Genomic DNA, 50,832 nt, shown 5'->3' with positions numbered 1-50,832 from the left:
CGGTTTTTTGCGCGCCCCGCCCCCCGCCTCTCTGGGCGGTTGCCCTACTTTCCTTTTCCACCCCTCAACCTCGCGCTTCTAACCCCACCCCCCGGTCCGCTCCCCCCCCCGCTCCTACAAAAACCAGCAGGCTATGCCACTACCGGGAAATACAGCGACACCGCTGCCCCGCCCAGCGCGGAGGTACCAATGGTCGCCGTGCCACCCGACTGTGCGGCAAAGCCGTAGACCTGGCTCAGGCCCAATCCACTGCCATCACCGACGCTCTTGGTGGTGAAGAACGGCTCGAACACGCTCTCCTGCAGCTCGGCCTGGATACCCGGCCCACTGTCGCCAACGCAGATGCAGACAAACTGCCCGGCCTCCCCCGCGCCTGACGGCACGATGATGCTCTCCAACCGCGCCGACAGCAGCACCTTGCCAACACCATGCATGGCATCACGGCTATTGCTCAGCAGATTCAACAGTGCCGCTTCCAGCTGACCGATGTCCACCGAGATAGGCGGCAGCTGCTCGGCCAGGTTCACATTCAACTGGATGGTCTCGCCGCAGACCCGGCGGTACAGCTCCAACGAGGCATTGACCAGATCATCTACCTGGCTCAGCTGCGGCACCAGCGTCTGCCCACGCCCGAAGGCCAGCATCTGCCGGGTCAACTGCGTGCCCCGCTCGACCGCGCGGTGGGCGATATCCAAAATGCGCCGCACGCTTTCGTCGCCGGAGCGGCGCAGCGACAGCATGTCCAGGCTGTTGCCTATCACCGACAACAGATTGTTGAAGTCATGCGACAGGCCAAGGGTCAGCTTGCCCACCGCGTCCAGGCGCTGCGCACGCAGGGCGACTTCCTGCGCCTCGCGGACCCGCTTCTGGGTTTGGAAGATCTCGGTGACGTCGCGGATCAGCACCAACACCCGTGGGCCGCGTTGGTCGCACACCCGCTCCAGCATCACCGATGCGCGGAAGCGCCCCCCGTCCTTGCGCACCATGGCCAGACTGAGCTGGTCGGTGCCCTGCTCCAGCGTGCGTGCCACTGCCTGTTGTGCTGCACTGCGCTGCGAATCGGCAGCACTGAACAACTGCGAAAATGCCAAGCCACAGATCTCATTGCTGGCGTAGCCAAATACCGTCGCGACGCCGGCGTTGCAGCCGAGCACATGGCCATCAGGGTCAAGCTGAAGAATCGCGCAGGAGCGCAGTTTCACGACATCCTCGGCCAACGTCATCGCATCGGCCGCCTGCTGCTGTTCAGTACTACTCAACCGCGTTCTCCTGAAAACTGACCCGGACGCCGCTCATCGAGCGCCGCCGCCTCCCCTGGCTGCGTACCGTACCCTAAACGCAGCCTGTTACGCAGGTACAGCAGGTTTACTTCAATCTGGGTCATGCGCTCCCGCTGCTCGCCAGGAAGCGCCGCCAACGCCGCTTCACGCAGCGCCTTCCACTGCTGTTGGGCGAGCCCAGCCCCGGCGGCGGCGGCGGTACGCAAGCGGGCCTGCTCATCCGCGCTGGGAATGCCATAGCCCTGACCCGCCCCCAACAGGCCGGCGGGGGCCAGCAGCGCAGCAGACCGCTCCATCAGCGCCTGGAAGTCCGTCATTTCCTGCCCCCGCTTGCCACTGGCGAGCAGGCTGCGCTTGAGCACATCAGCTGCTGCCACCTCCCCCCGTCGCCACGCGGCCTGCTCCAGCAACAGCATGGCCGCCAGCACCTGATCATCAGCCTGCTGCATCCACCTCTGGCGTTGCGCGGGTGGCAGGGCCAGCCAGGCCTCCACATTATTGGCCGGCAACGGCAGGGCTTTGCGGGCGATCCCGAACACCAGCGCATAATGGGCGGCCGCTGACTCGAAGTAATAGCCGCCACGCAGCGCCTGCGCGCGATCCCGCGGCCGATCGGCCAATGCTTCGGCACGCAGGCTGTGCAGCAAACCGGTCGGAGTGACCGACAGCAGCTCGGCCGTACCCAACCGCGGCGCACCATCGCCCAGCAGCTTGCCGGTTTCCACCGCGCAGTTGTTGCTGATGAAGTAGTAGCGCCCGTCGTAGTCCCAATGCAACCGCGCCGCCTGCTGCAGCACTGCGTTGATCTCATCACGCCGCAGGCGCAGCGGTGTGGAGGAGACCCCGCGCAGCTCGACCTTGGTGTATTCCTCGATCACCCGGCTCAGCGGCAACACGAACAAGCGCGACGGATAGGACCCGGTCAGGCCGCGCCAGCTGGATATCTGCACATCACCGACAAAGGCGCGGAACGACAGCACCAGGTGGTATTGCAGATCCATTCGACAGGCAGGGCCAGGTTCCCGCCCAGGCGCACATACCACCAGCCGCAGCATGCTGTGGCCCCAGCGGCTCATCAGCTTCTCGTTGCCTTCAGCCAGCAGGTAATCGATTTCGTAGACCCGCGCCGGGTCCAGCCCAAGCAAATCGGCCAGACCTTCCTGCTCGCCGGCCTGCATGAACGGCAAGGCCTGCGGGCACTGCACCACGTCCAGCTGGCGCACGCCCAGATTCTCGCCGAACCATGCATGCAGCAGCGGGCGCCGGCAGGCGTAGTCCGGGTCCAACAGATAGTGTTCGAGGTTGACCGCGAAGAACTCGGCAGGGCTCTCCAACTCGTAGCGATCAGGGCTGCGCAGACTGAAGTGATTGCGCCCGCGCCCTGGCCACAGCGCACGCCGCTGCCAACCGGCCAGATCCAGAAAGCGGGACTGGCTTGACCAGCGGCCTTCGGCCGAGCGGTCCAGCGCGTGTCCCAGCTCATGTATCAACGCCGCTCGTGCCCGCTGCCAAGCCCCGGAGGAGGCCACGGAGGACGCAGGCGCTCCCTGCAGCAAGGGCGCCAGCAAGCGTGCATCCAGACCCAGCTCGCGTCTACGCGCCCTGCCCTGCACATGCTCGGGCAAGTCGTCACGCCAGCGCAGCTGCAACGTCAAGGAGCTGCTGCGCTCGATACCGGCGGGAAGGCGCGCCAGTACCTCGTCGATCAGTTGCTGGCTGGCCTGCACCTGCGCCGGATCCAGCGCAGGCGTATGTGCCTGCAGCGCGATGCGCACTGCCGCCTGCGAAGGCGCGCTGACGCAGCACAGCAGCAACACCGCCAGCCACCGCGCGGGCGGCAGCCGGCGGAAATTCATCACAGGGCCAGGATCTTCCGGGCCAACGCCATGTCGCTGGCATCGCGCGCGGCAGCATCCCGCTCGCGCAGCTGGATCAGGGCAGCTTCCAGCCATGCGCCACGGATTTCGCCATTGCTGGCGACAAAACCAGCCGCGTCTTCGCGCGCATCCAGCAATACCTTGTCATCGCCCGAGGAGCTGCCCGAAGAATTGGACGATGCGCCCGATGCGGAGCCGGCCGACGTGCCTGCAAAGCTGGAGGCGAATGCCGACATCGGCAGGGCAATCAAGGCGCAGAACAGGATCTTGCGGATCATCGGCAGGTCAACATCGGGTGTGAAGGATGCCAAGAGTAACCACCGCCGCGGCTGGTTGGAACCTGTAACGGGCCTGCCCGCCCAATCCGTTCATCATCCCCCGCCAGCGGAACTGCTGCGCGAAGCGGGCAGGCGCTGGCGCAACCAGCGCCAACTGCCATCCACCACCACATAGAACACCGGCACGAAGAACACCGCCAGCACGGTTGCCGACACCATCCCGCCAAACACGCCCGTGCCAATGGCCTGCTGGGTCTCCCGCGACGCGCCCTGCGCCAGCATCAGCGGCACGACGCCCAGTGCGAACGCCATCGACGTCATCAGGATGGGCCGCAGGCGCAGACGCGCAGCCCGCAGTGCGGCCTGCGCAGCAGTCATTCCCTGCTGCTGCAGCTGCCGCGCATATTCCACGATCAGGATCGCATTCTTCGCCGACAGGCCGATCACCGTGATCATCCCGACCTTGAAGAAAACATCATTGGGCATGCCACGCAGCAACACCGCCGCCACCGCACCCAGCAGGCCGAGCGGCACCACCAGCATCACCGCCATCGGTATCGACCAACTCTCATACAAGGCGGCCAGCACCAGGAAGACCACCAACATCGATATCAGCAGCAGCCAAGGCGCCTGCGACCCGGACGTTTTTTCCTGCAGCGACTGGCTGGTCCACTGCAGGGCAAAGCCCGGCGGCAACTGCGCCGCAAGCCGCTCCATCTCGGCCATGGCCTGACCGGTGGAGACGCCTTCAGCCGGCGCACCAGAGACATTCAATGCGGGAAAACCGAGGTAGCGCTGCAGCTGCAATGGCGACTCCTCCCATTGCGGACTGACCAGCTCCGCAAGTGCGACCATGCCCCCCTGCGCATTACGCACGTACAGCCGCAGCACGTCCTCGACCTCCATCCGGAACGGCGCATCTGCCTGCAGGATCACCTGTTGCAAGCGGCCAGCGTTGGGAAAGTCATTGACGTACTGCGAGCCCATCGCCACCGACAAGGTACTGCTGATGTCGGCAAAGCCAACCCCCATCGCCTCGGCCTTGGCACGATCTATCTGCAGCCGCACGCTGCTACCGGAGGGCAGGCCATCGGCGTGCACCTCGCCCAGCAACGGGCTGGCCTTGGCCAAGGCCAATAATTGCTTCTGCGCGGCACGCAGCTGTAGCTGGGTCTGGCCGCTGCGGGCCTGCAGCGCCAGACTGAAGCCGGAGGAGTTGCCGAGGCTGTCGATGGCCGGCGGCATCACGCTGATCACTTCACCCTCGCCGCTGGCTGCCATCGCCTTCAGCGTAGCGGCCACCTCCTCTGCTGCGGTCGCACCGCCACGTTGGCCCCAGTCCTTGAGTATGGTGTAAGCCATGGCTGCGCTGGGGCCTGATCCGGCAAAGCTGTATCCGGTGATTACCTGGTTGGCGGCAATGCCCGGGCGCGAAGCGATATGCGCCTCATAGTCCTGGACCACGGCCAGGGTGCGCTCGGCGGTCGCCTCGGCAGGCAACTGGATCGAGGTAACGAAGTAGCCCTGATCCTCCTCCGGCAGGAACGCCCCCGGCAGCCATTGCAGGCCCAGCAACAACACCAACAGCAAGCCAGCGAACACGCCCATGACCCGTCCGCCGCGACGCAGCACCGCCGCCACCGCACGGTGGTAGCGCCCAGTCATGCGCGCGAATCCGCGATTGAATGCTGCGAACAGCCGCCCGCGCGGCCGTGCATGCGCAGCTGGCCGTAGCAGGGTTGCACACAGCGCCGGAGTCAGGCTCAACGCCAGCAATGCCGAGATCAGGATCGCTACCGCCATCGACACCGTGAACTGACGATAGATCGCACCCACCGAGCCACTGGCAAAGGCCATCGGAATGAATACCGCAGTCAGCACCAGGGTAATACCAACCACGGCGCTGGTCAGCTCATGCATGGCCTTGATCGTGGCCTCGCGCGGCGCCAGTCCCTGCTCGGCCATGATCCGTTCAACACCTTCGACAACGACGATTGCATCGTCGACGATGATGCCAATGGCCAACACCATGCCAAACATGGTCAGCACATTGATCGAGAAGCCCAACGCCAGCATCACCGCGAAGGTGCCCAGCAATGCAATCGGCGCAACCAACGCCGGCACCAGGGTATAGCGCCAGTCCTGCAGGAACAGGAACATCACCGCGAACACCAGCAACATCGCCTCCAGCAGGGTCTGCACTACCTTCTGGATGGAGATCTTCACGAAAGGTGCGGTATCGAACGGAATACTGCTCTCCACGCCTGGCGGCAGCAGGGACTGCAGCTCGGCCATGCGCGCACGCACTGCAGAGGATGTGCTTACCGCGTTCGCGCCAGGACGCAGCTGGATGCCGGCGGCGGTCGCCACCTGGCCGTCCTCGCGGGTACCCCAGGCGTAACTCTGCGCCCCCAGTTCCACCCGCGCCACATCGCCGAGCAGCACCCGCGAGCCATCAGCATGCGCACGCAGCACGATGGCGGCGAACTGTGCAGGCGTACTCAGCTGCCCATCGGCAACCAAGGGCACGGTGATACGTTGACCGGCCACACTTGGCGAGTCCCCGATACGTCCCGGCGCGATGTTCTGGTTCTGTTGTTCGATGGCGGCGACCACGTCACCCACGGTGAGCTCGTAGCCCGTCAAAGCGCCAGGGTCCAACCAGATCCGCATGGCCTGCTCGGCACCGAACAGCTGCACCCGGCCAACACCCTCGATACGACGCAGCTCCTCGATGATGTTGCGCGCCATGAAGTCGCCGAGCTGCGCTTCGTCGACGCTGCCGTCCGGCGACTTCAGCCCGACCAGCATCAGGAAACCGGAGCCGGATGCCTCCACATACAAACCACTCTGACGCACGCTGGCCGGCAACCGCGACTCGATCGCCTTGATCCGGTTCTGTACGTCGACCTGTGCCAGTTCCGGATTGGTACCCGGGGCGAAGGTGGCAGTAATGGAGGCCTCGCCGGAGGTGTCCACCGACGACTGGAAGTACAGCAGGTGCTTGACGCTGGATAACTCCCGCTCGATCAAGCCGACAACCGAGTCATCCAGCGTCTGTGGGCTGGCACCGGGGTAGCTGGCATAGATGCTGACGCTGGTTGGCGCCACCGACGGATAGCGTTCGACCGCAAGCCGCGGAATCGCCAGTATCCCGGCCAGCACGACGAAGATAGCCAGCACCCAGGCGAATACCGGGCGATCAATGAAAAAGCGAGCCATGTCCTACCTTCAGTTGTGGCTGGATGCGATGGCGGCCTTGCCCTGCATGGACACCGGCTGCCAAGCCGAGGTTTCAACCAGGCGCCCTTCCTGCAGACGCTCCTGCCCTTCCACCACCACACGCTCGCCGATTTTCAGGCCGCTGCGGACGATCCACTGCCGGTCCACGCTGCCGTCGATCTCGATGGTGCGTATGACGGCCTTGCCATCGCCACCGATCACCCAGGCGTACGCCTGGCCACCGGCACTGCGCAGTACCGCCTGTTGCGGCAGCAGCGGCAGCTGGCTGGCCGCGCCACGCGGTACGCGCGCGCGCACGAACATGCCGGGCAGCAGGTCGCGTCCAGGATTGTCGACCAACACCCGCAACACCACGTCACCCGTGCGCGCGTCGACGTTGATACCCGAAAACAACAGCTGTCCGGGCTGCTCGTGCAGTTGCCCATTGGCGCCGATGATCGCCACCGACAGCGCGCTGCCATCAACCACGCCCTTGCGCATTTCTGGCAGCTGCGAAGCTGGCTGGCGCACGTCCACATAGACCTGATCGATCTGCTGCACCAGCGCCATCGGCTCGCTGTCGGCGGCGTTCACCAAGGCGCCTTCGGTCACCATTGCCTGATCGATGCGACCGTCAATCGGCGCACTGACCGTGGCATAGCGCAGATCCAGCTGACGCCTGGCGAGGATCGCCCTGGCTTCGGCCACCGCTGCACGCGCCTGCTCATACTCGAACGTCGCATCATCGCGATGCTGCTGGCTGACTGCCTGCGCGTCGGCCAGCGCCTGCAGGCGCTGCGCCTGCACCCGGCTGCGTGAGAGCGCCGCCTCGCTGCGCTGCAAGGCCGCCAACGCTGAATCGACATCGGCCCGGAATGCCGACGGATCGATCTGGAACAGCGCCTGCCCGGCAGTGACCTCGGCACCTTGTTCAAACAGGCGCTTGCGCACGATGCCGCCAACCTGCGCGCGGATCTGCGCCGTACGCAACGCCGTTACCCGCCCCTGCAATTCGTCATCACGCTGCACGCGCTGGGCGGCAACCGTCAGCACGCTGACCTTTGGCACTGCTTCCGCAGGTACTTCAGGGGAGGAGCAGGCCGTCATGGCCAAAACCAAGGCCGCACACACGGCCGCCGTAATCCGTCGAATGGTCATCGCTACACGTGGTACTGGAAAGCCTGCAGGAACGCAGGCGCGCAGTGTGGCGGCCGATGATGGGGTTTCGATGGAGGGAATGTGGAGATAGCATGGAGGCTAGAACCTTTTGGTCCCTACCCGGCAATGACTGCACATCTACCCGCCGCCGCGATGGCGCAATGGGACCGCTCCCATGATGCACTTGTCCTCATCGTCGAGGACGAAACCGAGATCGCCGACATCATCGCCGCCTATCTGGAGCGGGAGAAGCTGCGTGTCGTGCGGGCCAGCGACGGCCGGACCGCCCTGGAGCTGCATCGCAGTGCCCGTCCCGATCTGGTGTTGCTGGATGTGCAGCTGCCCGGCATCGACGGCTGGGGCGTGCTTTCTCAGCTGCGCCAAAGCAGCGATACGCCGATCATCATGCTCACCGCGCTGGATCAGGATCTGGACAAGCTGACCGCATTGCGGATGGGTGCAGACGACTACGTGGTCAAGCCATTCAATCCTGCCGAAGTCGCTGCGCGGGTAAGAGCGGTACTGCGCCGCACCCTGCGCACGGCGCCGCGACAGACCGCCGCATCGCTGCGTGCAGGGCCGTTGCTGATCGATCCGCAAACCCATGCCGTGCACGTCGAGGGCGACGGCTACAGCCACGAGTTGTTGCTAACCCTCACCGAGTTCAAGTTGCTGCACTGCATGGCACTGGCGCCTACCCGTATCTTCAGCCGCAGCGAGCTCATGCACCAATGCCTGCCCGAGAGCGAGGCACTGGAACGCACGGTCGACAGTCACGTCAGCAAACTGCGGCGCAAGCTCGATGACGTAGGTGTGGCCAATATGCCTGCCAGCGTGCGCGGTGTCGGTTATCGCCTGGCGGCGGATCGCTGATGCGCCGGCCCGGGCTCAATCGGCACATCATCATGTCGATGTCGCTGATGGTCATCAGCGTCATCGTGATGATGGCCTTTTCCTCCTGCCTGTTGTACGCGATCCTGGTGGAATCCTATCCAGTCAGCATGCTGGAACTGCAGGAATGGTTGCCGACCGGGCCCGAGCTGGCGTGGATGGCGATCGTCACCGTTATCGGTTTGGCGCTTGCATTGGCAACATCAATCCGCCTTACGCATCGGATCGTGGCCCCACTCAATACCTTGATGGAATCGGTGCGCGCGCTGGCCGACGGCGACCTGGGCGTACGTGCCAGCGCCAGCGATGATGCATTGGATGAGGTCGCCTTGCTGGTCGAGGACTTCAACACCATGGCCGCACGCCTGCAGCACATGGACCGCGAGCGCACCCTGTGGCACGCGGCGATCGCGCATGAGCTGCGCACGCCACTGACCATCCTGCGCGGCCGTTTGCAGGGCTTGGCCGATGGTGTGTTCCAGCCCGACGAAGCGCAGTTCCGCAGCTTGCTGGCACAGGTGGAAGGCCTGTCGCGACTGATCGAGGACCTGCGCGTGCTCGGGCTAGCCGGCAATGGCCGGCTGGACGTTCGGCGGGCACGAACCGATGTGGTGCAGGAAGTGCACTCGGTGATGACCATGGTCGATCCCGCGTTCCGCAGCTCCGGTTCCGTACTGGAACTTGAAACACACCGCGACGAACACCCCGCCTACTGCGACCCGACCCGTCTGCGCCAGGCCCTGCTCGCCCTGCTGGACAACGCGCGACGCTATGCCAGCCCGGGGCGGGTGCGGATTTCAATCCAGGACGGCAAGGACCACGTGCAACTGGCCATCGAGGACAACGGCCCAGGCATCGACGCCGAACTGCAGCCACACGTCTTCGATCCGTTCATGCGCGGCGATGGCTCGCGCTCGCGCCAAGGTGGCGGCAGTGGACTCGGCCTGGCGGTGGTCAAGGCGATTGCCGATGCCCACGGTGGCCATGTCCGCTGCGGCAGCGGCGCCGAGGGTGGCAGCCGCTTCGTGCTGGAACTGCCGCGCGAGTAGCTGCTCCCTCCGGGAGCTCGCGCGGCGAGCTGCGCGATTACTGATCGAACAGCTTGCCCGGGTTCAACAACCAGTTCGGATCGAAGGCGCGCTTGACCCCACGCATCAGCGCAACTTCGGCCTCGCTGCGGGTGCTGGACAGATAGGCCTTCTTGACCAGGCCGATGCCGTGTTCTGCCGAGATGCTGCCATCAAACCGCAGCAGCACCTGCGCCAGCAGTTTGGTCACATGCTCGCATTGGCTGAGGAACTCGGCGTCGCTGGTGTCATCGGGCTTGAGCACGTTGATGTGCAGGTTGCCATCGCCGATATGGCCAAACCACACCACCTCGAAGTGCGGATAGGCGCCATTGATCAGCGCCTGGGTTTCGGCCAGGAAGGCTGGCATCGCCGAGATCCGCACCGACACATCGTTCTTGTACGGCTTGTAGCGCGCCACCGACTCCGTGATGCCTTCGCGCAGACGCCACAACTGCTGTGCCTGGGCTTCGCTGGTGCTGATCACGCCATCCAGCACCCAGCCCTGCTCCATGCAGTACTCGAACGCCGCCAGCGCAGCAGCTTCACCGGCCTCATCGGCGGAGGCGTATTCGGTCACCACGTAATACGGGTGAATCTCCTCGAACGGATACTGCGCGCCATGCGCGGTGACGTGCTTGACCGCCAGGTCGGTGAAGAACTCGAAGGCCTCCAGCTGCAGGCGCTCACGGAACGCTGAGAACACCTGCATCAGCACTTCGAACGACGGCAGCGCCAACACCATCACATTGGTGGTCGGCGGCGGGTCGGTCAGCTTCAAGGTGGCCTCGACCACGATGCCAAGCGTGCCTTCGGAGCCGATCATCAACTGTCGGAAGTCGTAGCCACTGGAATTCTTGATCAAGCCCTTGTTGAGCTCCAGCAGCTCACCGTTGCCGGCAACCACCTTGAGCCCGGCGATCCACTCGCGGGTGTTGCCGTAGCGGATCACGCGGATGCCGCCGGCATTGGTGGCGATATTGCCGCCAATCGAACAGGAACCACGCGCGGCGAAATCCACCGGATAGATCAGCCCATGTTCCTTGGCGGCGTTGTGCACCGCCTCCAGCGGCATGCCGGCCTGCACCACCAGGGTGCGGTCTACTGCATCGAAGCCCAGTGGCTTGTTCATGCGTTCAAGGCTCAGCACCAGCTCGCCGTTGGCGGCTACGGCACCACCAGACAAGCCCGTGCGGCCACCGGAGGGCACCACGGCCACGTTGTGCTCATTGGCCCAGCGCACCACCGCCTGCACTTCCTCGACGTTGCCTGGCAAGGCAATGGCCAACGGGGCCGGGGTCCAGCGCCGGGTCCAGTCGCGCCCGTAATGCTCCAGATCGCCAGGCTCGGTCTTCAGACGCAGGTCGGGGCAGGACTGCAACAGGGATTCCAAGCGCGGATCGGTCATGGCAGTGTTTCGGCGACGTGAAAGCTGTCAAGGGTGACAGCCGCGCGGCGCGCCGTCCAGTCACAGCGTCAGCCGTCGCAGTACAGCCTGGATTTCATCTGAAACCTTTTGCCATCAAGGCCTTGCCGCATTGCGCAGCGCACAAAACGCAGCCCGGTTCTGGCATAGTTGGCGGCCACCCCTCTACGCCGCCGTTCTCGACATGTCGCCCAAGAAGACCTCGTTTCCGAAGCAGGACATCCGCGTTTTGTTGCTTGAGGGGGTCAGCCAGACCGCCGTGGACGTCTTCAAGGCGGCCGGTTACTCGCAGATCGAGCTGTACAGCAAGTCGCTGCCCGAGGACGAGCTGAAAGAACGCATCGCCGAAGCCCACATCGTCGGTATCCGCTCGCGCACCCACCTCAGCGCCGAGGTGCTGGCCCATGCCAAACGCCTGATCGCAGTCGGCTGCTTCTGCATCGGCACCAACCAGGTCGACCTGGAAGCGGCCGAGCTGGCCGGTATTCCAGTATTCAACGCGCCTTACTCCAATACCCGCTCGGTCGCCGAGCTGGTGATTGCCGAAGCGATCATGCTGACCCGCGGCATTCCGCAGAAGAACGCCGAATGCCACCGCGGCGGCTGGTCCAAGTCGGCCGCCGGCAGCCACGAAGTGCGTGGCAAGACCCTTGGCATCATCGGCTATGGCCATATCGGCACCCAGGTTGGCGTGCTGGCCGAGGCACTGGGCATGCACGTGATCTTCCACGACATCGAAACCAAGCTGTCGCTGGGCAATGCGCATCCGGCCATCAGCCTGGACGACCTGCTGGCGTGCTCGGACGTGGTGACCCTGCACGTGCCGGAGAACGGCTCCACGCAGTGGATGATCGGCGCTGAGCAACTGAGCAAGATGAAGAAGGGCGCGCACCTGATCAATGCCGCGCGCGGCACCGTGGTCGATATCGCCGCGCTGGATGCGGCCTTGAGCTCGGGCCACCTCGGCGGCGCCGCAGTGGACGTGTTCCCGGTCGAGCCCAAGGGCAATGGCGACCTGTTCGAATCGCCACTGACCGCGCATGACAACGTGATCCTGACCCCGCATGTCGGCGGTTCCACGCTGGAGGCGCAGGAAAACATCGGCGTGGAAGTGGCGGCCAAGCTGGTGCGTTACAGCGACAACGGCTCGACCCTGTCTGCCGTCAACTTCCCGGAAGTCACCCTTCCGGAGCATGAGCAAAGCCTGCGCCTGCTGCATATCCACCGCAACGTGCCGGGCGTGCTGTCCAAGATCAACGAGATCTTCTCGCGCCACAACCTCAACATCGACGGCCAGTTCCTGCGCACCGACCCCAAGGTCGGCTACGTGGTGATCGACATCACCGCCAGCGAAGAGCAGGCCGCGGCCATCCGCGAAGACCTGGCCACGATCCAGGGCACCCTGCGCACCCGCATCCTCTACTGACGCATCTCCGTAGTGCCGAGCCATGCTCGGCAGGGGCTTTCTCAGCGGCGTCACAGCTGCAAAAACCAACCCCTCCCCAACCCTCCCCTTCGCTACGCGAAAGGGAGGGAGCTGTAACGCCGAGTCATGCTCGGCAGAGGTTCTACCGGTCCCGTCAGGGGATGTTGTGGGAGCGGCCCAAGCCGCGAAGCTGACGGACATTCAGATTGCAGGCATTTCCAGCGATCAGGCACCGCCTGCTTCGCGGCTAACGCCGCTCCTGCATGCCCCTTCTATCTCTGCAGCCACCGGTTTGCCATCCGCCGCATGGATTCATCTTCACCGCTGGCGATCTCGGCTATGGGCCGCCACGCCAGCTCCAGCGATTCCTCGCTGACCACAAACGCCTCGTTGCTACCGGCCACCACTGCATAGCGCACGTCGTAATGCCAATGCCCCGGAACATCCCTGCGTTCGGGAATCCAATGCCTGTCCAGGTCAAAAATACCGGCCGACGCCAGGGTCAAACCCGGCAAGCCGGACTCCTCTTCAGCCTCGCGCAGCGCTACCGCGCTCAGATCACGGTCGCCATCGGCGTGGCCACCCAACTGCAACCAGCGTTGCAGCTTGCGATGGTGGGTGAGCAGGACACGTTGGCCGTCGGCACTGACCAACCAGGCGCTGCCGGTGAAATGGCCGGCCACACGCTCCCGAGTGAATGGGTCCATCGCGCCTTCGTCAAGCAAAGCCAGGAATTCCTGTGCCACCTTTTCATGCTCCCGATGACGCAGGGAATAGTCCTCAAATGCCTGACGCAACGGTAGATCCTTCCCAAGCATGACTGTAAGCACATCCCATCTTTTCCATCCGGCGGTCATTATCGCTGTCGATGTTGCAGTTGCGCTTGTCGAGTTTCGCAAGCTTTGGCAAGGTAGAGCGGTTGCCGACCGTTCAGCTTGCGTCGCCACACAACCGGTCCCGTCGCCCCAGCGCGTTCGGGCCAATACACAGCTCGGGAATTTGCGGAATGCTTAAAGCACTGTTGAGGGTCAAACCGGTCGAACCGGCCGCACATGTTGATGCCGGTGAGCCGATCGAAGGCAGCCTGCAAGGCGAAGCCACGCTCAAGCGCACCCTCACCGCCAAGCACCTGATCCTGCTCGGCATTGGCGCGGTGATCGGTGCAGGCATCTTCGTGCTGACCGGCCAGGCCGCGGCCAACCACGCCGGGCCAGCGGTGATGCTGTCCTTCGTCTTCGCCGGCATTGCCTGCGCACTGGCCGGCCTGTGTTACGCCGAGTTCGCGGCGATGATGCCGGTCTCCGGCAGCGCCTACTCCTACTCCTACGCCACCCTGGGCGAAGGCATGGCCTGGTTCATCGGCTGGTGCCTGGTGCTGGAGTATCTGTTCGCCTCGGCCTCGGTCGCGGTGGGCTGGTCGGCATACCTGATCAGCTTCATCACCACCACGCTGCACATGCCCTTCCCAGACGCCTTGTCTGCCGCCCCTCTGGCCTGGACCGGCAGCGAATTCATCAGTTCCGGCAAGTTGTTCAACCTCCCGGCGGTGCTGATCGTAGCCGCCATCACCGGCCTGCTCTACGTCGGCGTTACCCAGTCCACCTTCGTCAACGCGGTGATCGTGGCGATCAAGGTCATCGTGATCTGCCTGTTTGTCGGTTTCGGCATCCAGTACATCGACCCGGCAAACTGGCACCCGTTCATCCCGGAAAACACCGGCACCTTCGGTGAATTCGGCTGGAGCGGCGTGTTCCGCGCCGCCACCATCGTGTTCTTCGCCTATATCGGCTTTGATGCGGTATCCACCGCCGCCGGCGAAACCAAGGACCCGCAGAAGAACATGCCGATCGGCCTGCTCGGCTCGCTGGCCATCTGTACCCTGGTCTATATCGTCGTCTGTGCGGTGCTGACCGGTATGCTGCCGTACAACCTGCTGGGCACCGACAAGCCGGTGGCCACTGCACTGGAAGCGTACCCGAGCCTGTCCTGGCTCAAGACTGCAGTCGAGATCGGCGCCATCGCCGGCCTGTCTTCGGTGGTGCTGGTAATGATGATGGGGCAGTCGCGCATCGCCTACACCATCTCCCGCGACGGCCTGCTGCCGAAGATGTTCGGCAAGGTGCATCCGCGCTTCCGTACCCCGTATGTCAGCACCGTGGTAGTCGGCGTGCTGGCCGCCCTGCTGGCCGGCCTGGTGCCGCTGAACGTGCTTGGCGAGCTGGTATCGATGGGCACCCTGTTGGCCTTCGCCACGGTCTGCATCGGCGTACTGATACTGCGCCGTACCAAACCTGACATCGTGCGCCCGTTCAAGGTGCCAGCCGCGTGGCTGATCTGCCCGCTTGGCGCCTTGGCTTGCCTGGCGCTGTTCATGCAGGCCTTCGTGGTGCATTGGCACCTGTTCGTTGGCTGGACTCTGCTGGGCCTGTGCATCTATTTCGGCTATGGCATCCGCAACAGCAAGCTGAACAAGCACGTCTGATCCACACCCTGACCGGCGCCGCGCGCGCCGGTTTTCTTTTGCGCGCGCGCCGCGCACCGATGAGCGAAGACCCGAAACATGTTCAAGCAACTCTGGGCCACCAAACATCCGCACGCCGCACATGAGGAGGCCAATGGCCTGAGCCTGCGCCGAACCCTCGGCCCCTGGGGCCTGACCGCGCTGGGCATCGGCGCGGTGATCGGCGGCGGCATCTTCGTCATCACCGGCCAGGCCGCCGCCAACCATGCCGGCCCGGCCATCATGCTGTCCTTCGTGCTGGCGGCCATCTGCTGCGCCTTCTGCGCCCTGGCCTATGCCGAGTTCGCCTCGATGGTGCCGGTCTCCGGCAGTGCCTACACCTATACCTACGCCACCTTCGGCGAGCTGTCTGCCTGGTTCATCGGCTGGATGCTGGTGCTGGAGTACGGCGTCTCGGCCTCGGCGGTGGCAGTCAGCTGGACGGGCTACTTCCTGAGTTTCCTGGACCACTTCAACATCCACCTGCCTGCTGCGCTGGTCAGCGCGCCATTGGATGCCCAGCTCAAGCCCACCGGTGCCATCGCCAACATTCCGGCAGCGATCCTGGTGCTGCTGCTGACCTGGCTGTGCTACGTCGGCATCAGCAAGTCCTCGGCAATGAACATGGCCATGGTCGTGCTCAAGACCGGACTGATCATCCTGGTGATCGTTGCCGGCTGGAAGTACGTGGACACCAGCAACTGGACCCCGTTCATCCCGGCCAACGAAGGCCCCGGCAAGTATGGTTTTGAAGGCGTACTGCGCGGTGCGGCGATGGTGTTCTTCGCCTATATCGGTTTTGAAGCGGTATCGGTGGCGGCGCAGGAATCGCACCGCCCGCAGCGCGACCTGCCGATCGGCATGCTGCTGTCGCTGGTGATCTGCACCGTGTTGTATATCGCCATGGCCGCAGTCATGACCGGCCTGGTGCCTTACCAGTTGCTGGGCACCGCCGAGCCGGTGGTCACCGCGGTAGCCGCACATCCGCAGTTGGACTGGCTGCGGATCATTGTCGAAATCGGCGCGCTGATCGGCCTGGCCTCGGTGGTGCTGGTGATGGTAATCGGCCAGCCGCGCATCTTCATGATCATGGGCCGCGACGGCCTGCTGCCGCCGGTATTCACCAAGATCCACCCCAAGTACCGGACCCCGCACGTCAACACCGTGATCACCGGCATCGGCATCGCCTTGCTGGCGGCGCTGTTCCCGCTGGACATCCTCGGCGAGCTGACCTCGATGGGCACGCTGATCGCCTTTGCCGCGGTTTGCGCCGGCGTGCTGGTATTGCGTCGTACCCAGCCAGACCTGCCGCGCCCGTTCCGCATCCCCATGGCCTGGCTGGTCTGCAGCCTCGGCGTGCTCAGCTGCATCGGCCTGCTCACTGCCATGACCCTGCACAACTGGATGCTGATGGGAATCTGGACGATCACCGGCTTTGTCATCTACTTCCTGTATGGCGTGCGCCACAGCAAGCTGAACGCGGCGAACAGGGCCAAGCGCGGCTGAGTTGTCTGCGGTTAACGAAGCCAAAGCCCGGGAGCGACCCCGGGCTTTTTCGTTATCGGGCTATCCGCATCACCCGTAGCCCGGGTAAGCGAAGCGCACCCGGGAGTTTGGCGCCAGGCATCCGTGGACGGCCCCGGGCGCGCTTCGCTTACCCGGGCTACGGGCCGGGGTTAGCCGTTTCCTCCTTATTCCATGCCAACATCAGTTCTATCCGGATACATGCATGAACCTTGGGGCGTTCTTAGTAGAATGGCGGCATGAACGCGCCTACCGTCCCCTACGACGCCCAGCGACTGAGCGAACTGGCCCAGCTGCTGATCGACAACATCCGTGAGCTGGCCCACGCCGGCTGGACACCTGCCACCAGTAGCAACTTCTCGCACCGGCTGGATGACCAGCATGCGGCCATCACCGTGTCCGGCAAGGACAAGGGCCGGCTGATCGAAAGCGACATCATGGTGGTGGATTTCGACGGCAAGGCCGTGGGCCGGCCGCTGCGCCCGTCCGCCGAAACCCTGCTGCACACCCAGCTGTACGCCCGCTTCCCGGAAGTCGGCTGCGTGCTGCATACGCATTCGCCTGTGCAGACCATCGCCTCGCGCCTGTATGGCGGTGACGGCCATATCCGCCTGGAAGGCTATGAGCTGCTCAAGGCCCTGCACGGCAACGCCACCCACGAGACTGCCGTCGACCTGAAGGTGTTTCCAAACACCCAGGACATGGACGTGCTGGCCGCCCAGGTCGAGGCCGAACTCGACAAGGGGCCGATGTGGGGCTATCTGATCGACGGCCACGGCCTGTACGCCTGGGGCCGCGACATGGCCGAAGCCCGTCGCCACCTGGAGGCCTTCGAGTTCCTGCTGCATTGCGAGCTGGAACTGCGCCGTCTGCGCGGCCACGCCTGATCCTTCCTCCTACTACGTCGAGTCCCCCATGAGCCGACTGCGCATTTTCAACGACACCGCCCCGGACGCACCGCTGTTCGACAGCCGCGACGGCGAGGTCATCGCTGCCGAACTGAACAAGATCGGCGTCACCTTCGAACGCTGGCAGGCCAAGCACCCGGTCACCCCGGGCGCCAGCCAGGAAGAAGTGTTCGCCGCTTACCGCGAGGACATTGATCGCCTGGTCGCAGAGCATGGTTTCAAGAGCGTGGACGTGGCCTCGATCGCCCCGGACAACCCGGCGCGCGCCGAGATCCGCAAGAAATTCCTCGACGAGCATTACCACAAGGAAGACGAAGTCCGCTTCTTCGTCGCCGGCTCCGGCCTGTTCACCCTGCACGTGGGCGACAAGGTCTATGAAGTGGAGTGCGTGAAGGACGACCTGATCGCCGTGCCCGACAGCGTCAACCACTGGTTCGACATGGGCGAAGAACCCAGCTTCGCCGCCATCCGCTTCTTCACCGAGCCGGATGGCTGGGTCGGCCACTTCACCGGCACCGACATCGCCCAGCGCTTCCCGCGCTACGAGCCCAGCGCGGCATAAGCCGCTGCGTTGCTTGAGCCCCTCTCCCGCCAGCGGGAGAGGGGTTGGGGTGAGGGCAGCTCTACGCTGTTCAAGCCTCACCCACCCGCACAACGCGCGAGCCAAGAAGCACCGCGCAGGACCCCACGCATGACCATCAAAGCCATCCTCACCGACATCGAAGGCACCACCTCCAGCATCTCCTTCGTCAAGGAAGTGCTGTTTCCGTATGCCCGCAATGCCCTGCCTGGCTTCGTGCAGGCGCACGGCAATGAACCACAGGTCCGCCAGTGGCTGGACGCGGTGGCCACCGAAATCTCCGCCAGCGCCTGCCAGGACGAGGTCATCGTCGAAACCCTGCAGGGTTGGATCGACCAGGACCGCAAGCACACTGCACTCAAGGCGCTGCAGGGCATGCTTTGGGACACGGGCTACCGCAACGGCGACTACACCGCGCACCTGTACCCGGAAGTAGCCGACGTACTGCGTGGCTGGCACGCCAGCGGCCTGCCGCTATACGTGTACTCCTCCGGCTCGGTGCCGGCGCAGAAGCTGTTCTTCGGCTTCAGCGATGCTGGTGACTTGAACAGCCTGTTCTCCGGCAACTTCGACACCGAAGTTGGCGGCAAGCGCGAGGCGCCCAGCTACGCGCATATCGCCAAGGCCATCAACGTCGCCCCTGCCGAAATTCTGTTCCTCTCCGACGTGGTCGAAGAGCTGGACGCCGCGCGCGAGGCGGGGCTGCAGACGGTGCTGGTCGATCGCCTCAGCGATTACCCGCAGCCGCGCAGCGGTGAGGCCACCCACGGCCATACCCGGGTCGAGCGCTTCGACCAGATCGCGCTTTGATCGCCTGAGCTGCAACACGCAACACGACGGCCCCTCACGGGGCCGTTTTTGTATCCGCCGCATCATCCCCGGTAAAGGAACACCCAAGCACGATCGGCCTTCAAAGCCCGCCCACCGGTCACGCCAGCAACAAAGGACGCCATCGCATGAGCATCGCTGCAGAAATCGGCCAGACACTGGCCGCCGAGTTCGCCCTCCCCGATGTTGGCACCCTGACCGTCCTCATCTCGCGGCTGGCCACCGCCATCGTGCTCGGTGGCCTGCTCGGACTGGAGCGCGAGCGCAAAGGGCGCGCTGCCGGCCTGAAGACCCACATCCTGGTCTCTGCAGGTTCGGCGCTGTTCGTCTTGGCACCTTTGCAGATGGGCATTTCAGGCGCCGATGTCACCCGCGTGATGCAGGGCATCGTCTCCGGCATCGGCTTCCTCGGCGCTGGCGCCATCCTCAAGCTCGACAGCGAAGAACGCATCCAGGGCCTGACCACGGCGGCCGGCATCTGGATGACGGCAGCCATCGGCATGGCCGCCGGCATGGGCATGGAGATGGTGGCCTTCATCACCACGCTTGCAGCGCTGGCGGTCGTGAGCACGCTACCGAAGCTGATGCCCGACAAGCACAAAAGCAGTGAAGGCAACGAGGCAGACCTCGATACCTGATCGGCCGACAGAACCGCAATACCCCACGCACATCGCCGCATCTTGTAGGAGCGGCATAAGCCGCGAAGCTGGTATGGCTGAACATCAGGGCACATTTATCACCTGATGATGTGCGAGCTTCGCGGCTCACGCCGCTCCTACAAATCCGGTTACTCGGCGGGACTGCGCAGCACCAGCACATCGATGCTGGAAGGCACGCCAAGGCGCGCGGTGAAGCCGTCCCATTGGCCCGCGCCGCTGCTGACGAACAAGGCCATCTCACGTACGCGGTACTCGCCGCGCACAAACCCGTGGTTGAAGGGAGCGACCACCCAACGGTCGAATCCCCACATGTGCCCGCCATGGGTATGGCCGGAGATCTGCAGGTCGATTGCGCCGGTCGCGGCAGCCGCACGCGCCTGCTTGGGCTGGTGCGCAAGCAATATATGGACTTCGCCGCCCCTGCCGCCGGCCACGACAGCATCCATGTCCGGTGCCAGGCCACCGTGCATGTACGAACTGGGCTTCAGCGCCGCGAGGTCACCGATGCCTGAGACCGCAAGCCTGCGGCCGTTGATGTTCAACAACGCAGTCTGGTTCTCCAGCACGCCCAGACCCATCTGCCGGAAATGCGCCATCCATGCACTGTAGTCGTAGTAGTACTCGTGGTTGCCCGGTGCCAACCAGACGCCATAAGGCGCCTTGAGCTGCGCTAGCGGCGCGGCAAATCGACCACTGTCCTCCAGTCCGCCGTCGGCCATGTCGCCGGGCAACACGATCATGTCGGGTTTGACCGCCAGGGTTGCATCGACGATGCGCTGGGTACGCCATGCGCGTTTGACCGGACTGATATGCAGGTCGGCCAATACCGCCACGCGCAGGCCGTCCATCTCCTTGGGCAGATGCGGCACGACCAGCTCACGCTCGTGTACCTGCGGTGGTTTCAGGCCGTTGTAGATCCCCAGCGTTGCCAGCAGCACGATCGCCAGCGCCGCAGCCTGGTTGAAGCCGACGCCGTGCCACAGCGTTGCGATGCGTGAGCCGCGCGGCAGCAGGCGTGACAGCAGCCAGCCAGCTTCGCGCAGCAGCACGAACACCAGCACCAGCATGAACATCACCAGCACCCAACCGAACACCAGTTGGATCCAGGCTTCGACCGTGTAACTGAAGATGTCCAGTCGCCACAAGGTCGCGAAACCCAGGCCAATCAGGGCAAGCGCCAGACTGATGCCGGTCCGCCACCGGCGCTGCGGCTTGGACAAGGGATGGACCGGCCACCAGAACAGGACGGCCAACAACGGCAGCAGCAGCGATACGATAAAAGTCATCAGCGGTACGCGGTAGGTAAACTAAGAACGCCCGCGATCAGACCGCCTGCGGGCTCAAGAGATTGCCGTGCACTGTGGCACAGCAGCATGGCCGACCGAGCGCCCACAGCTGGAACACTACGTAGCCCAACGGTAGAGCCGAGTCATGCTCGGCTGGGGCCTTGCCGGTGATGCCGTTGTAGCCCGCAATCATCTGATTGCGGGCCGTTCTGCCGTTTCATCATTGCCAGCTTCGCGGCTGACGCCGCTCCCACGAACAATCCCTGTCGAGCCGAGCCATGCTCGGCTGCGGCTCTACCGGGAAAGCCCTTGCCGAGCATGGCTCGGCACTACCAGATGGCTCGCTTACTTGGACTTTTCCGCGATCCAGGCGTTGACCTTCCCATCCAGTACGTCCAGCGGCACCGAGCCGTCCTTCAGCACTTCGGCGTGGAACTCGCGGATGTCGAACTTGGCGCCCAGCTTGTCCTGCGCGCGCTTGCGCAGTTCCTGGATCTTCAGCTCACCGGTCTTGTATGCCAGCGCCTGGCCCGGCCATGCGATGTAACGCTCGGCTTCGGCAATGGCATCGGGCTCGCTCACCGAGGAGTTGGCGAACATGTAGTCCAGCACCTGCTGGCGGCTCCAGCCCTTGGAATGCAGGCCGGTGTCCACCACCAGACGCACCGCACGCCACAGCTCACCCTGCAGGCGGCCGAAGTAGCTGTACGGGTCGGTGTAGACGCCCAGATCCTTGCCCAGGCTTTCCGCATACAGGCCCCAGCCTTCAATGAAGGCGGTCTCGCCACCGAAGCGACGGAACGCCGGCACGCCCTTCAGTTCCTGCTGCAACGCCAGCTGGAAGTGGTGGCCCGGGATGGCCTCATGCAGGAACAGGTCTTCGGCGTCCCAGGTCTTGCGCGTCGGCAAGTCGTAGGTGTTGACGTAGAAGATGCCCGGACGGGTGCCGTCTTCGCTGGGCTGCATGTACTCGCCGCCAGCAGCCGACTTGGCGCGGAACGCCTCGATCGGGCGGATTTCGAAACCGGCCTTCGGGGTCAGCGAGAACAGCTTGGGCACATTGGCATTGATCTTGGCCTCAAGCCCGCGGTAATGCTCCAGCAATTCCGCCTCGGACTTGAACTCGAACTGCTTGTCCTTCTGCATGAAGGTGAAGAATTCCTGCAGCGAGCCCTTGAAGCCCACTTCGGTCATCACCGTCTGGATCTCGGCGTGGATGCGCGCCACTTCCTTCAGCCCGATCTCGTGAATCTGCTCGGGGGTCTGCGCGGTGGTGGTGCTCTGTTTGGCGTTGAAGGCATACCACGCCTTGCCGTCCGGCAAGGAATCCAGGCCGACCGTATCGCGGGTGGCCGGCAGGTATTCGTTGGCGATGAAGTCACGCTGCTGTTTGATGGCCGGCATCAGCTTGTCGTTGATCACCGCGCGGAACGCTTCGGTCAAGCGATCCTTGTCGGCCTGCGAGAAGTCGGCCGGCAGCAGCTTGATCGGCCCCCAGAACTGGCTGTCCTCGGCCTTGGCCGTGATGATCTCGTCGAACTGCGGCACCACCTTTTCCATCAGTACGCGTGGCTGCACCACGCCAGCCTTCATGCCTTCGCGCATATTGGCGTTTTCGGTTTCCAGCAACACCGGAACGCGCGCGGCACGCGCCAACCAGTTGTCGTAATCCTTGACCGTCTTGAACGGCTGCGCCACCTGGCCCGAACCCAGCATCACCGCATAGCTGACGGTGGAGCCCATCTGGTTGACCGGCATCATCCAGGTCGGGAATTTCTCCCCTTCCAGCGACTGCTTCTGCTCTTCGACGAAGATGCGGTAGCTGAGCAGATCCTGCCCGGCCAGGCCTGCATCACCGATCTTCTCGGCCTTGCCCAGCCATTCCTGGGTGAAGTCATGGCTCTGCTTGCGGAACTCGGCCGAGCCAAAATCCGGCAACTGGTCGTTGTAACGGTTGTCGCCCTGGAAGGTGGCCTGCAGCGGGTTCAGCTTGAGCACGCCCTCCCAATAGTCGGCGTACAGCTGGTTCAGCTGGGCGGCCTTGTCGGCCTGCGGTGCCTGCGCGGTGCTATCCCCGGCTGCTGGTTGCGATGACGGCGAGCAGGCGGCCAGCACGGTGGCCAGAGAAAACGAGACGGCTAGTGCCAACGGTCGAACAGTCATCGGGGGTTTCCAGGACAGGGAACAAGGCCGCCAGCGTCAGCGCTACTGTGCCTTGTCGGAAGGGCCAAAGGTCATTACCGGCAGGTTTCACATCGCGGTCTGGCCTGCAAACCGTCATAATCCGTCCCCTGCTGCGGTCGCCACCGGCGTCTGCCACCTTGTATTCACGCTCTCCCGGGGCCTTCCGTACCCGGCGCGAGCCTTTGCCGTTGCTGTATTTATGACTACTACGCGTCGCCCGCTGGGCTTCTGGTCCGCCACCGCCCTGGTTGTGGGCAGCATGATCGGCTCGGGCACCTTCCTGTTGCCAGCCACCCTCGCACCCTATGGCACGGCGACCCTGATCGGTTGGGGTATCACCTTGTGCGGTGCACTGTTGCTGGCGGTCACCTTTGCCCAGTTGGCCAAACGCTGGCCGCAGACCGGTGGCCCCTACGTGTTCGCGCGCAACGCCTTTGGCGAGTTGCCTGGCTTTCTGGTCGCCTGGAGCTACTGGATCTCAATGTGGTGTGCGATTGCCGCGATCGCGGTGGCCTTTGCCGGCAGCATTGGCGCCATCTTTCCGGCTCTGACCGCCACCCCGGTGCGCGCTGCCGCCTGCGGCCTGATCGCGCTGTGGCTGTGCGCTGGCGTCAATCTGATCGGTGTGCGCGAAGCCGGACGCCTGCAGCTGGCAACCACGGTATTGAAAGTCGTCCCCCTGCTGATGTTCGGTCTGGTCGCGCTGTGGCTGGTGGATACCAGCCACTACGTACCCTTCAACCCTTCCGGCGAAACGTTGGGCAGCGTGGCTGCCGCCACCGTGGCACTGACCCTGTGGGCGATGATCGGCCTGGAGGCCGCCACGGTCCCGGCCGAGTCGGTGGATGACGCACCGCGCACCGTCGCCCGCGCCACGGTCGCCGGCACCGCCATCGCCGGCATCGCCACCGTGCTCGCCTGCACCACCGTACTGGGATTGCTGCCCGCCGATGTGCTGGCCAGTTCCAGCGCACCGATGGCCGATGCCGCCGCCGCATTGTGGGGACCGACCGCCGGCATGTTGCTGGCCGTGGTGATGGCCATCTCCTGCGTCGGCGCATTGAATGGCTGGACCCTGCTGGCAGCGCAGCTGCCGATGGCCGCCGCCCGCGATGGCGTGCTGCCACGTGCCTTCGCCTATGAGGGCAAGCGCGGCGTGCCTGTGTTCGGCGTCATCGTCAGCTGCCTGCTGGCCACCGTGCTGGTGATCTGCAACTACAACCGCTCGCTGGTCGACCTGTTCAAGTTCTCGGTACTGCTTTCCACCGCTGCCACCCTGCTGCCCTACCTGGCGGGTGCAGCCGCCTGGTTGTGGCGCGGCAGCGGCCTTGCTTCACGCATCGCCGCCGCTGGTGCATTGGTCTTCAGCCTGTACGCGATTGCCGGCATCGGCAGCGAGGCCTTGTTGTGGGGCGTGGCATTGATCGTGTCTGGTCTGCCGATCTACTTCTGGTTGCGTCGCTGAGGATCGACCTGAAGTTGATCGTGGGAGCGGCCCAAGCCGCGAAGCGCGCTGGTCATCAGCAGGCAACGCTTGCAAGCGTCAAGCAACTCCAGCTTCGCCGCCTAGGCAGCTCCCACAGGACTTTGATGCCAGAACTGGCATCGGATTGATGATCAATCAGATTCAGCCCCTGGCGCAGGCAGCCAGCGCCCGATAACGAAAATCGCTGATTGCCACTTCACCGCTTCCTGCGACATAGATGCCAATCTTCAGGCTGAGAAAGCCGCCGAACACGTTGTGGTGCAGGCCGGACACTTCCATCCGGGTCGGGTGCAACTGCCAGCTGCGGCCGCCGTCATGCGAGTAATGGAAGGTCACCACGTTGTTGCTGTTGTTCAGCCGCACCCGGACTGGGCCAGCGGCGCGCGGCGCGCGCGCCCATACCAGTTCTTCGGCGTACTGGAAGTTCTTGATGGTGTTGCCATCAAAGCCGACGCCGATGAACGCCTTGTTGTTGTAGAACAACAACAGGCCGGCTTCCGTCCCCATGCCAGGTGACAGGGTCACCTCCACCTCGTAGGAGCGGTCGGGCACCACGCAGGTCAATGGCGAGCTGTCGATGGGCGAGGCGCCGGAGGCTTTCAGTCGCAGCGTGCCATTGTCATAACGCGCGCGCTGGCGCTCGTCCGGCCCCGGATTGTGAAATGCCCATTGCGTGCCAAAACGATCACCGGTGAAGTCGTCAGACAGTGCAAACCCCGCCGCGCTGAGCTTGCCGCGTGCCGGCTTGCGCAGCGGCCGCGACAGGTCGCCGCCCAGCGCCCGGAACCAACCGTCATCGGTCCACTCGATAGGCTCCAGCAGTGTCTGCCGACCCAGCGTGCGAAAGCCATTCTCGTAGGCGTGATAGACCATCCACCAATCGCCAGCCGGGCCTTCCACCAAGGTTGCATGGCCACGTGACCACCATGGCTCGGCCTCCGTCTGCGTGCGCACCAGCGGGTTCTGCGGGCAGTGCTCCCATGGCCCGTGGATGGAGCGCGAACGTGCGGCGATCACCATGTGCCCGGTGACCGGGCCAGCTGTCCCACCCACGGCGGTGATCAGATAGAACCACTCGCCATGGCGCAGCAGCTTGGGGCCTTCAGGCGCGAAGTTCTCGGTAACCCAGTCATCCGGATAGCGCCACGGGCTGTATGCCGGTTCCAAGGTCCCATCGGTAGCCAAACCGTCGTCACGCAGACGCACACGACGAATTCCGTTTACGAACAGGTAGCGCTTGCCATCCTCGCCGACGACATGGCCCGGATCGATGCAACCGTCGATCTCCAGGTCGATCGGTTCGCTCCATGGCCCAGCGATATCGTCGGCCCAGATGACGAAGATCGACCAGCCCGTGCCGGTCGGATTGGCCGGCAGATAGATGAAGTAGCGATCGCCGTGCTTGCACAGGTCCACTGCCCATATATCGCCGAGTGTCTGGTGCAGCGCCGGCGCTACCGGCGCCCAGTTGACCAGATCGGTGGAATGCCAGATCACCAGGCCCGGGTAGGAATAAAACGACGAGAAGGTCATGTAGTAATCGTCGCCATCCTTGAGGATGGTCGGGTCAGGATGGTCCCCGGCGACGATGGGATTGAGGTAGGTGCCATCGCCAAGGTCAGCGATGCGCTGGCCTTCCGGCCCCTGCCCCCAACGCGGCGCTGCACTCGCACAGCCAGCAGCGACGGCAGGCTCGGCCAGCAGCGACAGCGGCGCCACCATGGCGCCGGCAGCGATGGCTTTGAACAGATCCCTGCGGGACGTATCTGGCATGCAACTCACCCTCGGTCAGCGGAAAGCCGTCGCGACATCTTCACGACCGCAATCGAGCGAGTGTAGCCTCAGTCAATCGTGTGCTGGCGGTACATTGCCCAGAGCCTTGTTGACCGCGATGAACTGGCTACGCAGCAGTGCCTCGCCATCAACCAGGTCACGCCGCGTCTGCAGATAAGCCCTGCGTGCGTCCAGCACCGCCAGGAAGTCGATCAGGCCGGCATCATGCCGTGCCTGGGCAATCGTGTAAGCGTCCAAGGTTGCCTGCTCGCGCACACGCAGCTGCGCGCGCTGCTGTTGGGCGGCGGCGTAGCCATTCAAGGCATTGTCGATTTCCTGCCAGGCCTGCAACACGGTCTTCTGGTAGGCCACGGCGGCTTCTTGTTGTTCCAGCTCACGCAGCTGCACCACACTCTTGCGGCGACCGTGGTCGAACAGTGGCAGGTTCAGCACCGGGCCGATCGACCAGGTGCGACTACCCCAGTCCGAGAACTCACCGGACAGATACGACTCGTAGCCGAACTTTGCGCCAAGCCGGATGCTGGGATACAGATCGGCCTGGGCAACACCGACGCTGGCCGTTGCCTGCTGCAGACGTGCCTGCGCGGCACGGATATCCGGGCGCCGCTGCGCCACTTCCGATGGCAGGCCCAATGACAGATCCGGCAACGCGTCGCTGGTGGCAACCACAGGCCTGGCAAGCTGGGTGCGCAGCACGCCGGGGCGCTCGCCGAGCAATAGTGCGAGTTGATTGCCGCTACTGGCTTCCTCGGCCAGCAAACCGGGCAAGCGTGCCTGCACCGCCGCCAGGTCGGCCTGCTGACGGTCCAGATCCAGATGGTCCTGCAGACCGCCATCCACCCGTGCCTGCAGCAGTGACAGGCGTTCTTCCAATGCAGCTATGTCCTCGTGTGCCAGTGCGATCTGGCGCTGTGCGGCACGCAGCTGCACGTAGCTGCGTGCTACCTCGCTGCTGACGCTCAGCCTTGCCAGATCCAACAACGCAGCCTGTTGCGCCACGCTGGCATCGGCGGCCTCGATCGAACGCCGCACCCTGCCCCATAGATCCAGCTCCCAGGACGCATCGAAGCCGGCCTGGTACAGATTGAATGGCTCGGCCAGCAGCTGCTTCAGTGCGTCACTGTCATTGCTGAGGATGTCGAGCATGCGCGTACCAGCGCCGTTCTCGCTTTGGCGCTGACGATTGACGCCTGCAGATGTGTTCACATCGACACCGCGCTGTGCGGCAACCGTGCGCCGCTGCGTGCGTGCCTGGGCGAAGTGCAAGGCAGCCGTGCGCAGGTCCGGGCTCGCCTGCAAGGCGCGTCGTTGCAGTTCATCCAGGGCCGGATCGGACAGCTGCGTCCACCACGCCGGTTGCAGCGCCTGCGTGCCGACCACAGCATTTAGTGACGCGTCACCACCACGCCATTGCGTCCAGTCCGTGGGGGCCACTGCCTCCGGACGCACGACGTTCGGCCCGACCGCGCAGCCGCCGAGCATCAGGCCAACAGCAAGCGGCGAGAGCAGCAGGGAGGCGTTCAACAATGAGCGTGATTGCGGAAACATGGATCGCGTCCTAGGTAAGCCGGTTACGGAACAGCCACGCCGCCAAGGGCAAGGTAATCGCCGCCACCGCCAGCATGGGGATGAAGTTGAAGGCCACGTCCTGCAGGCCTGCACCTTCCAGATAGACCCGTCGCACCAGATCAATGCCAAACCGCAATGGATTGGCATAGGTGGCTATCTGCAACACCTTGGGCATGTTGGCCACTGGCGTCATCAAGCCCGACAGCAGCATCAACGGCATGATCAACAGGAAGGTATAGAGCATTGCCTGCTGCATGTTGGCTGCCACCGCCGAGATCGATAGACCGATGCCTACCGACGCCACCGTGAACACCGCCAGCGCCAGGTACAGCACACCTACCGAACCGGCCATCGGGATCTGGAACCAGAAACGGATGATCAGCAGGATGATGGTGGACTGCACCAGCCCTACCAGAATGGATGGCAAGGCCTTGCCGATCAGTATCTGCATCGGCGTCAGCGGGGTGACCAGCAATTGGTCGAAGGTGCCCTGTTCGCGTTCGCGCGCCACTGACAGCGCGGCGATCAGCAGGGTCTGCAACATGCTCAGTGCGGCGATCAAGGCCGGCATCAGCTGCCAGCGTGATTCCAGATTCGGGTTGTACCAACTGCGCGTGACCAATTGCAGCGCTTGTCCACCTGCAGCGTGTGCCTGGTTGAAGTCGGCGACGATTGCACCGATGTAGCCAGCTGCGGCGCCAGCCGTGGTCGAATTGCGGCCGTCCATGATCAACTGCAATGGCGCGCTCTGACCAGCCGCCAGCCGTTGCTCGAAATCGGCAGGAATGCTGATCACCAGCAACACTTCATTGGCGTCGATCAGGCCTGCAATCTGTGCCGACGAATCCAGCGTGGCCACACGCTCGAACATGCCCGCACCGTCCACACGCGAAAGCAACTCGCTCGAGGCCTGACCGCCACTGAGGTCGAGCACTGCGTACGGCACATGACGCAGGTCGAAAGTCGCGCCGTAGCCAAACAACAGCGCCTGCATCAGCGCCGGCATGAACAGCATGGCGCGGCTGGATGGCTCCTTCAGCAGGGTGATCAGCTCCTTCCTGCACAGGAAGGCAATGCGCCTGAAATAGATGGCAATAGCGCCCATGCTTACACCAGCCTCTTGCGCAGCTTGTAGCGGGTGGCCGCGAACAGCAGCAGCGCATAGAGCAGCAGGATGGTCGACTTCTGCAGAAACAATGCCCAGTTGTCACCGGTCAGGAACAGCGATTTGATCAAGCCCATGAAATGCGTGGCCGGCAGCAACTGGCTGATGACCTGCACCGCAACCGGCATGTTACGCAGGTCGAATACGAAGCCGGACAGCATCATCGCCGGCATGAAACTGGTCAGCAAAGCTACCTGGCTGGCCTGGAACTGGTTGCGGGTCACCGCCGATATGAACAGCCCCAGCAGCAGCGACACGCTCAGGTACAGCAGCGAGCTGACCACGATTGCAAACAGCGAACCACGCATCGGCACCTCGAACAGAAAGCGTGCGGTCAGCAGGCAGATCGCCAGATTGATCGCGCCGATGCCGAGATACGGCAGCAGCTTTGCCAGCACCAGTTCGGTCGGCCGCACCGGGGTGACAAACAGTGCCTCCAATGTGCCGCGCTCCCATTCACGCGCAACCAGCAGCGAGGTCAGGAATGCACCGATCAGTGTCATCACCAGCACGATCAGGCCCGGCACCAGATACCAGGTGCTGGTATTTGCTTCGTTGAACCACATGCGCTGGGCCACACTGACGCCACCGCCCGCACTTTCGCCGCCTTGTCGATCAAGCGTCGTCAGCATCTGCGTCGCCAAGGCGCCGCCCACGTAGGCCTCCAGGGTCCGCGCGGTATTGGCATCCACGCCATTGAGGATCAGCTGCACCTGCGCATTGCCCTCAGCCCTGCGCCGGCTGAAATCCACCGGCACATGCACGATGCCGCCGACCTTGCCTTGCCGCATCAAGTCCACAGCGGCCTTCATGTCAGCAACCTGCACCGGTGCCAGATACGGCGAGCCCTGCAGCCCGGCGACCAGCGATTGCGTGGTCGGCGAGCGCTCATCCAGCACCACCGCGACCGGCGCATGGCTGACATCGAACGACAGCCCGTAACCAAACAGCAGGATCAATGCCGCCGGCAATAACAGACCCACGGCAAGACTGCTGCGTTCACGCAGCATCTGCCGGGTCTCCTTGCGCACCAGCGCCGATAGGCGGGACAGGAACCCGGACATCACGCAGCCCTGCCACCGGCAGCGGCACTGCGCTGCGCGCGGCCCTGCTCGACGATGCCAATGAAGGCGGCATTCATGTCGATGCCGTCAGCGCCGGCCTGCTCGCGCACCTGCTGTGGCGTCCCAAGAGCCAACAGTTCACCTGCGTCCTGGATGGCGATGCGATCGCAGTATTCCGCTTCCTCCATGAAATGGGTGGTGACGATGATGGTCACGCCCTGCTGCGCCAACCCGGTGATGGTGCGCCAGAACGCACGCCGTGCCAGCGGATCGATACCGCTGGTCGGTTCATCCAGAAACAGGATTTCCGGCGCATGCAGCAATCCCACCGCCATTGCCAGTCGCTGTTTGTAGCCTGCAGGCAACTCGCCACTGCGCGCATCCGCCTGCAGGTCGAAGCGTTTGATGGCATCGGCAACACGCTCGCGCAGTTGCGTGCCGCCAAGACCATAGGCACCGCCGAAGAACTCCAGGTTCTCGCGCACACTCAAATTGGCGTACAGCGCGAACTTCTGTGAGACATAGCCGATGCGTGCGCGGGCCTGGGCTCGGGCAGTGCGCAGATTCAGACCAGCCACTTCCAGATGCCCACTGCTGGCCGGCAACAGACCGCAGAGCATGCGGAAGGTAGTGGTCTTGCCGGCACCATTGGGGCCGAGCAGGCCAAATATCTCGCCGCGGTGCACATCGAAACTGGTGCTGGCCACGGCGGTGAAATCACCGAAGCGACGCACCAGATCACGCACCACGATGACCGGCGCATCATCCTGCAGGATCTTGCTCGCTGCGACCTCGGCCGCCGGCAGAGATGCTGGCGCCTCCTGCGCGCGCAGCAGCATCATGAAGGCATCTTCCAACTCCGCCGGGCGTCGGCTCGGCTGCTCGCCTTGCAGCACTGCAGCGATATCCGACGGCGCCACACTAGGCTGCAGGATGAAACGTACGGAACCGGCACGCGGCACCGCATCCAGCACGTGCAGGGTATCGTCGATCAGCTGCGCCTGCAGGTCGCGCGGCTGCCGCGTCGGCGCGGGTGCTACCGCCCAGGTCAGGCCCTGTGCCTTGTCGGTCAGCGCGGCAGGATTGCCTTGCGCCAACAAGCGCCCCTGATGCAGCACGAAGATCTGCTCGCAGCGCTCAGCCTCGTCCATGTAAGCCGTGCTGACCAGCACGCTGAGCTGCTCCTCCTGCACCAGCTGCTGGATGATCTTCCACAGTTCGCGCCGCGACAGCGGGTCCACGCCCACACTGGGCTCATCCAGCAGCAACAGCTCCGGTGAGCGTACCAGCGTGCAGGCCAGGCCCAGCTTCTGCTTCATGCCGCCAGACAGCTTGCCCGCCGGGCGCTGTTTGAACGCAGCCAGGTCAGTCATCTGCAGCAGGCGCTCGAAGCGTGCATTGCGCTCAGCCGGAGGCACACCATGCAGGTCCGCGTACAGATCCAGGTTCTCCTGCACGCTCAGGTCTTCATACAGGCCGAAGCGCTGCGGCATGTAGCTGATGCGGTCCTGCACCTGCTGCGGCTGGCTTGCTACGTCACGGCCAAGCACCTGCAACTGGCCAGAATCGGCGGGCAGCAAACCCGCAACCATGCGCAGAAAGGTGGTCTTGCCCGCACCATCCGGTCCAACCAATGCAGTCAGCTCGCCCTTGCGCACGCGCAGGGAAACCCCTGCCAGCGCCTCCACCTGCCCGCCACCGGCTGCCGGAAAACACTTGCGCAGGTCGACCGCAACAACCGTGGCAGCGGCTGCTTCCATCAGTGCACCGCCTCCTGCAACCGCACGCTCACCGGTTGGCCCAGGCGCAGCTGATCCTGCGGGTCCTCGACCACCACGCGCACTTCGTAGACCAGGCTGGTGCGCAGCTCTTCGGTCTGCACGGACTTCGGGGTGAATTCGGCCACCGAGGAAATGAAGCCGACCTTGCCGGTCACCGGCTTGTCGGGGTGGCTATCGCTAGTCACCTGCGCCAGCTGACCACTGCGGATACGACCGAGCTCGGTCTCGCTGGCAAACACCCGTACCCACTTCGGCTGCGTCAACGCCAAGGCGAACGCTGCGCGTTGCGGACCGGCCATGTCGCCGACTTCCACCAGCCGCGAGCGCACCACCGCCGCCACCGGCGCCTTCAGCTGGCCTTGCGCGATCTGGTGCTGCAGCAACGCGAGCTGGGCATCGGCCGCCTGCAATTGCGCCTCGGCTGCCGCGATGTCTTCCTTGCGCGGGCCTTGCTGCACCAGCGCCAATGCCTGTTGCTGCAGTTCAGCCGTCGCTGCCGCCACTTTCGCCACGCTACGCGCGCGGTCCATTTCCTGCGCGCTTACACCACGACCGTCCGTCGCGCTGGCCACGCCCTGCAAGCGCTGCAGGTCCTGCGCTGCACGCGCTGCATCGGCCTGCGCTGCGGCCAGCTGGCTTCTGGCCTGCACGACTTCCTGCGGCCGCGCGCCGTTGTGCAACCGCGCCACCGTCTGCCGCTGCGTCTCGATCTGTGCCTTGGCTTGATCTGCCTGCAGTTGCAGGGTGCGGGTGTCGAGCGTAGCCAGCACATCGCCGGCCTTGACCTTGTCGCCTTCCTCCACGCGCACTTCCTGCACCCGGCCACTGCCATCGAAGGCGAGCGACACCTGGCGGATGTCCACATTGCCCTGCAACTGCAGGCCGTCGTCAGCCGGCTTGTCGCTGCTGCTCCACCACAGCAGCAGCGCGACCAACAACGCAACGGCGACCACCACGACAAGGACGGGCTTCTTCATCAGGACGCTTCCGCAAGCTGGACTGGATATGCCGAACAGCCTAGTTCAAATTAAATTTAATTTAAAGTAGTGCCAGTCGGAACGATGAAGCAGGCTAAACTTGCCACGCAATGAGCACACAGAAAACCACCCAGCGCGGCCCACGTACCGACGGCGAGGCCACCCGCGCCCGCCTGCTGGAGGCGGCCGGCCAACTGTTCTCGCAACAGGGCTTTGCCGAAACCACCAGCAAAGCCGTCGCCCAGCTGGCCACTGCCGATCTGGCGTCCATCAACTACCACTTCGGCAGCCGCAACGGCCTGTACCAGGCGGTACTGCTGGAAGCGCACCGGCAGCTGCTTGATCTTGACGATCTGCAACGCATCGCCAGCAGCGCATCGAGCGCGGAGCAGCGTCTGTACGAACTGCTGGCCGGCCTGGTCCAGCGCGCCCAGCAGCCCGAGGCCTGGGCACCACGCGTGCTGGCCCGCGAACTGCTGGCGCCCTCCTCGCACCTGCAGGTGCTGATGGAAGAAGCGGTTCCGCCGAAAATGATGGCGGTGGCGCAGATCCTCAGCGAAATCTCTGGCATCCCAGCTGACGAGCCGGCGTTATTCCGCTGTCTACTGAGTGTCGCCGCGCCCTGCATGATGCTGATCGTGATCGGCCGTGGCGTGCCCGGCCCGTTGCAGGCAGTGGCGCAAGGCCCATCGCAGCCGTTGCTGGCACATCTGCATCGCTTTGCGGTCGCGGGCCTGCAGGCGGTCGGCGAGGACTACCGCAGCAAGCCTGCGGCTGTGGATGTGGGAGCCGCGTAAGCCGCGAAGCCGAGATAAGTCAGTCACCGGCTGGGCTACGATCTGATCGAACATCAGCTTCGCGGCTGACGCCGCTCCCACAAGTCAGGTTTGGGGTGCCCCCCGCCAAAAACCCGCCGCCAACGCTGTGGCACCGCTCTTGCATCTGCCCCGGCATGAGTCCCGAACTTGCCCTTACCGAACTGCGCGGCGGCCTGGTTGCCACCTTGTGGATCGCCGGTCCGCTGCTGCTTGTCGTGCTGGTCGTCGGCGTGGTGGTCGGCGTCATCCAGGCCGCCACCCAGATCAACGAGCCCACCATCGCCTTTGTCGCCAAAGCCGCCGCCCTGACCGCAGCCTTGTTTGCGCTGGGCAGCCTGCTGCTTGGCCACCTGGTCGAGTTCACCACCCTGTTGTTCCAGCGCATTCCGCACCTGATCGGCTAGCGCAATGGACTCGGTCACCCAGACAGTCATCGACGGCCAGCAGGCCTTCGCCATCATCGGCAATACGCTGTGGATCATGCTGCGCATCGGCGCAATGCTGATGGCCATGCCGATGATTGGCACCCGTGCGGTGCCGGCGCGGGTGCGCGCGCTGCTGGCGGTTGCGCTGTCGGTTGCGCTGTCCCCAGTCCTGCCGCCAGTGCCCATCTTCAATGGCTTTGACTCGATGACCGTGCTGAACATCCTGCGCGAAGTGGCGGTGGGGGTCAGCATCGGCTTTCTGCTGCGGCTGATCTTCGAGGCTGGCGCGATGGCAGGCGAAATGATCGCGCAGAGCACCGGCCTGGCCTTCGCACAGATGGCCGACCCGATGCGTGGCGGCAGTTCCGGCGTGATCGGGCAATGGTTCTACCTGATGTTCGGCCTGCTGTTCTTCACCAGCAACGGCCACCTGGCGCTGATCTCGCTGCTGGTGGACAGCTACAAGGCATTGCCCATCGGCACCGCCCTGCCCGATCCACATGCGGTGGCCGCGCTGGTGCCGACCCTGGCGCTGCAGATTTTCCGTGGCGCGCTGTCGCTGGCACTACCGCTGGTGGTGGCGATGCTGGCCATCAATCTGGCCTTTGGCGTCCTATCCCGAGCAGCGCCAGCGCTCAATCCCATGCAGTTGGGCCTGCCGGTTGCACTGCTGCTTGGGCTGTCCCTGCTCACCTTGCTGGCCGGAGAAATGGGACCACCGGTACAGCGCCTGTTCGACACCGCCTTCGATACGGCGCGGCAAGTAACAATGTGACGTCCTACACAGCTCAGGTTTTTTGATTTGGCATTATCCAAACACCCTATTGCTGGTTACCCTGTACCCGTGGATAGTCCGGGTACAGCACGGACCGCAGGGGAATGCGGTACCGGCTACGAGATATCGCTTCCGCGACCGCGGTGCGACAACCTTAGGGAGGGGTTCGATGCTCGTTGGCAGCTACAACCCGTTGTTTGTCGTGCTGTCGATTCTGGTGGCCATCCTGGCCTCGTTCACGGCACTGGATATGGCCTCGCGGGTATCCGCCTCGCAACCGCGCCGCGCCGCGGCGCGCTGGCTGCTGGCCGGGGGCGTGGCCATGGGCGCCGGCATCTGGTCGATGCACTTTGTGGGCATGCTGGCTTTCCGCCTGCCAATCCCCTTGGGCTACGACCTGTGGCTGACCGTGGAGTCCCTGCTGGTCGCGGTTGCCGCCTCGATTTTTGCCCTATGGCTGGTATCGCGGCCAACCCTGCCGCATCTGCGCTTGGCACTGGGTGCGCTGCTGATGGGTCTGGGCATCGCGTGGATGCATTACGTCGGCATGTCAGCGCTGAAAATGAATCCAGGCATCGATTACGACAGGGTCTGGTTCGTTCTTTCCATCGTGATTGCAGTCGGTGCATCGTGGAGCGCGCTGTACATCGCATTTCGCCTGCGCACCGTCGAGCACGCCCTGCCGCCCCGGCTGATCGCCGCCGCGGTGATGGGCCTTGCCATTGTCGGCATGCATTACACCGGCATGGCGGCGGCACGCTTCCCAGCCGGTTCAGTTTGTACCGCAGCCACCACCGGTGGCGTTCCAACCGAGTGGCTGGCCGCCTGCGTCGTGCTGCTGACCGTTGGCGTGATGGGCGTTGTGCTGACCATCTCCCTGTTCGAGCAGCGCATGCAGGCACGCTTGCTGCACCTGCGCAACTCGATGCTGTCAGCCTCGCTGGACGATGCGCGCAAGGAACTGTTCCATGCCAGCCAGCACGACTCGTTGACCCGCCTGCCCAACCGCCAGCTTTCGCATGAGCGTATCGAACAGTTGCTGCAGGACGGCCAGCCGTTCGTGGTGATGTCCATCGACCTGGACGGTTTCCGCCATATCAATGGCACGTTCGGCTCGCAGACCGGCGATGCCGCCCTGGTCGATATCGGCGAGCGCCTGCGCCAGCTACTGCCGGCCGACGACCTGGTCGGTCGCCTCGGTGGCGATCAGTTCGTCATCGCCAGTCAGCTCAGGCAGACCGAAGAACTGGACTCGCTTGCAGATCGCATCATTCTGGCGGTCAACTCGGTGCGGGTAAGCGGACGCGAACTGCGGATCACCGCAAGTCTCGGCATCGTCAAGCAGCCGCAGACCGGCACCACCACCGCTGCGCAGCTGATCGCCATGGCCGAGACCGCCATGGCCTATGCCCGACAGTCCGGGCGCAACACGCACGCGCTGTTCGCCGACTGGATGAACGACAACGTCGAGCAGGACCGGCGCCTGCTGGAAGACCTGCGCAAGGCGCTGGGAACCGCCCAACTGTCGCTGCACTACCAGCCCCGCGTGCATGCCGACAGCGGTCGTATAGGCGGTGCCGAGGCTTTGATCCGATGGCGTCACCCTGAGCACGGTTACGTCCCCGCTGATCGCATCATCCGCCTTACCGAACAGAGCGACCTGATGGACGTGATCGGTAATTGGGTGCTGGATGAAGCCTGTCGGCAAATGCGCTGCTGGCAGGATGCAGGCAACGCCGAGTGGCGGGTGGCGGTCAATCTGTCAGGCCGCCAGCTGGGTTCGCCCAAACTCATTGAAGACGTCCGCGCCGCACTGGAGCGCAACGATCTTGAGCCCTCACGCCTGATTCTGGAAATCAGCGAAGGCGCAGTGATGCGCGACACCGACAACGCCATTTCCGTACTGCGCAGTGTCGCCGCACTGGGCGTGGGCATATCGATTGACGACTTCGGTATCGGCGTGTCCAGCCTGCTGCACCTGAAGCGGCTGCCCGCCACCGAAATAAAGATCGACCGCGCCTTCGTGCTGGCGCTGGAAGAAAGCGACGAGGACGTGGTGATCGTCTCGGCGATTGTCGCGCTTGGACATGCCCTGAACATGGAGATCGTCGCCGAAGGCATCGAAACCCAGGGACAGCGCTCCTATGTGGAGCGGCTGGGTTGCGATCACCTGCAGGGGTATCTGTTGGGCCGCCCGGTCAGCGCCGAAAATTTCATGCGCCTGCACGGTGGCGACGCCCAGCATGCGGCGCTGGAAGCGCGTCTGGCCTCATTCAACGCAAGCCAGGAATAGGCCCATAGTGCCGATCCATGCTCGGCAGAAGCATTACAAGCAATCCCCCTGTAGTGCCGAGCCATGCACGGCAAGGGCTCTACCGGTAAATCCCCAAGCCGAGCATGGCTCGGCACTACCAGAACCCGTTCTGGAATGATTTTTGCACGGCCATGGAAGAATCCTTCTTCCATGCCGAGCAATGTCCGAGAACGAACAGGCCGGGGAAAAAACCGAACTCCCCACCGAAAAACGCCTGCGCGAGGCCCGCGAGCAAGGCAATATCCCGCGCTCGCGCGAGCTGGCAACCGCCGCGGTGTTTGTCGCCGCGGTGCTGGCGCTGTACGCCATGGGCGGCTCAATAGGCAGCTCGGCCCGGCAATGGATGAAGGCCGCGCTGTCACCTGAAGTCGGGCTGTTGGATACGCCGAACGCCTTGTTCGGCCACGCCGGCTGGATGCTGCTCAAGCTGATGCTGGCCTTCAGCCCCCTGCTCCTGGTGTGTCTTGCTGCCGGCATGATTGCCCCGGCTTTGATGGGCGGGCTGCAGTTCTCCAACAAAGCACTGATGCCCGATCTCAAGCGCATGAACCCATTGACCGGGATCAAGCGCCTGGTCGGGCCCGAGGCCTTGGCCGAGCTGGTCAAGTCGATGCTGCGCGTTGCCTTTGTCGGCACCGCCGCCGGCCTGTGCATCTGGCACGGCGCCGACGCCCTGCGCGGCCTGCTGCATCTACCACTGGAAGCCGCCATCGGTCGCGGGCTGGCTTTTACCCTCAAACTGCTGTTGGCCACCGCAGGTGCCATGGCCCTGCTCGCTGCCATTGATGCGCCCTACCAGAAGTGGAACTGGTTGCGGAAGCTGAAGATGACCCGTGAAGAACTGCGCCGCGAGATGAAGGAAAGCGAGGGCAGCCCCGAGGTCAAGGGCCGCATCCGGCAGATGCAGATGCAGCTGTCACAACGCCGGATGATGGAAGCCGTGCCCACAGCCGACGTGGTGCTGGTCAACCCCACCCATTATGCCGTTGCCCTCAAGTACGAGAGCGGGCGCATGAACGCCCCTACCGTGGTCGCCCGTGGCGTAGACGAACTGGCCCTGCGCATCCGCCAGGTCGCCGACGGCAACAAGGTCGCCATTGTCTCGTCACCGCCTTTGGCACGGGCCTTGTATCGGGAAAGCCAACTCGGCAAGGAAATCCCCGTGAGACTGTATTCGGCTGTCGCCCTGGTCCTGTCCTACGTCTACCAGCTGCGCCAATGGCGCAGTGGTCCGATGCCGCAGATGGCATCCATCGATATTGATGAGTTCGGCAAGGGAGAAACCCGATGAGCAGCCAGAGCTCAGGCCTGTCCGCGCGCCGCGTGCTGGACATGCTGCGCCACGGGCTGGGCGCACCGCTGATCGTGCTGGCCTTGCTGGCAATGGTGGTCGTGCCCTTGGCCGCGCCGGTGCTGGATGCCCTGTTCACCCTCAACATCGCCATCTCGATGCTGGTACTGCTGGCCGTGGTGTACGTGAAGCGGCCACTGGACTTCACCATCTTCCCGATCGTGCTGCTGGTCACCACCATGCTGCGGCTGGCCCTGAACGTGGCTTCCACCCGGGTGATCCTGCTCAACGGGCAGGACGGCCATGAGGCCGCCGGCAAGGTGATCGCTGCGTTCGGCGAGTTCGTCATCGGCGGCAACTACGCCGTCGGCATCGTGGTGTTCGCAATCCTGACCATCATCAACTTCGTGGTCATCACCAAGGGTGCCGGGCGCGTGTCGGAGGTGACCGCGCGTTTCATCCTGGATGCCATGCCCGGCAAGCAGATGGCGATCGACGCCGACCTCAACGCCGGTTTGCTGACGCGCGAGGAAGCCAAGATCCGCCGTGAAGAAGTCCGCGAGGAAGCCGATTTCTACGGCGCAATGGACGGCGCCAGCAAATTCATCCGCGGCGACGCCATCGCCGGCATCCTGATTCTCTTCATCAACATGCTCGGCGGCCTGGCCGTGGGCGTACTGCAGCACGGCATGCCGTTCGGCGACGCAGCGGCCACCTATACGCTGCTGTCGATCGGTGACGGCCTGGTGGCACAGCTGCCCGCCCTGCTGGTTTCCAGCGCCGTGGCCATGCTGGTGACCCGTGCCTCGCGCTCGCAGGACATGAGCGAGGCGATGATGGGCCAGGTGTTCGGCCAATACCGCGCACTGGCCATCACTGCCGCCATCATCGGCCTGGTCGGCCTGGTGCCGGGCATGCCGAACCTGGCCTTCCTCAGCCTGGCTGCGATCCTTGGCTTCATCGCCTGGAAATTGTGGAAGCGCGAAACCGGTGCTGTGGCCAAGACCGCTGCCAACAACGCCAGCACCAACGAAGGCGGCTTGAACACGCTGGGACAGCCGCAGCCGGCACCAACTGCTGAACTGACCTGGGACGAACTGCGCCCGGTCGATCCGCTCGGCCTGGAAGTGGGCTACCGGCTCATTCCACTGGTCGACAAGGCCCAGGGCGGCGAATTGATGACGCGCATCAAGGGCGTGCGCCGCAAGCTCACCCAGGATCTGGGCTTCCTGATCCCGCCGGTGCATATCCGCGACAACCTGGAACTGCCGGCGACCCACTACCGCCTGCTGATCCACGGCGTACCGGTCAGCAGCGCCGACATCCATCCGGATCGCGAGCTGGCACTGGACCCGGGCAGCGCCATGGGCAAGCTGGAAGGCATCGCAGGCAAAGACCCGGCGTTTGGCCTGGACGCCACCTGGATCCAGCCGCACCAGCGTGCCCACGCCGAATCACTGGGTTATACGGTGGTCGATCCTGCCACCGTGGTTGCCACCCACCTGTCGCACCTGATCCGCGAGCACGCGCCGGAACTGCTCGGCCACGAGGAAGTCCAGCAGCTGCTGGCGACCCTGGCCAAGAGCGCCCCCAAACTGGCCGAAGACCTGTCGCCCAAGGCGCTGCCACTGCCCACCGTGGCGCGGGTGTTGCAGAACCTGCTGGTCGAACGCATCCCGATCCGCCAGCTGCGCAAGATCGCCGAAGCGCTGGTCGAAGCCGCACCGGTCACCCAGGACGCCGCCGCGCTTACCGCCTCGGTACGCAATGCGCTGGGTCGCTTCATCGTGCAGGAAATCGCCGGTTCCTCGCCGGAGCTGCCGGTGTTCACCCTCAACCCGCAATTGGAACGCGTCTTGCAGGAGTCAACACAAGGCAATGGCGCCGCACTGGAACCTGGTCTCGCCGAACGCCTCCACCAAAGCCTTGCCGATTGCGTCGGCAAGCAGGAGGCCCGCAACGAGCCGGCTGTAGTGCTGGTACCGGCCCCGGTCCGCGCCGCGCTGGCGCGCCTGGTCCGCCACAGCGTTCCCTCGCTGTCGGTCCTGGCCTACAGCGAAGTGCCGGAAGACAAACGCCTGAAACTGGTCGGCACGATCAGCTGAGGCAGCCCGAAAGCCGTCACCGACAGCAATGCCGGTGACGGAAACCAGACACCTGCTGCACCGCACCCATTCCGCAAGAAGGAGCCCGCCACGCCATGTTCGACATCGCCAACGCCACTCCTTCGCCGCAGCCCCACTCCCGGTACCAAAGCATGAAGATCAAACGTTTCGTCGCCGCTGACATGCGCACCGCCATGAACCTCGTGCGCAAGGAACACGGCCCCGATGCCGTGATCCTGTCCAACCGCCGGATCGAGGAAGGTGTGGAGATCGTGGCTGCTGCGCACTACGACGAAACCGCAGTGAAGCAGGCGCTGGAAGCCAGCCGCCCGGCACCGCCGGCAGCGGCCAAGCCGCGCAGCGCCGCCGAAGCCATCATGGCCGCAATGACCCGCCGCAAGGCACCGGAGCCGGAACCGGTTACCGCCACCACCTCGGCGGTCGCCGCGCTGGCACGCTCGGCGGTTGGCGCCACTGGCCGTTCCATAGACAACAGCATCGAGCTTGCACCGGGCAGCCGCTTCGCCGGCCTGCTCAAGTCCGCCGAGGTTGAACCGGTGGCGGCGCGCGCGCCTGCGCCTCGGACCTTCTTCGCCACCCAGCCAGCCAGCGCCGATGAGCTGCCGGTAGTGCCGGCTTTCCGTCCCGTCGGCAGTGCGGCGGCCATCGCCCCCCTGGCCGCTGCACCGGCTGTTGCCCAGCAAGCCAGCTTTGCCGATGCCATTGCTGCCGTCACCATCGCGCCGCCGGCGCCGGCGGAGCGCGCACGTTTTGCCATCGACCCGCCGCTGGCTGAGACGGAGCCGACCCAGCCGCAGGCAGCCATTGCCGCGACCATCCCCGCAATTCCCGCTGCGCCGGTGCTCACCGTCGCCGCTACGACACCTGCAATCGAGCCGGCCGCGCCGATCGCTGCCGCGATCGCTCCGTTCGCGGCCCCGCAGCCGGTTGAAGGTCCGGTCGTCGCCGCCATCGAAACCGCCACACCGACAACTGTCGCCAGCAGCGCAGCGGTCAGCCCGGTCATCACCAGTCCAGCAGTCATCGCCCGCGATGACGAGCAGCTCAGCCAGCTGCGTCAGGAAGTGGCCGGCATGCGCCATCTGATCGAGCGCGAGATGAACCGCTTCACCGATGAGCGCCTGCGCGGCAGCGCCGTACGCGCCAATGCCTTGGACCTGATGGACGAGTACGGCTTCGACGCCGGCCTGGCCCGCGATGTCGCCACCCAGATTCCGGCCGATATCGACCCCAGCCGCGCCCGTGGACTGATGCTGGGGCTGATCTCCAAAAAACTGCCGATCGCCCCGGTCGATCCGATGGAGACCGGTGGCGTGATCGCCCTGGTCGGCCCCACCGGCGCTGGCAAGACCACCACCATCGCCAAGCTGGCCTCGCGCTTCGCCGAAGCCCACGCCGCCCGCGACGTGGCCCTGGTCACCACCGACACCCAGCGCATTGGCGCGCGTGAGCAGCTGTACGGCTTCGGCCGCCAGCTCGGCATCGCCGTGCACGAGGCCAATAGCAGCACCGACCTGAACCAGCTGCTGCAGAAGCTGGCCGACTACAAGCTGGTGCTGATCGACACCGCCGGTCTGGGCCAGCGCGACCGCGCTCTCACTGCCCAGCTGCAGTGGCTGCGGGCAGCCGGTCAGATCCGCACCCTGCTGGTGCTGCCCGCCAACACGGCCTTCCAGGACATGGACGAAGTGGTCCGTCGCTTCAGCGCCGCCAACCCGCAGGGCGTGGTGCTGACCAAGCTGGACGAGACCGGCCGCTTCGGCTCGGCGCTGTCGGTAGCGGTCGATCACCGCCTGCCGATCACCTGGGTGACCGACGGCCAGGACGTTCCGGAAGACCTTTATCGGGCCTCTGCCGCAAATCTCGTACTTCGCCTTGAAGATTTGCGCCGCGCGGCCGATATGCCCTGCAACACGGAGTTGAACGATGCAGTCGCGTGAGTACGCCAAGCTGACCAACACCTTCCCCCTGTCGGCTACCCGGCACGAACCGGCTGGTCCGGTACGCACCATCGCGGTGACTGGCGGCAAGGGCGGTGTAGGTAAAACCAATGTCTCGGCCAACCTGGCCGTGGCACTGGCAGGCATGGGCAAACGTACCCTGCTGCTGGATGCCGACCTGGGCCTGGCCAACATCGATGTGGTGCTCGGCCTGCAGCCCAAGCACACCCTGGCCGACCTGGTCGCCGGGCGCGCCACGCTGGACGAAGTGATCATGGAAGGCCCGAACGGTGTGCTGGTGGTGCCGGCCGCCTCGGGCCGTCGGCACATGGCCGAGTTGCAGCCGGCCGAGCATGTCGGCTTGGTCAACGTTTTCTCCGAGCTCGAACGCGAGCTCGACGTGATGATCATCGATACCGCCGCTGGCATCACCGACAGCGTGCTGACCTTCTGCCAGGCCGCCCAGGACACCGTGGTGGTGGTCTGCGACGAACCCGCCTCGATCACCGACGCCTATGCATTGATCAAGGTGCTCTCGCGCGAGCGCGGCGTGGACCGTATCCAGGTCGTCGCCAACATGGTCCGCGACCCAAACGAAGGCCGCGCCCTGTATGAAAAGCTGGTACGGGTCTGCGAGAAGTTCCTGATCGACGTTTCACTGAACTACCTGGGCTGCGTGCCGCAGGACGACTGGTTGCGCCTGTCGGTGCAGCGTCAGCAGCCGGTGGTCAAGCTCTATCCTTCCGCGCCGGCTTCGCTGGCCATCAACGAAATCGCCCGTCGCACCGCGCGCTGGCAAGCCCCAACCGCCCCGCGCGGCGGCGTTGAATTCTTCCTGGAACGCATCATCCAGCAGAAGGTGAAGGCATGAACAATGCAGCCGCCCAATACCGTGAAGTCCAGCGCAGCGCGGCCAATGACTGCATCGCCCGCCACGCCGACCTGGTACGCCGCATCGCCCATCATCTGGCTGCGCGCCTGCCGGCCAGCGTCGAGGTCGATGACCTGATCCAGGCCGGCATGATGGGCCTGATCGAGGCCTCGCGCAGCTATGACGCCGAACAGGGCGCCTCGTTCGAAACCTATGCATCGATCCGCATCCGCGGTTCGATGATCGACGAGATCCGCCGCGGCGACTGGGTGCCGCGTTCGGTGCACCGCCGCGCCCGCGACGCCGCCGCCACCATCCGCAGGCTTGAGCAGAGCAGCGGCCGTGCGGCCAGCGCCAGCGAAGTGGCCGAGGCGATGGACCTGCCACTGCCTGAGTACATGCGTCTGGTCGAAGACGCATCGCGCGGCCAGGTGCTGAGCCTGGAGTCGCGCATCGAAGACCAGGGCGAGCTGGACACCCCGACCACCGGCGGCCCCAACCCGCAACAAGTGCTGGAACGCAGCCAGTTCGGCGCCGAGCTGGGCAAGGCCATCGCCCAATTGCCCGAGCGCGAGCAGCTGGTGCTGTCGCTGTATTACGAGCAGGAATTGAACCTGAAGGAAATTGGCGCGGTATTGGGCGTAAGCGAATCCCGCGTCTGTCAGATCCACGGCCAGGCCACGCTGCGTCTGCGTGGCCGACTGAAGATTTTCGAGGCGGCCGACGCCGGGCTCGAAGAACCATGAAGAGGAAAGTCTTTTGAACAAGAACATGCGCATCCTGATCGTTGACGACTTCTCGACGATGCGCCGCATCGTCAAGAACCTGCTCGGCGATCTGGGCTTCACCAATACCGCCGAAGCCGAGGACGGGCATGCCGCGCTGTCGATGCTGCAGACGCAGTCGTTCGATTTCGTCGTCACCGATTGGAACATGCCGGTGATGACCGGCATCGAGCTGCTCAAGGCAATCCGCAACGATGCCAAGCTCAAGACCCTGCCGGTGCTGATGGTTACCGCCGAAGCCAAGCGCGAACAGATCATCGAGGCTGCACAGAGCGGCGTGAACGGCTACATCATCAAGCCGTTCACTGCGCAGACGCTGGAAGAGAAACTCGGCAAGATTTTCGAACGCCTGGCAGCGAGCGCCTGATGAACCAGCTCGGCGAAGCATTGAGCGACAAATCGGCCCTGGTGCAGCGCCTGCAGGACGCACTGGCAGCACTGGAAAGCGGCGATGAAGCCGGTTGGCGCCGGGAAATCGATGCGCTGGCGGCATTGCGTGCGCAGCCAATGATGTCCGGGCTGGGCCGTCTTGCACGCGAACTGGGCCAGGCACTGGGCGAGCTGCCCAGCGTTCCCAGCGAAGCCGGCGAGCTGGATGATGCCTGCGCGCGCTTGGACCACGTGGTGCAGATGACCGAGCAGGCCACCCATCGCACCCTGGATCTGGCCGAAGAATGCCGCGCACTGACCGAGCGCCTGCGTGCGGACGGGCTCAATGCCGAACAGGGCGAGATCCTCGAACGCATCCGCCACAACCTCACCGAAGTCGCCCTGACCCAGAGCTACCAGGACCTCACCGGGCAGATCATCCGCCGCGTGGTTGGCATCGTCCGCCGCGTGCATGAAGGGTTTGGTGCGCTTGGTCTGCCGCCGCCGGAAGAAGATGCACGCAACCAGGGCCTGGCTGGCCCGGCCGTCAATGGCCTGGACCGCCACGCCGTGTCCCAGGTGGACGCAGACGACCTGCTCTCGGACCTGGGGCTGTAAATCATGAGTGCTTTTGCCGACGACATCGCCGCCGACTTCATCCTTGAAGCGCAGGAGATCCTGGATCGCCTCGGCGAGCAGCTGGTGACGCTGGAACAGGCACCGCATGACAGTGAGCAGCTCAACGCCGTATTCCGCGGTTTCCACACCCTCAAAGGCGGCGCCGGTTTTCTGGCGATCCACCCGATGGTGGAACTGTGCCATGCGGCCGAAGAAACCCTGGGCATGGCCCGCGCCGGCAAAGCCGAACTGCTGGCGCACCATTTCGACGCCGCCCAGCAATCGCTGGACTGGCTGCAGGCCATGCTTGATGCCGTGTCTTCGGGTACTGAACCGGAGCACGCACCTGCTGCGCTGATCGCCCAGTTCGACGTTGGCGCCGCACCTGTGGTTGCCGTCGCACAACCGGCCGCTGCATCTGCAGGTGACAGCGACCTGATCAGCGAAGACGAATTCGAAGCCCTGCTCAACGAACTTCACGGCAGCGGCACACCCGGTGCCCAGCCGATGGCTGCGACGAAGGCCGACGATGACCTGATCGACGAAGACGAATTCGAAGCCCTGCTCGACAAGTTGCATGGCGGCGCTGCGCCCGGCGCTGTCGCTGTGCAGGCCATTGCTGCCGCTACGCCCAAGCCCAAGCCGGCAGCACCCGCGGCCGCCCCCCGCCCCGCCACCAGCGCAGCCAAGCCGGCCGCGGCAAAAGCCACCGAGCCCGAGCACACCGTGCGCGTGGACACCAAGCGGCTGGACGCCATCGTCAACCTGATCGGCGAACTTGTGTTGGCACGCAACCGGCTCAAGACCCTGCGCACGCGCCTGAAGGATGAAGAACTGGACCGCGCAGTCTCCACCCTGGACATCGCCACCGCACGCCTGCAGTCGGCGGTGATGCGGACCCGCATGCAACCGGTCGGCAAGGTGTTCTCGCGTTTCCCCAAGGTCGCACGCGACGTTGCCCGCTCACTGCAGAAGGAAGTCGATCTGGAGCTGATCGGCGCCGATACCGAACTGGACCGCAATCTGGTCGAAGCACTGGCCGATCCGCTGGTGCATCTGGTCCGCAACGCCATCGACCATGGCGTTGAGTCACCCGAACTGCGCGAAGCACAGGGCAAACCACGGATGGGCCGGGTCCGCCTGTCTGCCCAACAGGAAGGTGACTACGTCAGCATCGAAGTGCAGGACGACGGTGCTGGCATCGACCCTGAGCGACTGCGCGCCAAGGCCCGCGACAAGGGCCTGCTCGACCCGGAAGCCGCTGCCCGCCTGACCAGCGAAGAGTGCCTGCACCTGGTGTTCCTGCCCGGTTTTTCGACCAAGCAGGAAGTCACCGACATCTCCGGCCGTGGCGTCGGCATGGACGTGGTGCAGTCGCGCATCCGCGAGCTCAGCGGCCAGATCCAGATCCAGTCCGAGCTTGGCCGCGGCAGCCGCTTCCTGATCCGCGTGCCGTTGACGCTGGCGATCCTGCCCACCCTGCTGGTACAGGCTGGCGAAGACGTCTACGCCCTGCCCTTGGCACGGGTGATGGAAGTGCTGCATGCACCGGCCACCTCGCTGGGCTGGTTTGACGGCCGCGCTGTGCTGGACCGCAAGAGTCATACCCTGGCCCTGCTAGACCTGCGTCAATGGCTGGGCGTCACCCCGGCACCGTCCACGCTATTGACCATAGTCGTGCTGCAGATGGGCGAAGCCCGTTTCGGCCTGGTGGTCGATCAGGTGCGCGGCCGCGAGGAAGTGGTGATCAAGCCGCTGCCACGTGCCCTGCGCGGCTTGAACGGCTATGCCGGCGCCACCTTGATTGGTGACGGCCGCATGGCGCTGATCCTGGATGTGGATGGGTTGCGTGGAGTCCAGGGGTGAGCCATCTCGTGATTGCGCCAGCACCGTTCGCGTCCCGCTAGTCCTCTCTCCCGCACACGGGAGAGGGACTGAAGAAAGCAGCTGCACCGCTCATTGATTCAAGACCGCTACAACGAGGCCGATATACGCACCATGGACCGACTCAGCATCATTGGACTCTTCCTCGCCCTCGCCTCCCTGGTGGGTGGCAGCATTCTCAAAGGCGCCGGCCTGTCCTCGCTGTGGTCACCTGCTGCCTTCGTCATCGTGATCGTCGGCACCTTGGCGGCAATCCTGTTGCATACCTCGCCAGCGGTCTTCAAACACGCTTTCAAGATTGTGCGCTGGGTGATCCGCCCGCCGGCCAGTGACCGCCGCGCGCTGGTCCAGCAGATCGTCGACTGGAGCAACATCGCCCGCCGTCAGGGCCTGCTCGGTCTGGAGCCGCAGGTCGAGCTACAGGACGATCCGTTCATCCGCAAAGGCCTGCAACTGGTGGTCGACGGCGTCGAGCCGGACACCATCCGCCACATGATGGAAATCGAACTGGGCAGCCAGGAACAGCAGGATCTGGCTGCGACCAAGGTATTTGAAGGCATGGGCATCTACGCCCCCACCCTGGGCATCATCGGCGCCGTGCTCGGCCTGATCGCAGTGATGAAGAACCTGGCCGACCCCAGCAAGCTCGGCCACGGCATCGCCGCTGCGTTCACCGCCACCATCTATGGCATCGCCTCGGCCAACCTGCTGTTCCTGCCGGTGTCGGCCAAGCTCAAGGGTGTGATCGCCAGCAGCTGCCGCGAGCGCGAAATGATCATCGAAGGCCTGATCGCCATTGCCCAGGGCGAGAACCCGCGCAATATCGAAAACAGCCTGGCCGGCTTCGTGAACTGAGCCATGGCCCGACGCAAGCACCACGACGAGCACGCCAACCACGAGGCATGGGCCATTCCCTATGCCGACCTGATGACGCTGTTGCTCGCGTTTTTTGTGGTGATGTATGCCATCTCATCCTTGAACGAAGGCAAGTACCGGGTCATGGCCGACGCCTTGACCACCGCCTTTGGCGGTGCCCCGCGTACCATCAGTCAGGTGCAGGTTGGCAACAAGCAGTTGCAGGGCGGCGGCTATGACTCGCCCTCGGTGATCAGTGCGCCGAGCATGACCGGCGGTGCGCTGGCCGACCCCACCCAGCTGCCCTCGATGGCATCGCATATGCGCATGCCGGTGTCAGCGCACAATCAGGAACAGCTGCAGCGCGCCGAGCGCCAGCTCAACCAGATCGCTGATCGCCTGAGCAAAACCCTCGCTCCGCTGGTCAAACAAGGCGTCATCACGGTGCGCCGTACCGAGCTGTGGATCGAGGTCGAGATCAACAGCGACATTCTGTTCAGTACCGGCTCGGCCGCGTTGGACGTCAGCGCCCGCGACACCTTGGGCACGCTGGCCGATGTATTGCTGGACGCACCCAATGGCGTGCGCGTCGAAGGCCACACCGACAACCTGCCGATCGCCACCGCACAGTTCCCGTCCAACTGGGAGTTGTCGGCCGCGCGCGCCGCCAGCGTAGTGCACCTGTTCGCCGATCATGGCGTGCAGCCGCAACGGCTGGCGATGGTGGGTTACGGCCAATTCCGTCCACGCGAAAGCAACGATGCGCCCGAAGGGCGCAACCGCAACCGGCGGGTGATGGTGATCATCCTCGCCGATTCGGCAGCGGCGGCCGAACTGCCAGCTGCCGGCAACACCACAGCCAGCACCAGCGGCGATCACGACAGCGGCGGCAGTTCTGCCGCAGGCAGCGTACGCAGCGCAGTACCGGCGGTCATCGAAGGAGTCCAATGATGCGCATCTGGGCCATAGCCAACCAAAAAGGCGGCGTCGGCAAAACCACTACCACCTTGTCGCTGGGCCGCGGCCTCGCCGCGCGCGGGCACAAGGTACTGCTGATCGACCTGGACCCCCATTCCTCCCTGACCCGCGCCTTCGGCGTGCCGGTTGAGCCGGTGCCGCAGGGCGTGCAGGAACTGTTCGCGGCCCCGCCACATGAGATCGCCGCACTGGCGCGCCACAGCGATATTCCCGGGCTGGATTACCTGTGCGCGCAGGCCTCGCTGGCCACCCTGGAACGTCGCAGCGCCAACCAGCCCGGGCTGGGCCTGGCCCTGCAACAAGCGCTGGCCCGCCATGGTGAACAGCATGACTACATCCTGCTCGACTGCGCGCCGACGCTGGGCTTGCTGATGATCAACGCGCTGGCGGCGGCCGATCGCCTGATCATCCCGACCCAGGCAGAACCGCTGGCCCTGCACGGCCTGGACGGCATGGTCCGCACCGGCGAAATGGTCGAGCGCTCGCGCAAACGCGCGCTACCGATCTCGGTGCTACCGACCCTGTTCGACCGTCGCACCCGTGCCGGCAACGAGACGCTGAAGCTGATGCAGGACCGTCACGGCGAGCGGGTTTGGGAAGACGCGATTCCGGTCGACACCCGCATCTGCAATCCAGCCGCACTGACCGTACCGGTGCTCGGCGACGACTATCCAGGGCGCGGCATGGCCGCTTACCGGCACGCCCTTGAGTGGCTGCTGCTCAATGAGGCCGCGCAGCTGGAGCGCGCCGCATGAGCAACGACGTACTCGACGACTATCTGGGCGAACTGCTGCTGGAGGCAGTCCCCGCAGCGGTCATCGCCGCGCCCGCAACGCCCGCCAAAGCGGCAGCAATCGAAGTGCCGGGCGACAGCGCTGAGCTTGAAGCCGTGTTCGAAGCCGCGCTTGCCGAAGTACAAGCCAAGCCCGCAACCGCCCCCGCAGCTCCTGCGGTGACCATTCCAGCAGGCGACACCGCGGCCCTGCAGGCCGCCTTCGACGATGCAATGGCGGCTACCAGCGCCGCCAATGCCGGCCGCCCGCCGACCTGGGATGACCTGCCGGACGAAGTGATCTACGAAACCGGTCCAGCCGAAAGCCGCAAGCTGGCCCATAGCGACAGCGCCGGCTTGCAGGCTGCGTTTGAAAGCGCAGCAGGCTTGCCGGCAAGCCCGGTCCCGGCGCCACGTAGCACCCCGAATGTCCGCGCCCTGGCAGAGCCCTCGTCGGATGCACGCCCCAGCACCTGGCAGGAACTGCAAGCGCAGGCACAGCGGCCAGCGAGCAGTCCGCAGCAACGCCGCGCCGCCGAGCGCAGCTCGCGCTGGCTGCGCCTGCGCTGTGGCCAACAGACGTATGCGCTGGAGCTGCTGAAGGTGCAGGAGGTGGTGCTACCGGTGCCGCTACTGGCCCTGCGTGGCACCGGCCCGGCGATGCTCGGCATCATGAATCTGCGTGGCCAGGTCGTACCGGTGATGGATCTTTGCCGCCACCTGGATGTACACAGCGCCCCGGATGACGCACAGACCCGCATTGTCGTGCTGGAAGAAAACGGCGAAACCCTGGGCCTGCGCGTATCGGCGGTGGAAGACGTCGCCAACCTCAATGACTCGCAGATCGAGCCGCCGGACACCGCGCGCATCTGCCAGATCTCCAATGAACTGTTCCGCGGTATCGCCCGCGTCGGCCAGCAACCCATGATCCTTCTGGACGCCGGCCGCCTGCTGCGCTGATTGCCGCTTCGCCTCCTCCCTTTCGCGCAGCGAAGGTGGGAGGCAAAGGTAGTGGCGCCCCCAGAGGGGGAACAGCGGTTACAGGTAGGATAAAACCCAAAAAACGGACGGGAAAAACAAA

Annotated in this window: 41 protein-coding genes; 26 read left to right on the top strand and 15 right to left on the bottom strand. The window is 64.5% G+C overall.

The window, feature by feature from the left end; genetic code table 11:
* Positions 1 to 131: 131 nt before the first annotated feature.
* The 5 genes from ACVOL0_RS08010 to ACVOL0_RS07990 all read right to left on the bottom strand — a co-directional run bounded on the left by ACVOL0_RS08010 (position 132) and on the right by ACVOL0_RS07990 (position 7,764).
* Positions 132 to 1,259: a two-component system sensor histidine kinase NtrB gene (locus ACVOL0_RS08010; RefSeq protein ID WP_481548631.1), complete on the bottom strand. Its 1,128-nt coding sequence runs from the start codon at positions 1,257 to 1,259 to the stop codon at positions 132 to 134.
* Entirely contained in the window at positions 1,256 to 3,136 is a 1,881-nt protein-coding gene (locus ACVOL0_RS08005) for a DUF7844 domain-containing protein (RefSeq protein WP_481548630.1), read from the bottom strand. Before ACVOL0_RS08005 ends, ACVOL0_RS08010 begins: the two co-directional genes overlap by 4 nt.
* Positions 3,136 to 3,435, bottom strand: a complete 300-nt coding sequence (locus ACVOL0_RS08000) for a DUF2388 domain-containing protein (protein WP_481548629.1) — start codon at positions 3,433 to 3,435, stop codon at positions 3,136 to 3,138. The genes ACVOL0_RS08005 and ACVOL0_RS08000 overlap by 1 nt, the downstream gene beginning before the upstream one ends.
* Before the next feature lie 93 nt (positions 3,436 to 3,528).
* Positions 3,529 to 6,657 (bottom strand): multidrug efflux RND transporter permease subunit, encoded by a 3,129-nt coding sequence (locus ACVOL0_RS07995; protein ID WP_481548628.1) that lies wholly within the window; start codon positions 6,655 to 6,657, stop codon positions 3,529 to 3,531.
* Positions 6,658 to 6,666: 9 nt separating this feature from the next.
* Positions 6,667 to 7,764: an efflux RND transporter periplasmic adaptor subunit gene (locus ACVOL0_RS07990; protein WP_481548627.1), complete on the bottom strand. Its 1,098-nt coding sequence runs from the start codon at positions 7,762 to 7,764 to the stop codon at positions 6,667 to 6,669.
* A 177-nt stretch (positions 7,765 to 7,941) separates the two neighbouring features.
* Here ACVOL0_RS07990 and ACVOL0_RS07985 point away from each other — a divergent pair, with 177 nt between their 5' ends.
* A complete protein-coding gene (locus ACVOL0_RS07985; RefSeq protein WP_481548626.1) occupies positions 7,942 to 8,688 on the top strand; it encodes a response regulator in 747 nt (248 codons plus the stop codon).
* Positions 8,688 to 9,755, top strand: a complete 1,068-nt coding sequence (locus ACVOL0_RS07980; protein WP_481548625.1) for an ATP-binding protein — start codon at positions 8,688 to 8,690, stop codon at positions 9,753 to 9,755. The genes ACVOL0_RS07985 and ACVOL0_RS07980 overlap by 1 nt, the downstream gene beginning before the upstream one ends.
* Positions 9,756 to 9,792: 37 nt before the next feature.
* Here ACVOL0_RS07980 and ACVOL0_RS07975 read toward each other — a convergent pair whose 3' ends face one another.
* Positions 9,793 to 11,181 (bottom strand): FAD-binding oxidoreductase, encoded by a 1,389-nt coding sequence (locus ACVOL0_RS07975; protein ID WP_481548624.1) that lies wholly within the window; start codon positions 11,179 to 11,181, stop codon positions 9,793 to 9,795.
* Positions 11,182 to 11,383: 202 nt separating this feature from the next.
* Between ACVOL0_RS07975 and serA the strand changes: the two genes are divergently transcribed.
* Positions 11,384 to 12,625 carry a phosphoglycerate dehydrogenase gene (gene serA / locus ACVOL0_RS07970; RefSeq protein ID WP_481548623.1) on the top strand — a complete coding sequence of 414 codons (1,242 nt, stop codon included), beginning with the start codon at positions 11,384 to 11,386 and terminating at the stop codon, positions 12,623 to 12,625.
* A gap of 272 nt (positions 12,626 to 12,897) precedes the next feature.
* Here the strand turns inward: serA and ACVOL0_RS07965 are convergent, their stop codons facing one another.
* Positions 12,898 to 13,443 (bottom strand): NUDIX hydrolase, encoded by a 546-nt coding sequence (locus ACVOL0_RS07965; RefSeq protein ID WP_481548622.1) that lies wholly within the window; start codon positions 13,441 to 13,443, stop codon positions 12,898 to 12,900.
* 188 nt (positions 13,444 to 13,631) lie between these two features.
* On the opposite strand from ACVOL0_RS07965, the gene ACVOL0_RS07960 reads away from it, so the two are divergent.
* The 6 genes from ACVOL0_RS07960 to ACVOL0_RS07935 all read left to right on the top strand — a co-directional run bounded on the left by ACVOL0_RS07960 (position 13,632) and on the right by ACVOL0_RS07935 (position 19,603).
* Positions 13,632 to 15,107 (top strand): amino acid permease, encoded by a 1,476-nt coding sequence (locus ACVOL0_RS07960; RefSeq protein ID WP_481548621.1) that lies wholly within the window; start codon positions 13,632 to 13,634, stop codon positions 15,105 to 15,107.
* A 78-nt stretch (positions 15,108 to 15,185) separates the two neighbouring features.
* Positions 15,186 to 16,631 (top strand): amino acid permease, encoded by a 1,446-nt coding sequence (locus ACVOL0_RS07955; protein WP_481548620.1) that lies wholly within the window; start codon positions 15,186 to 15,188, stop codon positions 16,629 to 16,631.
* A 257-nt stretch (positions 16,632 to 16,888) separates the two neighbouring features.
* Positions 16,889 to 17,536, top strand: a complete 648-nt coding sequence (locus ACVOL0_RS07950; protein ID WP_481548619.1) for a methylthioribulose 1-phosphate dehydratase — start codon at positions 16,889 to 16,891, stop codon at positions 17,534 to 17,536.
* Between the two features lie 28 nt (positions 17,537 to 17,564).
* Positions 17,565 to 18,119: a 1,2-dihydroxy-3-keto-5-methylthiopentene dioxygenase gene (locus ACVOL0_RS07945; RefSeq protein ID WP_296253868.1), complete on the top strand. Its 555-nt coding sequence runs from the start codon at positions 17,565 to 17,567 to the stop codon at positions 18,117 to 18,119.
* 129 nt (positions 18,120 to 18,248) lie between these two features.
* A complete protein-coding gene (gene mtnC, locus ACVOL0_RS07940; protein WP_481548618.1) occupies positions 18,249 to 18,947 on the top strand; it encodes an acireductone synthase in 699 nt (232 codons plus the stop codon).
* Positions 18,948 to 19,093: 146 nt separating this feature from the next.
* The gene (locus ACVOL0_RS07935; protein WP_481548617.1) at positions 19,094 to 19,603 is read left to right on the top strand and encodes an MgtC/SapB family protein; all 510 of its coding nucleotides are present in this window, start codon (positions 19,094 to 19,096) and stop codon (positions 19,601 to 19,603) included.
* Positions 19,604 to 19,752: 149 nt separating this feature from the next.
* Here ACVOL0_RS07935 and ACVOL0_RS07930 read toward each other — a convergent pair whose 3' ends face one another.
* Both ACVOL0_RS07930 and ACVOL0_RS07925 read right to left on the bottom strand, forming a co-directional pair.
* Positions 19,753 to 20,910 (bottom strand): metallophosphoesterase, encoded by a 1,158-nt coding sequence (locus ACVOL0_RS07930; protein ID WP_481548616.1) that lies wholly within the window; start codon positions 20,908 to 20,910, stop codon positions 19,753 to 19,755.
* Between the two features lie 345 nt (positions 20,911 to 21,255).
* Positions 21,256 to 23,073, bottom strand: coding sequence for a DUF885 domain-containing protein (locus ACVOL0_RS07925; protein WP_481548615.1), 1,818 nt, complete (start codon positions 23,071 to 23,073; stop codon positions 21,256 to 21,258).
* Positions 23,074 to 23,293: 220 nt separating this feature from the next.
* Between ACVOL0_RS07925 and ACVOL0_RS07920 the strand changes: the two genes are divergently transcribed.
* Positions 23,294 to 24,559, top strand: a complete 1,266-nt coding sequence (locus tag ACVOL0_RS07920) for an amino acid permease (protein ID WP_481548614.1) — start codon at positions 23,294 to 23,296, stop codon at positions 24,557 to 24,559.
* Between the two features lie 162 nt (positions 24,560 to 24,721).
* Here ACVOL0_RS07920 and ACVOL0_RS07915 read toward each other — a convergent pair whose 3' ends face one another.
* The 6 genes from ACVOL0_RS07915 to ACVOL0_RS07890 all read right to left on the bottom strand — a co-directional run bounded on the left by ACVOL0_RS07915 (position 24,722) and on the right by ACVOL0_RS07890 (position 32,930).
* Complete coding sequence (locus ACVOL0_RS07915; protein WP_481548613.1) at positions 24,722 to 26,353, bottom strand: family 43 glycosylhydrolase; 1,632 nt, start codon at positions 26,351 to 26,353, stop codon at positions 24,722 to 24,724.
* Between the two features lie 72 nt (positions 26,354 to 26,425).
* The gene (locus ACVOL0_RS07910; RefSeq protein WP_481548612.1) at positions 26,426 to 27,922 is read right to left on the bottom strand and encodes an efflux transporter outer membrane subunit; all 1,497 of its coding nucleotides are present in this window, start codon (positions 27,920 to 27,922) and stop codon (positions 26,426 to 26,428) included.
* 10 nt (positions 27,923 to 27,932) lie between these two features.
* Positions 27,933 to 29,048 carry an ABC transporter permease gene (locus ACVOL0_RS07905; RefSeq protein WP_481548611.1) on the bottom strand — a complete coding sequence of 372 codons (1,116 nt, stop codon included), beginning with the start codon at positions 29,046 to 29,048 and terminating at the stop codon, positions 27,933 to 27,935.
* Between the two features lie 2 nt (positions 29,049 to 29,050).
* Positions 29,051 to 30,172, bottom strand: coding sequence for an ABC transporter permease (locus ACVOL0_RS07900; RefSeq protein ID WP_481548610.1), 1,122 nt, complete (start codon positions 30,170 to 30,172; stop codon positions 29,051 to 29,053).
* Positions 30,172 to 31,932, bottom strand: a complete 1,761-nt coding sequence (locus ACVOL0_RS07895) for an ATP-binding cassette domain-containing protein (protein ID WP_481548609.1) — start codon at positions 31,930 to 31,932, stop codon at positions 30,172 to 30,174. Before ACVOL0_RS07895 ends, ACVOL0_RS07900 begins: the two co-directional genes overlap by 1 nt.
* Positions 31,932 to 32,930, bottom strand: coding sequence for an HlyD family secretion protein (locus ACVOL0_RS07890; protein ID WP_481548608.1), 999 nt, complete (start codon positions 32,928 to 32,930; stop codon positions 31,932 to 31,934). Before ACVOL0_RS07890 ends, ACVOL0_RS07895 begins: the two co-directional genes overlap by 1 nt.
* A gap of 110 nt (positions 32,931 to 33,040) precedes the next feature.
* Between ACVOL0_RS07890 and ACVOL0_RS07885 the strand changes: the two genes are divergently transcribed.
* The 16 genes from ACVOL0_RS07885 to ACVOL0_RS07810 all read left to right on the top strand — a co-directional run bounded on the left by ACVOL0_RS07885 (position 33,041) and on the right by ACVOL0_RS07810 (position 50,711).
* Entirely contained in the window at positions 33,041 to 33,727 is a 687-nt protein-coding gene (locus ACVOL0_RS07885; protein WP_481548607.1) for a TetR/AcrR family transcriptional regulator, read from the top strand.
* 155 nt (positions 33,728 to 33,882) lie between these two features.
* Entirely contained in the window at positions 33,883 to 34,152 is a 270-nt protein-coding gene (locus ACVOL0_RS07880; RefSeq protein ID WP_481548606.1) for a flagellar biosynthetic protein FliQ, read from the top strand.
* A 4-nt stretch (positions 34,153 to 34,156) separates the two neighbouring features.
* On the top strand, positions 34,157 to 34,948 hold the full coding sequence (fliR, locus tag ACVOL0_RS07875) for a flagellar biosynthetic protein FliR (protein ID WP_481548605.1): 792 nt from the start codon (positions 34,157 to 34,159) through the stop codon (positions 34,946 to 34,948).
* Between the two features lie 169 nt (positions 34,949 to 35,117).
* Positions 35,118 to 37,241 carry a putative bifunctional diguanylate cyclase/phosphodiesterase gene (locus ACVOL0_RS07870; RefSeq protein ID WP_481548604.1) on the top strand — a complete coding sequence of 708 codons (2,124 nt, stop codon included), beginning with the start codon at positions 35,118 to 35,120 and terminating at the stop codon, positions 37,239 to 37,241.
* A 181-nt stretch (positions 37,242 to 37,422) separates the two neighbouring features.
* Entirely contained in the window at positions 37,423 to 38,553 is a 1,131-nt protein-coding gene (flhB, locus tag ACVOL0_RS07865) for a flagellar biosynthesis protein FlhB (protein ID WP_481548603.1), read from the top strand.
* The gene (flhA, locus tag ACVOL0_RS07860) at positions 38,550 to 40,658 is read left to right on the top strand and encodes a flagellar biosynthesis protein FlhA (protein WP_481548602.1); all 2,109 of its coding nucleotides are present in this window, start codon (positions 38,550 to 38,552) and stop codon (positions 40,656 to 40,658) included. The genes flhB and flhA overlap by 4 nt, the downstream gene beginning before the upstream one ends.
* 152 nt (positions 40,659 to 40,810) lie before the next feature.
* A complete protein-coding gene (gene flhF / locus ACVOL0_RS07855) occupies positions 40,811 to 42,619 on the top strand; it encodes a flagellar biosynthesis GTPase FlhF (protein WP_481548601.1) in 1,809 nt (602 codons plus the stop codon).
* Positions 42,606 to 43,490 (top strand): MinD/ParA family ATP-binding protein, encoded by an 885-nt coding sequence (locus tag ACVOL0_RS07850; protein WP_481535745.1) that lies wholly within the window; start codon positions 42,606 to 42,608, stop codon positions 43,488 to 43,490. Before flhF ends, ACVOL0_RS07850 begins: the two co-directional genes overlap by 14 nt.
* Positions 43,487 to 44,236 (top strand): RNA polymerase sigma factor FliA, encoded by a 750-nt coding sequence (locus ACVOL0_RS07845; RefSeq protein ID WP_481548600.1) that lies wholly within the window; start codon positions 43,487 to 43,489, stop codon positions 44,234 to 44,236. Before ACVOL0_RS07850 ends, ACVOL0_RS07845 begins: the two co-directional genes overlap by 4 nt.
* 13 nt (positions 44,237 to 44,249) lie before the next feature.
* Complete coding sequence (gene cheY / locus ACVOL0_RS07840; RefSeq protein WP_282271267.1) at positions 44,250 to 44,642, top strand: chemotaxis response regulator CheY; 393 nt, start codon at positions 44,250 to 44,252, stop codon at positions 44,640 to 44,642.
* The gene (locus ACVOL0_RS07835) at positions 44,642 to 45,262 is read left to right on the top strand and encodes a protein phosphatase CheZ (protein ID WP_481530821.1); all 621 of its coding nucleotides are present in this window, start codon (positions 44,642 to 44,644) and stop codon (positions 45,260 to 45,262) included. The genes cheY and ACVOL0_RS07835 overlap by 1 nt, the downstream gene beginning before the upstream one ends.
* A gap of 3 nt (positions 45,263 to 45,265) precedes the next feature.
* Complete coding sequence (locus ACVOL0_RS07830) at positions 45,266 to 47,128, top strand: chemotaxis protein CheA (RefSeq protein WP_481548599.1); 1,863 nt, start codon at positions 45,266 to 45,268, stop codon at positions 47,126 to 47,128.
* 132 nt (positions 47,129 to 47,260) lie between these two features.
* The gene (locus tag ACVOL0_RS07825) at positions 47,261 to 48,001 is read left to right on the top strand and encodes a flagellar motor protein (RefSeq protein WP_481530819.1); all 741 of its coding nucleotides are present in this window, start codon (positions 47,261 to 47,263) and stop codon (positions 47,999 to 48,001) included.
* A 3-nt stretch (positions 48,002 to 48,004) separates the two neighbouring features.
* The gene (gene motD, locus ACVOL0_RS07820) at positions 48,005 to 48,952 is read left to right on the top strand and encodes a flagellar motor protein MotD (protein WP_481548598.1); all 948 of its coding nucleotides are present in this window, start codon (positions 48,005 to 48,007) and stop codon (positions 48,950 to 48,952) included.
* A complete protein-coding gene (locus ACVOL0_RS07815) occupies positions 48,952 to 49,734 on the top strand; it encodes a ParA family protein (RefSeq protein ID WP_481548597.1) in 783 nt (260 codons plus the stop codon). Before motD ends, ACVOL0_RS07815 begins: the two co-directional genes overlap by 1 nt.
* Complete coding sequence (locus tag ACVOL0_RS07810) at positions 49,731 to 50,711, top strand: chemotaxis protein CheW (RefSeq protein WP_481548596.1); 981 nt, start codon at positions 49,731 to 49,733, stop codon at positions 50,709 to 50,711. Before ACVOL0_RS07815 ends, ACVOL0_RS07810 begins: the two co-directional genes overlap by 4 nt.
* The last annotated feature ends 121 nt before the right edge of the window (positions 50,712 to 50,832 follow it).

The sequence above is a fragment of the Stenotrophomonas sp. STEN021 genome, assembly GCF_056760175.1.
This window is presented reverse-complemented; position numbering and strand designations above follow the sequence as displayed.

Bases quoted from the DNA above. Each gene is read 5' to 3' on its own strand.
- ACVOL0_RS07905 (WP_481548611.1), bottom strand. From the start codon at position 29,048: ATGGGCGCTATTGCCATCTATTTCAGGCGCATTGCCTTCCTGTGCAGG.
- ACVOL0_RS07925 (WP_481548615.1), bottom strand. From the start codon at position 23,073: ATGACTGTTCGACCGTTGGCACTAGCCGTCTCGTTTTCTCTGGCCACC.
- ACVOL0_RS07945 (WP_296253868.1), top strand. From the start codon at position 17,565: ATGAGCCGACTGCGCATTTTCAACGACACCGCCCCGGACGCACCGCTG.
- ACVOL0_RS08005 (WP_481548630.1), bottom strand. From the start codon at position 3,136: ATGAATTTCCGCCGGCTGCCGCCCGCGCGGTGGCTGGCGGTGTTGCTG.
- ACVOL0_RS07930 (WP_481548616.1), bottom strand. From the start codon at position 20,910: ATGACTTTTATCGTATCGCTGCTGCTGCCGTTGTTGGCCGTCCTGTTC.
- ACVOL0_RS07995 (WP_481548628.1), bottom strand. From the start codon at position 6,657: ATGGCTCGCTTTTTCATTGATCGCCCGGTATTCGCCTGGGTGCTGGCT.
- ACVOL0_RS07965 (WP_481548622.1), bottom strand. From the start codon at position 13,443: ATGCTTGGGAAGGATCTACCGTTGCGTCAGGCATTTGAGGACTATTCC.
- ACVOL0_RS07960 (WP_481548621.1), top strand. From the start codon at position 13,632: ATGCTTAAAGCACTGTTGAGGGTCAAACCGGTCGAACCGGCCGCACAT.
- motD (WP_481548598.1), top strand. From the start codon at position 48,005: ATGGCCCGACGCAAGCACCACGACGAGCACGCCAACCACGAGGCATGG.
- ACVOL0_RS07885 (WP_481548607.1), top strand. From the start codon at position 33,041: ATGAGCACACAGAAAACCACCCAGCGCGGCCCACGTACCGACGGCGAG.
- ACVOL0_RS07810 (WP_481548596.1), top strand. From the start codon at position 49,731: ATGAGCAACGACGTACTCGACGACTATCTGGGCGAACTGCTGCTGGAG.
- ACVOL0_RS07955 (WP_481548620.1), top strand. From the start codon at position 15,186: ATGTTCAAGCAACTCTGGGCCACCAAACATCCGCACGCCGCACATGAG.
- ACVOL0_RS07980 (WP_481548625.1), top strand. From the start codon at position 8,688: ATGCGCCGGCCCGGGCTCAATCGGCACATCATCATGTCGATGTCGCTG.
- ACVOL0_RS07910 (WP_481548612.1), bottom strand. From the start codon at position 27,922: ATGTTTCCGCAATCACGCTCATTGTTGAACGCCTCCCTGCTGCTCTCG.
- fliR (WP_481548605.1), top strand. From the start codon at position 34,157: ATGGACTCGGTCACCCAGACAGTCATCGACGGCCAGCAGGCCTTCGCC.
- ACVOL0_RS07830 (WP_481548599.1), top strand. From the start codon at position 45,266: ATGAGTGCTTTTGCCGACGACATCGCCGCCGACTTCATCCTTGAAGCG.
- ACVOL0_RS07950 (WP_481548619.1), top strand. From the start codon at position 16,889: ATGAACGCGCCTACCGTCCCCTACGACGCCCAGCGACTGAGCGAACTG.
- ACVOL0_RS07845 (WP_481548600.1), top strand. From the start codon at position 43,487: ATGAACAATGCAGCCGCCCAATACCGTGAAGTCCAGCGCAGCGCGGCC.
- ACVOL0_RS07825 (WP_481530819.1), top strand. From the start codon at position 47,261: ATGGACCGACTCAGCATCATTGGACTCTTCCTCGCCCTCGCCTCCCTG.
- ACVOL0_RS07890 (WP_481548608.1), bottom strand. From the start codon at position 32,930: ATGAAGAAGCCCGTCCTTGTCGTGGTGGTCGCCGTTGCGTTGTTGGTC.
- ACVOL0_RS07900 (WP_481548610.1), bottom strand. From the start codon at position 30,172: ATGTCCGGGTTCCTGTCCCGCCTATCGGCGCTGGTGCGCAAGGAGACC.
- ACVOL0_RS07920 (WP_481548614.1), top strand. From the start codon at position 23,294: ATGACTACTACGCGTCGCCCGCTGGGCTTCTGGTCCGCCACCGCCCTG.
- mtnC (WP_481548618.1), top strand. From the start codon at position 18,249: ATGACCATCAAAGCCATCCTCACCGACATCGAAGGCACCACCTCCAGC.
- ACVOL0_RS07895 (WP_481548609.1), bottom strand. From the start codon at position 31,932: ATGGAAGCAGCCGCTGCCACGGTTGTTGCGGTCGACCTGCGCAAGTGT.
- ACVOL0_RS07990 (WP_481548627.1), bottom strand. From the start codon at position 7,764: ATGACGGCCTGCTCCTCCCCTGAAGTACCTGCGGAAGCAGTGCCAAAG.
- serA (WP_481548623.1), top strand. From the start codon at position 11,384: ATGTCGCCCAAGAAGACCTCGTTTCCGAAGCAGGACATCCGCGTTTTG.
- ACVOL0_RS07975 (WP_481548624.1), bottom strand. From the start codon at position 11,181: ATGACCGATCCGCGCTTGGAATCCCTGTTGCAGTCCTGCCCCGACCTG.
- ACVOL0_RS07835 (WP_481530821.1), top strand. From the start codon at position 44,642: ATGAACCAGCTCGGCGAAGCATTGAGCGACAAATCGGCCCTGGTGCAG.
- ACVOL0_RS07935 (WP_481548617.1), top strand. From the start codon at position 19,094: ATGAGCATCGCTGCAGAAATCGGCCAGACACTGGCCGCCGAGTTCGCC.
- ACVOL0_RS07850 (WP_481535745.1), top strand. From the start codon at position 42,606: ATGCAGTCGCGTGAGTACGCCAAGCTGACCAACACCTTCCCCCTGTCG.
- flhA (WP_481548602.1), top strand. From the start codon at position 38,550: ATGAGCAGCCAGAGCTCAGGCCTGTCCGCGCGCCGCGTGCTGGACATG.
- flhF (WP_481548601.1), top strand. From the start codon at position 40,811: ATGAAGATCAAACGTTTCGTCGCCGCTGACATGCGCACCGCCATGAAC.
- ACVOL0_RS07870 (WP_481548604.1), top strand. From the start codon at position 35,118: ATGCTCGTTGGCAGCTACAACCCGTTGTTTGTCGTGCTGTCGATTCTG.
- ACVOL0_RS07880 (WP_481548606.1), top strand. From the start codon at position 33,883: ATGAGTCCCGAACTTGCCCTTACCGAACTGCGCGGCGGCCTGGTTGCC.
- flhB (WP_481548603.1), top strand. From the start codon at position 37,423: ATGTCCGAGAACGAACAGGCCGGGGAAAAAACCGAACTCCCCACCGAA.
- ACVOL0_RS07915 (WP_481548613.1), bottom strand. From the start codon at position 26,353: ATGCCAGATACGTCCCGCAGGGATCTGTTCAAAGCCATCGCTGCCGGC.
- ACVOL0_RS08000 (WP_481548629.1), bottom strand. From the start codon at position 3,435: ATGATCCGCAAGATCCTGTTCTGCGCCTTGATTGCCCTGCCGATGTCG.
- ACVOL0_RS07815 (WP_481548597.1), top strand. From the start codon at position 48,952: ATGCGCATCTGGGCCATAGCCAACCAAAAAGGCGGCGTCGGCAAAACC.
- ACVOL0_RS07985 (WP_481548626.1), top strand. From the start codon at position 7,942: ATGACTGCACATCTACCCGCCGCCGCGATGGCGCAATGGGACCGCTCC.